Genomic DNA, 57671 nt, shown 5'->3' on the forward strand with positions numbered 1-57671 from the left:
GGCGATACAACCATGGGCGCTGGCGTAAATGTCGGCGCTGGTTCCATCACATGCAACTATGATGGTAAGAACAAGCACGCAACCGTCATCGGCGACCGCACCTTCATCGGGTCGGATACCATGATGGTCGCGCCGGTTCGCATCGGGTCCGACGCCATCACCGGCGCGGGCGGCACCATCACCAAGGATGTTCCGGACGGCGCCCTCGCACTCGAGCGCACCGACCAGCGCGTCCTGGAGGGTTACACCGAGCGCAGGCGCGCTCGTCTGTAATACGTTTAGGCAGTCAAGGCAGCAACTACAAAAAGGAGCAAGGGAAATGCCGACAACCGATCCCAAGAAGACGGTGGATATGAACAAGATCCTCCGCGTCTATTCGGGCTCTTCCAACCGTCCGCTCGCAGAGAAGATCGCCGGCCTGCTGGGCGTCGAGCTCTCGGGTCTCACCCTGAAGCAGTTCGCCAACGGCGAGATCTACGCGCGCTACGACGAGACCGTCCGCGGCGCCGACGTGTTCCTGATCCAGTCCGTTGCCGGCGCCAACGTCAACGACATGCTCATGGAGCTCCTCATCGCAACGGATGCCGCTAAGCGCGCCTCCGCCCGCTCCATCACCGCCGTCATCACGCACTACGGCTACGCCCGCCAGGACCGCAAGGCCGGCCCGCGCGAGCCCATCACCGCCCGCCTCGTGGCCAACCTGCTCGAGTGCGCCGGCGTCGACCGCATCATCACGCTCGACCTGCACCAGGGCCAGATCCAGGGCTTCTTCGACATCCCGGTGAACCATCTCTCCGCGCTGCCGCTGTTTGCCGACTACTACGACGCCATGGGCTTCGACACCGACAACCTCGTGGTCGTCTCCCCCGACGTGGGCCGCGCCAAGGCCGCCAAGAAGCTCTCCGACATGCTGGGCTGCAGCCTGGCCATCGCCCACAAGGGCCGTCCGCGCCACAACGCCGCCGAGGTCATGGGCATCATCGGTGACATCAAGGGTAAGACCTGCATCATCAACGACGACATGATCGACACCGCGGGCACCCTGTGCGCCAACGTGAAGGAGCTCAAGGCCCTGGGCGCCGGCGACATCTACGTGTGCGCCACCCACGGCATCTTCTCCGGCCCCGCCATCGAGCGCCTGAACGACGCCCCCATCGTCGAGTGCGTCGTCACCGACGCGATCCCCGTCGAGGAGACCGGCAAGATCAAGACCATCTCCGTGGCCGGCGAGTTCGCCGAGACCATCAAGGCCGTGTACCACGAGCGCTCCGTCTCCACCCTGGTGGGCGGCGACTTCGCCCTGTAGGCACGACACGCCGACGCATCGCGCGCCATGCGAAGAGGCTCGAACGACCACGCGTCGTCCGAGCCTCTTTTTCATTCCGTTGATACGGGCGCGCTACAGCACGTACTCCAGCTGGCAATCGGCCGGCGCCTGATGCACGTGGTCGTCGCTGTACTCCGTTGCCTCGACGCAGCCCATGGCCTTGTAGAACGCCTGCGTCTCCACCGCCGAATGCGAGGAGATATAGAGCTTCTTGATACCCAGGTTGCGCACGAAATCGGCGCTGAGCAAGAAGAGCACGGCACCGATACCGCATCGGCGCACATCGTTGGAAACGTGCAGGCTGGTGAGTTCCATGTACTGCGATTCGCTGCCGAACGCCTTGCGCTCGACCGAAGCGAAGCCCTTCAGGACGCCGTCGACGAACGCGCCCCACACCACGCCGCCGGTCTCGACGGTGCGCTTGAGGCAGGAAACCAGGAACTCGTAATCCTCGGGCGTCCAATCGTCCACGCCCGGATCGGCCAGGACCCTCCATTCGCCATCCACCTTGCGGCGGCAATCGGTCACGACCTGCTTGCGCTCAAATTGATCAAACAACTCAACGCTAAGCTCGCTTTCGGTGAGCTCGCGATACTGCGGCATAGCGCGCATCCTTTCGAATCTGTGCAACGTCTGTTCACTATAGTACGGTGGATTGCATGATTTGGCAAAACGAATCCAATCAGCTTGATGCTATCGCCCGCGATCGAAGCGTGCGCATTATCAGCGCATTTTGGCAACGCGAACTTTGACAGCCGCGCGCCAGGCGTCACAATGGATAGCGGAATGAACGCGTACGAAGGAGAATCAATGGCAGCAGCCGCCCCCAAGAAGATCTGCATGGTTGCCGGTTTGGGCAACCCCGGCGACGAATACGAGCACACCCGCCACAATGCCGGCTTCAAGGCTATAGACGAGCTGGCGCGCCAGGCAGGCGTCTCGTACTGGAAGACGCAGCTGGGCGCCGAGGTCGCCGTCATAGCCGTCCACGACCCCGAGGCCGAGGGACAGCGCCGTGAAGTCGTGCTGGTGAAACCCCAGTCCTACATGAACACGAGCGGTGGCCCCATCTCCAAGCTCTGCGCGCAGTACAAGGTGGGGGTCGAGGAGCTGCTGGTCATCCATGACGAGCTCGACATCCCCGAAGGCGACGTGCGCGTGAAGGTGGGCGGCGGGCACGCCGGGCACAACGGCCTGCGTTCCATCATCGACAAGATGGGCGGCCGGGACTTCAGCCGCATCCGCGTGGGCATCGGCAATCCTCCCGGCCGCATGCCCGTAGCCGATTTCGTCCTCAAGCAGTTCCGCCCCAGGGAACTCGACGAGTTCGAGGCCACTTGCGCCCGCGCGGCGGACGCCGCCGGCCTGGCCCTCACCCAGGGCGTCGTCTACGCGCGCGACCACGTGAACGGCGGAGCGGCTTCAAACGGCAAGCATTAGCCCGGCAGCTCCGCCTGCCGCCGAATGACGGGGCGTCGTTGACCAGTTTTCGACTCGCTCGGTAGGTAACCCCTGCTACCACGGGGGTATACTTGATACTGTATGCGCGTTCGCACATACGACGCCGCATACGGACACAAGTGCCTGCAACATGGGCCGCCTGGGAGCGCCTGCCCCATTCGGTCCAAAAGGTAGAGAGGGGTTCTATGTTTGAAATCCTGAAGAAGACGCAGTTCTCGGAGAAGGTCTTCGAGTTCCGCGTCCACGCCCCGAGGATGGCCAAGAAGGCGCACGCCGGCCAGTTCCTCATGGTGCGCATCGACGAGACGGGCGAGCGCGTGCCGTTCACCTTCGCCAACTGGAATCCGGAGGAGGGCTGGATCGAGTTCATCTTCATGGTCGTCGGTAAGACCACCGAGTGCCTCTCCCAGCTCAACGAGGGCGATTTCATCCGCGATATCACCGGTCCACTGGGTCAGCCCACCGAGGTCGAGGGCGACTCCGTGGCCGTTATCGGCGGCGGCGTGGGCCTGGCCATCGCCTACCCCGTTGCACGCATGCTGTGCGAGCAGGGCAAGAACGTCTACGTGATCATGGGCGCCCGCACCAAGGACCTGCTCATCCTGCACGAGCAGTTCGACGCGTTGCCGCTCGCCGGCCTGTTCGTCACCACCGACGACGGCTCCATGGGCGAGAAGGGCGTCGTGACCCTGCCGCTCGCGCGCCTGTGCGAGACCGACTCGATCGATCACGCCTTCTGCGTGGGCCCCGTTCCCATGATGAAGTTCTCCTCCCTCACCTGCCACGAGCACAAGATTCCCATCATCGCCAGCCTCAACCCCATCATGGTCGACGGCACGGGCATGTGCGGATGCTGCCGCGTCGAAGTTGGCGGCGAGACCAAGTTCGCCTGCGTCGACGGACCCGACTTCGATGCCAGCGCGGTCGACTGGGATGACCTTGCCGCGCGCCAGGCTAGCTACCGCGGCGAAGAGGCCGTATCCACCAAGCGTCACCAGGAGGCCTGCGCATGCCAGAAGTAAAGAAGTATCGCCCGAACATCGGCGCTCCCCGCACCGCTCCCAACGAGGAGCCGGCCGCCGAGCGCGCGTGCGATTTCCGCCCGGTCGACACGGGCTTCACCAAGGAAGACGCCATCGCCGAGGCCAACCGCTGCCTCGACTGCAAGAAGCCCCTGTGCATGCAGGGCTGCCCCGTCGGCGTGAACATCCCCGGCTTCATCGCGCGCATCCGCGAAGAGGACTGGGGCGGAGCGCTCGAGACCATCAAGGGCGACAACCTGCTGCCCTCCGTCTGCGGCCGCGTGTGCCCGCAGGAGAACCAGTGCGAGGGTAAGTGCATCCTCGGCCGCAAGGGCGAGGCCGTGGCCATCGGCCAGCTCGAGCGCATGGTTGGCGACATGGCCGGCGAGGTGGGCCGCGCTCCGGTGTGCAAGCCCAAGAACGGCAAGAAGGTCGCCATCGTGGGCTCCGGCCCCTCCGGCATCGCCTGCGCCGGCGAGCTCGCCCGCGAGGGCTTCGACGTCACCGTCTTCGAGGCCTTCTTCACCGGCGGCGGCGTGCTGACCTACGGCATCCCCGAGTTCCGCCTGCCCAAGGCCATCGTCAAGCGCGAGATCGACGGCCTGGAGCAGCTGGGTGTCCACTTCGAGTACAACTCCGTTGCCGGCCGCCTGTTCGACGCCGACGAGCTCTTCAACGAAGAGGGCTTCGACGCCCTGTACCTCGCCGTGGGCGCCGGTCTCCCCCGCTTCCTCAAGGTCCCGGGCGAGAACCTCCCCGGCGTGTACTGCGCCAACGAGTACCTCACGCGTACCAACCTCATGCATGCCTACGACTTCCCCGTCTACGACACCCCGATCCGCCAGGGCAAGAACGTCGTGGTGTTCGGCGGCGGCAACGTCGCCATGGACGCCGCCCGCACCGCCCTGCGCCTGGGCGCCGACAGCGTGACGCTGGCATACCGCCGCACCGAGGCCGAGATGCCCGCGCGCCTGGCCGAGGTCCATCACGCCAAGGAAGAGGGCGTCAAGATCCTCGAGCTGGTCAACCCGCTCGAGTTCATCAAGGGTGAGGACGGCTTCGTCTCCGCGGTCGAGCTTGAGCGCATGGAGCTCGGCGAGCCCGACGCCTCCGGCCGCCGCCGCCCCGTTCCCATCCAGGACTCCGCGTATCAGATCCCCTGCGATGTTGCCATCACCGCCATCGGCACCATGGCAAACCCGTTTGCCAAGCTCTGCGCCGATGTCGAGCTCAACCGCTGGGGCCTCATCGAGGCCGATGAGGACGGCCGTACGTCCAACCCCAAGGTGTGGGCCGGCGGTGACATCGTAACCGGTGCCGCTACCGTCATCCTCGCCATGGGTGCCGGCAAGAAGGCCGCCGCTTCCATGAAGAAGGCGCTGCTGGGCGAGTAGTCGCACATCGAGCCCTCTCGAGCCCCTCATTTGAGACGTCCGCTGGTTTTCCCAGCGGACGTCTTTTGTTTCCGCGGGCCGGCGCATCAATCCGGCGCGCATCCGGGCCCCTCCCCCCCCCGATGTGAGTGGAAAATTACGAAACCCGCGTTACCAGGCCAAAATCGGCGTCTGGAGAGCACTAAAAGACCAGGTAAACAGCTGATGCAAAAACGTATATCGACCCCCTTCGCAAAAATCCACTCACTTCGAGGGGGAGAGCCCTACGAAGCGCGATGAGCGTCCGTTTTTCAGGCCCCAACGAGCCTCGGCGCTGCGCGCCGATACCGTCTCGGCAAGGCACGCACGACCGCAAGCGGGATACACCCGCCCGTCCCCCGCTCGACGCACAAAAAACGGGAGGTCGCCCGACCTCCCGTTTTGCACCATGAGCTTCACAGAGCTCCATATATTTTGAACGGAACGAACCACGCCTCGATGCGGCTAGCGCCGGGCGTTCGCGTGCCCTACTCTTCCAGACCAGCCTCATGGAGTTTGGCATTATAGGCGGCGGCGATCACGTCCACGCAGCCCTCGCGGCCGAGCTTGGCGCGGTTGACCACGATGTCCTTGCCGTCGCTCATCTTCCATTTGCCGGCAGAATAGCGCTTGTAGAACAGCTCGCGGGCGCGCTGCATCTCGCGCACCAGCTTGGCACCCTGCTTCTTATTGAGGCCGCGCTTGGCGCGTACGATCTCGACGCGGTCGTCGAACGGCGCGGTTACCAACACGGCGATGTGGTTGGGGTTATGGCGCAGCAGGTAATCCGACAGACGGCCCTCGATGATGCAGCTCTGCGTGGCACCCAGGTCGAGAATGACCTGCGACATATTGCGGAACAGCCTATCCGAAAGCGTGCGCGAGTCCACGCGGTCGGGCAGAAACGCCATGAACTCCGCGGCCATCTGCTCGTCGTAAGCGGCCATCTTGTCCACCGAGTCGCCCGAGCGCGATGCTGAGCGCACCAGCAGCTCGTTGTCGTACAGCGGAATACCCAGGCGCGTCGACAGCATCTTGCCGATCTCGTGTCCCTCGGCGCCGAAATCGCGCGCGATGGTGATCACGACCGGCTGGCCGGCTCGCTCGGCCTCCTCGGCCGCAACGCGTGCCTCGATGGCATGCTTGATGAGTCCCATGTCAAACCCTCCTCTATCGAGGTCAACCGAATATGCAAACGCCCGGTTGTCCGCCGGGCGCGTCGTTTATGCTGCAACAACTCGACGCTGGTAGCGACGCACCAGCAGAGAGATGCTGAAGTTGAGGGCGAAGTACAGCGCGAACACGAAACCGTACAGCATGAGCACCTGGCCCAGGTTGGTGGTCTGCGCCATAACGACCTTGGTGGTGTACATGAACTCGGCCACGTTGACGCCCGCCAGATACGAGCTGTCCTTGATCACCGTGGTGCACTGGCTGAACAGCGCCGGAATGATGGTCTTGAACGTCTGCGGCAAGATGATGTAGCGCATGGTGGCGAAGAAGCCGAAACCCTGGCTGCGCGCCGCCTCGAACTGGCTGGCGGGAATCGAGTTGAAGCCGCCGCGAACGATCTCGGCCATAACCGCCGAGGTGAAGATCGTGAACGCCAGCACCGAAATGAAGACGTCGGTACCCTTCACCGTGAAGTAGATGAACAGGATCCACAGCAGGTTGGGCGTGCAACGGAAGAGCTCGATATACGCGCTCACCAGCCACGACAGCGGGCGCAGCTTGCCGGTGCAGTACTGCTTGACCATGGCCAGGATCGTACCCAGCACGAGCGAGAAGATGATCGCCAGGATGGAGATCTCGATCGTCTTGAAGAAGCCGTTCATGATGAACGACAGGTTGTCTGCGTTGAAAAGCTCCATCGATTACGCCTCCTTCGCGGGCTCGGGCGTAATGCCGGGAATCACCTTGGCGCGCGGACGCTGCTTGGAGCGGCGCTCCAGGTACTGGACGAGAATGGCCAGCGGGAAGCAGATGAGGAAGTACATGAAGCAGCACAGCACGTAGCCCTGCAGATAGCCATACGTGGACACGAAGTTGTCCGCGTTGTACATAAGGTCGCCGCCGGCGATGAGCGCCAACACGGAGCTGTTCTTTACCAGGTTGAGCGCCTGGTTGCACAGCGGAGGCAGGATGATCTTGAACGTCTGCGGCAAGATCACGTAGCGATACGCCTGCACGCGGGTAAAGCCCTGCGAAAGCGCCGCCTCCATCTGGCCGCGCGGAACCGCTTCGATGCCGGTGCGAATGACCTCGGCGATATAGGCCGCGTGATACAGACCCACACCCATGAAGCCCAGCACGAACGCGGGGATGCGCACGGGCATGGCGGCGCCGGTGATGGCCTGCAGGATCTGCGGGCCGGCCATGTACATGAAGAACACCTGCACCGGCAGCGGGGTGTTCTGATAGAACTCAACGTACACGCGGCTGATAGCGCGCAGGACGCGCGAGCGCGTGGTGGAGAACACGCCCAAGATGGTTCCCAGCACCAGGGAGAGCAGCAGGCCGGCGGCGACCACCTGCAGGGTGAAGCCGAAGCCCTCCCACAGCGGACCGCTCTCGGCCAGCGTGAGCTCCCATCGCGTGGGGTCGAGGAGTCCCTCTAGCATATAGATCCTTCCAACGTGCCATTATCGGACTGAGCGCCCGGGCAGATGGCTCCACCCGGGCGCACCGTACCAGGAACGGGCGCCGCGCGCATCGCGGCGGGCACCCGCTCCCGCTATCAACTTAGAGCAGGCCCCAGGCGGCGATATCCTCTTCGATCCAGCCGTTCTCGAGCAGGCCCTTCACGGTATCGTCGACGACCGGAGACAGGTCGCAATCCTTCTTGGTGGCGATGCCGTAGTCCTGGGCGCCGAACTCGATCTCGGGCTGGAGGAGCTCGCAGTCATCGGTGGTGTAGCCCTTGAGCGTGGAGCGATCCATGGCGAAGGCGTCGATGTTGCCGGCGTCGAGGGCGGACTTGATGGACGGGTAGTCGGGGAACTCCTGGAAGTCCGGCTTGGCATCGAAACCCTCGTCCTTGAGCATGCCCAGCACCATATCCTTGGTGTTGGAGCCCTGGGAGACGCCGATGATCTTGCCGTCGAGATCGGCCATGGACTTCATGCCGGCGGCCTTCTTCACCAGGATGCCCACGTGGTCCGTGCGGTAGGGCGTGGAGAAGTCCCACTCGGCCTGGCGCTGCGGGTTGATGGTGTAGGTGGCGCAGATGATGTCGAGCTGGTCGTTGTCGATCAGCGGACCGCGGGTCTTGGGCGTGACGTCGGTGAACTCGACGAGCTTCTGCTCCTTCGCCTCGTCGTAGGAAACGCCCAGGACGGCGGCGGCGATCTGGTAGCACAGGTCGATCTCGAGGCCCTCATACTCCTTGGTGGCGGTGTTGAGGTAGCCGTAGCCGATAACGTCCTTCTTAACGCCGGCCTTCAGCTTGCCGCGGCTCTTGATGGCCTCGACCTTGGAGGAGCCGTTAGCGCTGGAGCCGGAGCCGGCGTTGCCGCCACCGCAACCGGCGAGCGTACCCGCACCCGCAAGACCGAGAGCGGCGAGGCCGAACGTCTGAACGAACTGACGACGATTCATTTCCATGGTTGTTTCCCTTCGGGTTGTACTCAAGCGGCCGCTCGTGCGCAGGCCGCGCTGGTGACGAAAGTCAAAGCAGAGGCGCCGCGGGAATGCCGGCGGCGCCGCGCGCGAACGCTAGTGCAAGATCTTGGCAAGAAAGTCGCGGCAACGCGGGTTTTGCGGATTCTCGAAGAAATGCTCGGGCGTGCCCTCCTCCAGGATCTGGCCGTCGTCCATAAAGATGACGCGATCGGCCACCTGACGGGCGAAGCCCATCTCGTGCGTGACGCACATCATGGTGATGTTCTCCTGCGCGAGCTCGATCATGACGTCGAGCACCTCCTGGACCATCTCGGGATCCAGCGCGGAGGTGGGCTCGTCGAACAAGATGATGGGCTGCTTGGTGCACAGGGCGCGGGCAATGGCCACGCGCTGCTGCTGGCCGCCGGAAAGGTTCTGCGGATACTCGCCCGCCTTGTTGGCGAGGCCGACGCGCTCGAGCGCCGCCATGGCGACCTTGGTGGCCTCCTCCTTGCTCTTCTTCTGCAGCTTGATGGGAGCGAGCGTGAGGTTGCCCAGCACCGTCATGTTGGGATAGAGGTTGAACTGCTGGAACACCATGGAGCTGTACTTGCGCGCCATCTCCAGGTGGTTCTTCTTGGTGAGCGGGGTGCCGTCGATAACGACCTCGCCGGTGGTGGGCTCCTCCAGGTAGTCCACGCAGCGGATGAGGGTCGACTTGCCCGAGCCGGACGGGCCGATGATCACGAGCTTCTCGCCCTCCTTGACGGTGAGGTTGATGTCCTTGAGGACATGAAGGTCGCCAAAGAACTTGTTGAGCCCTTTGATCTCAATCATATCGGCCATGATGTTCGTTTCCTTCCCGTTATGCCGTTGCCACGCAGCGCGTTGTCGTGCCGCGAATCGGCTGCACTTTATTCTAGTAATGTATTTGCTGGAGCGATAGTACCAATGACCTGAGAAATGTGCAAATGCGCTGCGCATTCCAGGCATGCTTGGCCGCGCAGCTCATACGTGACGCGATAAACAGCAGACCGAAGTACCACAGAATGATTCGATTATTTTCCCATTTTACGGGGTCTTATCCGCATGTAACCAGCTGCCCACGAAGAAACCGCAGGATTCCTGCGAGTGCTATACCCGCCCACGGCCGCACGGCGCACAAAAAACGGGTGCGACGCCGTGGTCGCACCCGTGTACATACTCGTTGGCTCGCCGGGGAGCATCGAACGCCCCCACGCTTGCAACGCCCGCGCGCTTCTTACGCGAGGCGCGCGCCAACCTCCTCGGCAGCCGCCGGCTTGTCGAAGTTACCGCCGGTAGCAGCCGTGAGGGCGCCCATCACGCGACCCATATCCTTGCGGGACGAAGCACCGGTCTCGGCGATAACCTGTTCGATCAGGGCTACCAGGGCGTCGCCGCTCACCTGCTCGGGCAGCAGGCTCTCCAGGATGGACACCTGCTCGGTGAGGGTGTCGGTGCGCTCCTGGTTGTTACCGGCCTGGCGCGACATCTCCAACGTCTCGCTCGTCTGCTTGATGAGGCGCTTGATCATACCGTTGACGTCTTCTTCGGTGGCATCGCGGCGCTCGTTGACCTCGATGTTCTTCACCTCGCCCATGACCTGGCGGATGATGGACAGGCGCACCTTGTCCTTCGCCTTCATGGCGACGATCATCTGCTGCTGCAGCTCGTCCTTAGTCATGGCCGTCCCCTACTCGCTCTTCTCGGCGGACTCGTCGGCGGTGGTAGCCGGGTTCTCCTGAGCCTTGTCCTCGTCCTTAGCCTCGGCGGCCTTGGAAAGGTCCACGTTGTACGGGACGTCGGAGGGCATCTCGTTGATCTTGATCTCGGCCTTGTCGGTGTAGTCGTTCAGCCAGGTGTTGTAGGCATCGGATTCGGCGTTGGACTCGATGATGTTGACGATGTAGTCGCGGATCTCTGCGGGCAGCTGGTCGATCGACGTGGCCTGGCCCTCGACCTTGAAGACGTCGGTGCACTTGATGATGTGGTAGCCGTACGTGGTCTCGACGATACCGCTGATCTGGTCCTTCTGCAGGGCGCCCAGCGCATCCTGGTACTCGGTCACGAACGAGGTGAGCTTGTCGTAGCCCACGTCGCCGCCGTTCTTGGCGGAAGCGGTGTCGTCGGAATACTCCTTCACCGCATCCTCGAAGGAGACCTCGCCGGCGTTGATCTTATCCAGGATCTCCTGCGTCTTATCCTTCGCCTTCTGCTTGTCCTCGTCGGAGGCATCGGAGGCAACCTTGATCAGCAGGTTCTCGGAACGGCGGGCGTCGTTGTACGTATCGATGTTCTGGTTGAAGTACTCCAGGACCTCGGCGTCGGAGGGCGCATCGACAGCGGCAACCTTCTCGCGCAGCTTGTTCTTCTGCATGCTGCTGCGCAGGGAGTCCTTGTACGCCTGCTCGGTGTAGCCGATCTGCTGGAGAATCTCCATCATCTTGTCGACGCCGCCATAGCTCTCGGCCGAGCGCTCGAACTCGGCGTCAACTTCCTCGTCCGACACGGTGATGTCGTACTCGCGGACGGCGCTATCGATCAGGAAGTTGCTCGCCACGGAGCGGATCATGTTCTCGCGGTAGGCCTCCGGCGTCGTACCCTGGTCGACCAGGAACTTGGCCCAATCGGCATCCTCGGTATAGCCCGCGGAATTACGGTAGCTCATGATCTGGTTGGTGATGGTGTCCTCGGTGATGTTGGTGCCATTCACCGTGGCGGCCACGCCGCCGGTCAGGTGGTAGGCCTCCTCCTTCTTCACCTCGTTGAGCACGCCGGAGCATGCCATGGCGGACACGGAGAGCAGCATGGCTGCACAGCCCACGGCCACGAGCGCGATCTTGCCGCCGCGGGTGAGCTTCTCCTTGGTTTCCTTCTTGCGCTCGGCCTTCGTGGGCTCCTCGGCCTCCTTGGCCTCGCGCTTGATCTTCATCTTGTTGTTGATGGCCATGAACAAATCCCTTTCCCCAAGGGCCTCGACATTTCGTTGCATGCTATCGAAGCAGCAATTTTGATATTCTCTCACACTCATTGCCGCGTTTTGCCGTCATCGGGCGTTTGACCCACCAACGGACAGGAATTCTTCCGTAAGCGTTAAGGATTACCAGGCGCGGCGTTCGACGCGTGCGAAAGCGCGGCGCACTCGAGGCGGCCGCGGCGGCCGAGGCCCTTCTGTATCGCAAGCGCGCCAGCCGAGAGGTGGTTTCACCTTCCGGCTGGCGCGCCCATGTAACCTATCGCATGCCTATGCAGGCAGAATATCGACCGTGTTGTTCGGCGTCACGCGCACGCGGCCCTCGGCCAGCACCTGGACGACGCTGGGGTACAGCACGTGCTCCACGGCATGGATGCCGCACTCGAGCTCCTCCAAGCTCATGCCCTCCTCGATACGCACGGTCTCCTGCGCGATGATGGGGCCCTGGTCGTAGACCTCGTTAGCGAAATGCACGGTCACGCCCGTCACCTTCACGCCGCGGTTGTACGCATCCTCGATGCCGTGAGCACCCTGGAAGCTCGGCAGCAGCGCCGGATGGATGTTTACCACGCGGTTGGGGAACGCCGCCAGCAGCGGGGCATGCACCATGCGCATGTAACCGGCCATCACGACGTACTCGACGCCGGCGCGGTAGAGCTCGGAGGCGATGATCTCGTCAGCCTGCAGGGGGTCGGCGTACATCTCCTTGGAAAGCGTGAGCGTCTGGATGCCCGCCGCTTCGGCGCGCTTCAACCCGTAGGCAGAGGGGCGGCTCGCCACGACGAGCTTGATCTGGGCATCGAGCTCGCCGGCTTCGATCGCGTCGATCAGCGCCTGGAGGTTGGTGCCGGAACCCGACAGCAGCACGCCGATGGCGAGTTTGCGGCCCTCGCCCGCTGCGCGCTGCGCGGCGATGTGCTCCTGCAGCGCGTTGTTATCCATGGGGACGGGAGCGTTACTGCTCATCGGTGTACTTCACCTCGCCGGTACCCTCGACGCAGGTGCCCACGCGGAACGGGTGCTCGCCCATGTTCTCGAGGGCGGCCACGATGCCGGCCTCGTCGTCGGCAGAGCAGATGATGCACAGGCCCACGCCCATGTTGAAGGTCTTGCAGGCCTCGTTGGGGGCGAGCTCGGCGTGCTCGGACACATAGGTGATGACGGGCGGCACGGACCAGCCCATCTCGGAGCCGTTGCGCTCGACCAGCGCGTCGACGTCCTTGGGCAGCGCGCGGTTGAGGTTCTCGGTGATGCCGCCGCCGGTGATGTGGGCCAGGGCGTGCACCGGGGCGCCGCCGCGGAGCAGCTCGAGGACGGGCTTCACGTAGATGCGCGTGGGCGCGAGCAGCGCGTCGGCCAGCGATATGCCGCCGAGCTCCTCGAGCACCTGCTCGAGCTCGACGCGCTTGGCCTCGGCCTCGGGCGTGCCGGGGATGATGCCATCGACGCCGATGACCTTGCGGACCAGCGAGTAGCCGTTGGAGTGGACGCCCGTGGACGGCAGGCCGATGATCACGTCGCCGGCCTTCACGTTCTCGGGGTTGATCATCTTAGGACGGTCGACGACGCCCACGGCGAAGCCGGCCATGTCGTAGTCGTCCGGGCGCATGACGCCGGGGTGCTCGGCCATCTCGCCGCCCACCAGCGCGCAGCCAGCGAGCTTGCAGCCGTCGGCCACGCCCTTGACGATCTTTGCCATCTGCTCGGCCTCGATGTGGCCGATGGCCACGTAGTCCAGGAAGAACAGGGGCTCGGCGCCGGAGGCGAGGATGTCGTTCACGCACATGGCGACGAGGTCCTGGCCCACCGTCTCGTGACGGTCGAGCAGCTGGGCGAGGACGAGCTTGGTGCCCACGCCATCGGTGCCCGAAATGAGGATCGGGTCCTCCATGTCCTTCATCGCAGCAGCGGAGAACAGACCGCCGAAGCCACCGATGCCACCGATGACCTCGGGGCGGTTGGTCTCGGCGACCATCTGCTTGATCGCATCGACGGCGCGGGCGCCCTCGGCGGTATCGACGCCGGCGTCCTCGTAGGTTACATGCTTGGAAGTTTCGGACATGTGAGGTTCCTTTCGACCCAGGGAATTCCTAGTACCTCATGATACCAGCTGTAGGCCCATCCGTTCGAGTCCCTCCCCTCCTCCACCCCCGTTCATGTTGCATCCATTTGTGCGCCCATTTGTGCATCCGTTTGTGCGTCCTTTTGCGCGCCCATTTGTGCATCCGTTTGTGCGTCCTTTTGCGCGCCCATTTGGGACGGGGTTTTACGGCTCATCAACACGGGTCATGGCGGGACGGGGTTTTACGGCTCATCAACACGGGTCATGGCGGGACGGAGTTTTTCCCAGCAAAGCCACGCTGGGCCAGTTGAGTCGATTTGGCCGTTTGAGGCGGTCGTTTTATCGCTCGGCATGCAGGATGCACGTCTCACCACACATGCTGGCACATGCAGTGAGCCCCGGATCGGAACCAATCGACACGTTAAGTCTGTGCCACATTGAACAGGGGATGAGCTGCGGCGGCCTTATCGGGAGAAAGGTGGCCGAAAGGCCGAGTCCACCGCGGATTCCCGACGCCCGGGCGGGCGGCAGCCGCCCTGTCGGGAGAAGCGTGGCGGCAGGACGCACGTCGCCGCGGATTCCTGACGGCGGGGCCGCTGCCCCGCGGATTCCTGACGCTTACGGCACCGTCCGAGCCCTCCCCGCGGGAGAAAACCGCGCCTGGGGCCGTACGCGGGAGTTTCCGGACGTCAGGGCGCCTTTGCCCGCGGATTCCCGACGCCCGCGTGGGCGGCAGCCGCCCTGTCGGGAGAAACGCGGCGGCAGGACGCACGTCGCCGCGGATTCCTGACACCCGAACGAACGCCCTGCCGTCGCCCCACTGGAACACGAGGAGGTGCCAGATCAAGTCGAAGGGCCTGACCCCGGTGGAGTTCCGAGAGCAGGCCCTTCGGGAAGCCGCGTATCGACTATGATTTTTCACGTCCAAGTTTCGGGACGCAGTTCACAGGAAAACAGGGGTCGCGAAATCACGCGTTCAATAATCACGCGGCCACTGCGTCAACAGCATGATCGGCACCAAGCGAACGGGCCCGACAGCCGCCAGCACCGACGCTGCTACGCGGGCCCGGCAGCAACCAGCACTGGCACCGCCACGCGGGCCCGACTGCAACCAACACCGACGCCGCCAGCACCGACGCCGCCACGGCGCCATGCTCACATGCGGCTACTCGCCGTGGGCCTCTTCCCAGGAGCGGTCCGCCTTCTTCTCCGCCACGCAACGGCCGGTGACGGGCTCGGGCTTGGTGAGGTTGCGCGGGACGTAGCCCTCGATGAACTTATCGCGGCCGAAGCTCTCGGGGATGGCCACGGGATACTCGCCCGTGAAGCACGCGGTGCAGTAGCCGGCGTCGGGCACGCACTCGAGCAGCGAGTCGACCGAGAGGAACGCCAGCGTGTCGGCACCGATGAACTCGCACACCTCGTCCACGTTCTTGGTGGCCGAGATGAGCTGGCTCTGCTCGCCCGTATCCACGCCGTAGAAGCACGGCCAGATGTCCTCGGGGCAGTTGATGCGGATGTGGATCTCCTTGGCGCCCGCCTGGCGCAGCATGCGCACCAGCTGCACCATGGTGGTGCCGCGCACGATCGAATCGTCCACGACCACGATGCGCTTGCCCTCGATGACGTCCTTGAGCGGGTTGAGCTTCAGACGCACGCCCATGGCGCGCAGCTCCTGCGTGGGCTCGATGAACGTGCGGGCGACGTAGCGGTTCTTGATGAGGCCCGTGCCGTAGGGGATGCCGCTCTCAAACGCGTAGCCCTCGGCCGACGGCAGGCCGGAGTCGGGGGTGCCGATAACCATATCGGCCTCGACCGGGCACTCGAGCGCCAGCTTGCGGCCCATATCGTAACGGCAGGCATAGATGGACTTGCCGTCCACGATGGAGTCGGGGCGCGCGAAGTAGACCTGCTCGAAGATGCAGTGCGCGGTCTTCTCGGCAGCGGGAACGCCCTGCTCGGACACGAGGCCCTCGGCGCTGATGCGCAGGATCTCGCCGGGGCGGATGTCGCGCACGTACTCGGCGCCGATGATGTCGAGCGCGCAGGTCTCGGACGTTACCACCCAGCCGGCGGCGGAGGCCACGACCTCGTCGCCCACCAGGTCATCGGCGGACGCGGCGTCGCTGGGCATGGCGGCCGCGGCGGCGTAGGCGTCGGCAGCGGCCACGCCCTCGTCGCTGGTAAGGCGGCCGAGCACGAGCGGACGGATGCCGTGCGGATCACGGAAGGCGTAGAGCGCCTCCTCGTTGATGAGCGTCATGGCATAGCCGCCGCGGATGAGCTCCATGGTCTTGCGGATGCCCTCGCGCAGGTGGTGCGACTGCTCGGTGAAGTAGCCGATGAGCTTCACGGCCACCTCGGAGTCGGAGCCGGAGTTGAAGTGGACGCCCAGCTCGATGAGCTGGCGGCGCAGCTCGTCGGTGTTCACCAGGGTGCCGTTGTGCGCCAGCGCCACGATGACGTCGCCGATGGTGGAGAGGTGCGGCTGGGACTCCTCCCAGCTCTTTGCGCCGGCGGTGCCGTAGCGCACATGGCCCACGGCGAGCTGGCCGGACAGCGCGTTGATGTCGGCGTTGGAGAAGACCTGGCTCACCAGGCCCAGGTCCTTGCGGACCATGACCGTGCCGCCGTCGCCCACGGCGATGCCGGCGGATTCCTGGCCGCGGTGCTGCAGGGCGCGCAGGCCGAAGAACGTGAGGCGCGCGACGTCGCGATCGGGAGCCCATACGCCAAAGATGCCGCACTCCTCGTTCAACGTATCGTGAGCGAGCTCGTCCTCGAGATTCGCGGTATCGGCAGATGCGAACTGCTGCGCGGCGCGCACGGTTTCTTGAGACATGGACATCCCTTCGTTAAATGCCAGTTGGCTAATGTACCTTGCTATTATACGCAGCTCGCCCGTGCATGGCGTTTTTGCCACGAAAGCGAAACATGATAACTACGAAGCCGAGGCGCCACCATGCGCCTCGGCTTCAAGCGTGCTACCTCGAGCCGTTGGGGCGCTCGGGGCTGTCGATTCGACTCGTTGTGTCGGGGTGAATCGTCATGGTTTGGAACCTATGCTCCATATACGCGTTGTCGAAATGCTCCGCGTAGAACTGCTCGACCGGAGAACTGGGCTCCAGACCACTCACGCGACAGAACCAGCAGTCCAGCGCCTGAAGGGTCATAACACCGTTCACCAGCATAAGGGCGGTTACCACGGCGGTGAGCGAATAGCGCATCTTCCACGGGATGAGGTTGATGAGCTTCAGCAGCCGCGGCAGGCACACCTTGATCCAGAACAAGCCGAGGGTGCCCCACATGAGCATGAACGGCGTGGAGGTGCGGCCGGCGAACAGGATGGCCATGGGATCGGGGATCCCGGGCAGCAGCTCGTAGGAGTACGCCCAGGCGATAGCGCCGAACGACGTCTGCATCCACCAACCCACGGCAGCCTCGAACACGCCGCCGATGATGGCGCTCACGATGAAGATCACCAGGAAGTTCTTCTTATAGAAACGGTTGAGCGCGACGGTGAGCAGCACCGCGCCAAAACCGTAGATGGGGCTGAACGGTCCGAACAGCAGGCCGGCGCGATCTTGATACACGCCCGGATCGACCCACACCATATGGAAGATGACCTCGATGATGAGACCGAGCACGCAGCAGACCATGAAGACCCAGAACAGGTTGAAGAAGTTGAGCTTGATATAGCCCTCGCCCGTAAGGTCGCGGCCAAGCATGCCCTCCTCGGCGGCAGCGCGATCCTGCATGTCGCGCAGACGGCGCTGCAGCTCGCGCTCCTGACGCAACGTGGGATCGACCGTGGCGGACAGCGCGATGAGGATACCCAGCTGGATCATGGGGCGGATGAGGTGCACGCCGATGCCCTGCAGCATCACGTCGATGAGAAGCTGCCCGATCGTCATGACGATGAGCGCGGACGCCCAGCGCACCGCGTCGCGGCGGTAGCTCTTCATAAGCGTCCATCCAAAGAGGATGAGCGCGATCGACGAGACGAATGCCAGGATCGAGCCGATCACCGTCATGGTGACGGTAAGCGTGAGGTTGGAGCCAAGCAGCACGGATTCCTGACCCATAACCAGGCGATACACGATGATGCCGAAGTACGCACCCATGAGCGGAAGCGCCACCACGCCGTCGAGGGCGCACAGCGCTCCGTAGATACGGATGATCAACGGGATGGTCTTCAGCTGCTCCTTGGTTGGAACGCGCGGATCAAGGTCGTTGCCGGGTAGACCGAAGTCTTCATTCTGCGCCCCCTCGACCTTGCTCGGTACAGTTGCTTCGCTCACGTTACTCTCCCTGCTCGATTTCGCTTACACATTCATTTTTGATTGTTCCCACCAGCGACTGCAACGCATCGATGACGCGCGGACGGATATCGCCGCCGATGAGCACCAGCATGATATCGTCGCCCACCGCAAGCTCGCCGTCGTTGAGCCACACGCGCACGTAGCCGATACCGGGCAGCGCACGGGTCGCCTCCACGGCGGCCTCGACCTTCTGGGCATCGTAGTGAAACAGCATGCCCGTCACGCGGCCGCCGGGCTGCACGCCGTCCGTGTTCACACCGCGGGCCTCGGCCTTGGGCGTCTCGCGCACCGTTCCGTTGTGGACGAGGTACATGCCGCAGCCGCGAAAACCGGGATCGGCCTTGGCCTCGGCGAGCCAAGCGTCGATCGAGGGCATGGGTCGTGCCATAGCGCTGCTCCTTTCTCAAAAAAAGCAACCGAGCCACACGGAGTGGCTCGGCAGCGATGGGTCGTTTGGTTACTGGCGCGGGATGGTCTCTTCCAGCGAGCACACCATAACGGCGCGCGTGGTACGCGGGATGATCTCGCCCGCGCAGGTGATGAGGGACAGCACCTTGTCCGTGGAGCCGATGCGCTCCTCGACATCGGGCGCTTGAGCTTTGGCCATGCCGAGCGTCTCCGTGAGGTACTGCTGCAGTGTCTTATCGCCGGTGAAGTTGGTCACGCGGGCGTCGGTGAACGTGTCCATGACCTGCGCGGTGAACATGGGCTTGAAAACGTAGGTGTTCTCGCGCGTGATGTAATACACGTTGCCGAACTGGTTGAAGGCATCCTGCTTGAGCGTGTCGTCCACGATCTTGAACATCGTGTTGTCATACATGTGGTGACCGTAGAGCGTGGTCTGCTCGTCCACCGCGCCGGGCGCGGTGCCATCCATGTCCATGAAGATGCTTCCCGAGCCGTTGCCCGACAGGTCGAAGAGGCGCGTGAGGTACGTGGTGTTGTTATCGGTTTGCACCACGGGATAGTTGATCACGGTGTTGGGCACGTAGATCCAGCCGATGACGTCGGGGTTGATGGCCTCGAGCTCATCGAAATCGACCTGCGGAATTCCGTCGCCCGCGCTATCCTGCACCGCGTACTGCTGGAGGTCGGCATAGGTGGCTTGCGCCTCCTTGTAACCCATCTGCGCGCGAACGAAGATGAAGCCCGCGGCGGCAAGCAACGCGATGCCCACGATGATAAGGATGACCGAGGCGATGCTGCGGCCCTTACCGCCCTTGCCCTTCCCGCCGTTACCGTTCGAGCCGCCGTTGCCGCCGTAGGGCGAGGCGCCGGACCGGTTGGCGCGGCGGACGTCGGTGGGAGGCGTAACGGACCTGGAAGCGCGCACCGGATACACGGGCTGCGGGCTGACGGCGGCCACCGGAGCCTGAGGAGAAACGGCATCGGCACCCGAAGGCTGCGTGCGAGGGCCGCGGGCGCTGGCAACAGCGAGGAACTCCGCGGTCGAGGACGGTTTAGCGGTCATATTGGCCGATCCATTCGTAAGCTTGCCGGTGGGGTCGGCGGGGTTGTTTACAGGCGTCGCGGCGGTTACCGCGGCATCGTCGGAAGCGGGGCCCCACAAGCTCGCCTCGGCCATGCGCGCATATGAATCGCTCGTCGACGGAAGGTTGAGGTCGGATACGCTTCGGCGAGGAGGCTGCGCCGCGGCCGCTACGGCTTCGGCGGAGGCACCCAAAGCGGCGGCGTCGGCAGCCAGCCTGCCCATGGCAACGGTTGCCCCGTTGGCTGACACGGGCATGGGAACCCGTTCGGGAGCAGGTACGCACGGCTGGGCGGGTGCCGGCGACGAGGAGGAAGGGGCCACCGGAGCCGGAGCAGCAGGCGCCACAGCGGCGGCGGGCGAGGGCTTCACCGAGGCGGCGATCTTCTCGATCTCATCGTCCGTATGGCCCGAGGCCTTCCAGGCAGACAGGAACTGCATGGTGGTGGAAGGATCAACCTGGGCAGGAGCCATAAAGGGCTCCGCTACCTCGCCGGCGGGGACATATCGATTGCCCGCCGGGCGGTCGACATCGGCGTCCGCCGCACCCGCGGCATGGGGACGGCCGGCAGCAGCCCCGCCCATCGTGGCCTCGGGCCCCAAGGGATCAAACGACGGGGATGAGAAATGGCCACCGGCCGGAACGCGACGCGCGCGGGGCTCCGGAACGCTCGACTCGCCCGGTGCGACCCATAGGTTGTCCGCCCCCTCGAACGGGTTCTTCGTGGTATCGGCCATAATCCGCCTCGTGTCTCCTGTCTTCTACAAAAGGGTGGTACAGCACCAAGGCCCTAGGCCTCGGCCATCTCGTTCTTAAGGTTCACGATCGCCTCGCGGTACTCGGGCATGGTAGCGCCGAGAATCTGCGTGGCATAGATGGCCGCGTTCTTGGCACCGTTGATGGCGACGCAGGCGACGGGCACGCCGGAAGGCATCTGCACCATGGAGAGCAGGGAATCCATACCGCCCAGGTCGCTCGTCTTCATGGGCACGCCAACAACGGGCAGCGGCGTGAACGCGGCAACGACGCCGCCCAGGTGCGCAGCCTTGCCGGCCGCGGCAACGATGACCTTGATACCGCGATCGGCAGCGGTCTCCGCCCACTCGTGGACCTTGTCGGGGGTACGGTGCGCACTGGCGATAACCAGCTCGTAGGGAACGCCGAGGCGCTCCAGCTCGGCGGTGCAGCCCTCCATAACGGGAAGGTCGGACTTCGAGCCCATGATGATGCCAACGAGCGGGGTCTGAGCGGTATCGGACATGAATACCTCCAAGCTGAAGAGTCAATAGTCGTTCCAGTATACGCTCCCGCGCCCATGGCGAATCGGCACGCCTGGTCGCCATCACTACGAAAGCACGGGAATTAGGCAACAAAAAATGAGGGACCGGTCCGAGAACCGGTCCCCCAGGGGGTGGAGCTATGTCCGTGAAGGCGTCCTAGGCGATACCTACTTCAGGTCCACCAGGTCCTTCTCCGCCATGCGCTGCAGGAACGCGGCCATGTCGCAGCGGACGATCTGCTCGTAGGGGCGGAACGTCTTGGTGCCGTCCTCGGCGGTCCAGCCGGTGGAGACGCCGGAGGCGGCCAGCCACAGCACGGCCTCGCGGTGCGGCGTGTCCTTCACGATATCCGAGAAGGCGTCCTTCGCCTCGAACTCGGGCTCGCCGGCCATGCGGTACAGGAACGCGGCCATGTCGCAGCGGGTGATCTCGGCGTAGGGGCGGAACTCGGCCTTGCCGTCGGCGCCCTCGTAGCCGGTGGAGATACCCTCCGCGGCGAGCCACAGGATGGCGTCGCGGTGCGGGGTCTTCTCGTCCACGTCGGCGAAGGCCGGGGTTTTATTGACGTCGAACTCCGGCTCGCCGGCCAGGCGGTAGAGGAACGCGGCCATGTCGGCGCGCTTCACCGTGGCGTAGGGGCGGAACTCGAAGGCGCCGTCGCCGTTATCCCAGCCCTTGCTGACGCCGTTGGCGGCCAGCCACTCGACCTCGGCCCTGTGCGACGTGTCCTCGTCCACGTCGACGAAGGCGACCTTCTCGACGGGCTTCAGGCCGGCGCGGGCGTCGGCCAGGGCCTTCGCGGCGGCGTCGACCGCCTTCTGGTCGGCCTTCTCGTCGGCCAGGACCTTCTCGGCGGACTTCAGGGCGCCGGCGAACGGGTGCCAGGTCATGGTCTTGTAGTCCTCGGCCTTGAGGGCGCGGGCCTCCTTGACCGCGGCCTCGAGGGCTGCCTTGTTGACCTGCGGGGCCTCTTCCTTCTTCAGCGCGGCGTGGGCGTCGGTGAGCTGCTTCAGGGCAGCATCGACGTCGGCCTGGCCCGCCTTATCGCTGTCGAGGACGCGCTTGGCCAGATCGCGGGCATCCGCGAAGGCCTTCCAGGAGTCGGCGGTGTAGCCGTCGGCCTTGATGTCCTTGACCTCGTTGTACTTGGCCAGCAGCGCGGCCTTGTTGACCTCGGGGGTTACAGGCTTATCGGCATCAGAGTAATGGAAGTTAATCTCGCGCAGGGTGAGCATGCGGTTCTTCGCAGCGTCGCCCGCATAGCCCTTGGCCTCGCCCTCGGAAGTGAGCGGGGTGATGTCGATGCTCTTGACGAGCTTGCCGGCCTCGGCCTTGAGCGTGTAGACAGCCTGCTTCTTCGCGAAATCGCCGCCCTTGAACTCGGACTTGGAGCCGTCGGTGTAGGTGATGACAGCCTGCATAGAGGTCACGGTGCCGTTGTAGGTGTCACGGTTCACAACCTGGACATCGCGCATGACACGCGGAGACTTCAGCTCGAAATGCATCGTGGTGGGAAGCTTGACATACTCGGGCAGCTTGCCGTCCTGATAGTTCTGATCAATATCCCACTTGAACTCGAAGTCGTTACTGGTCTCCTTGTTATCGAACAGGCCGTTGTAGTTGCCCTGCTGGATAAGCTTGGAGACGTTAGTGCCATCATCGGACTTCAGGGAGTCGTTGGTCATCGTGATCTTGAAGTCGTCCTGGACCATCTCCTTGACCTCATCGACCGGCGGCTGCACCTCGCCCTCGACGTAGTGGAAGTTGATCTCGCGCAGGGTGAGCATGCGGTTCTTCGCAGCGTCGCCCTGATAACCGGTTGCGGTGCCGTCGGACGTCAGCGGGGTGATTTCGATGCTCTTGACGAGCTTGCCGGCCTCCGCCTTCAGGGTGTAGACATCCTGCTTCTTCGCGAAATCGCCGCCCTTGAACTCGGACTTGGAGCCGTCGGTGTAGGTGATGACGGCCTCCATCGAGTTGATGGAGCCATTGGAGCTCTTGCGATTCAGAATCTCAACGTCCTGCAGAGCACGGGGCTCCTTCAGCTCGAAGTGCATCGTGGTGGGCAGCATGACGTACTCGGGCAGCTTGCCGCTATCGTCGTGGTTGTAATCCAGATCCCACTTGAACTCGAAGTCGTTGCCGCTCTCCTTGTTATCGAACAATCCGTCGTACTTCTTGGACTCCACCAGCTTGGCAACGTTCGTGCCATCGTCCTTGGGCAGCTTCGCGTTGGTCATCGTGATGTTGAACGCATCCTGACCGAGCTCCTTGATCTCGGGGCCGAGCTCGCCGCTCTTATCGGTGAGGAAGTCCTGCGCGGGACCGACGAGCCATGCCTGGCTGTCGAGCTTGACCTCGCAATCCTTCTTCGCCTTGAGCTGGAACGTAGCGATGGCCTCGGAACCCTTGTACAGCGCCTTATCGCCCTTGTTGGCCAATGCGATGTTCACGGAGTTGTTCTCGTCACCGAAGGTGTAGTGACCGGACTTATTCTCCATGCCCTTCGTGCTCTCGGCAACGGTGGGAGCGCTGCCAACGAACTCGAAGTCCGCAACGGGGTAGCGCACGAGCGCACCCATAGCGTTAACGTTCTTGGCATTCTGAACCTTGACGGAAACCGTGATGGTCTCGCCCTTCTTCACCGAGGTCTTCTCGGGAACGACCGCGATCGCACCGGCAACCTTGCCCTTCTGCTTGGTACCGCCATCGAGCTTGGACATGGTGAAGGACATGTCGTAGACATCGTAGGCACCGTTGAGGTTGAAGTCAGCAGAGGACTGAGCGACATGAGAGTTCCAGTCGGTAACGCCGGAGCCGTGGTTCTCGCGACCGACGCAGTTACCGAGGTGCTGGTAATCCTCGTCGCCAACGGTAACGGGCGCCTTCAGGGAGCCGGTTTCCATACCCTCGGTCTCGTCGACCTTATAAAGCGCGAGCTCGGTTGCCGAGAAGAAGCCGCCTGCAGACTTCTGAACGGTGAGACGCAGGTAGCGGGCGGTGGTGCCATCGAGCTCAACCGTCTTCTGAGCCATCTTGCCAGCGCCGGTGTTATCCCACTTCTGAACGCCGTGGTCGGTCCAGTGGGCGCCATCCATGGAGGTCTCGACCTTCATCTCGGCCACGTTGCCGTTGCCACCGTTGTCCTGACGCGGCGTGTAGACAAACTTATCAAGCTGGAACGACTTACCGTAGTCGAGGGTCATCGGCATACCGATAGCACTGTCCGTAGAGTGGAACATGGACTCGGACTTGTCATTGTGGTCGAATGCGTTGTCGAGCTTGCCCCAGCCGTCGCCGCCCTTCCAATCAATGTTGACCGGCTTGGGGGCGTTGCGCCACGGATCCTCGAGCGTACGGGTCTTCATCTCGGCGCTCCACTCGGAAACACCCTCGGCGGTACGCGTGCGAATCTTGAACGTATGCTCGCTGTAATACTCGAGCCCGGTCACGTTGAAGGACGTGGACTCGCCGGACGGAATGCTGTTGAGCATACCGTCGATCATGATGTCGTAGCCGATAGCCTTATCGATCTTGTTCCAAGAGAGGTTCACGCTCGTGGGCGTCAGGTCGTCCTCACCGGGCTGATTGAGCTTCGGGGCGGCAATGTCCTTCTTCACTTCGTCGCTGGGCAGCTTGCCATCGTTCTTGAAGCCCTTGATCTCGAGCGTCTGCTCGTTGGCCTGAACATCGGTCTTTGCAAACTTCACGTACAGCTTCGGGGTCGTGGCGACCTCCTGCTTGCTGAAGCTCTCGTTACGCACGGCCTCGCTCTCGGCGGTTGCATTGTAGTTGAGGTTCGGCTTCGTGTTGTAGAAGGTCACAACCTCGCCGACCGCAGGCACAGCCTTGTCGAAAGCGTCCTGGCTGTCGACCTTCTTCTCGGTAAGAACGGTGCCGCCGTTCTTAGCCACGATGGACTGGGGCTTCTCAGACACATTCACGATGAACGTGGTGGTACGATCCTTCTTGTAGCCATCGTAGGTACCCGTAGACTTGCCAGCGGTAAAAGTAGCGGCGCCACCCTTGGCCTCAGACTTGAAGGTGGTCTTCACGTTCGAGCCGTAGCTAATCGTGGACTCGCGACCATACGCCTTATCGGACTCGTTGACCGTATTCTCAACGAACTTGCCGGTGTCCTCGAACAGCGTGTACTCGTTCTTGCCCTCGGTGGCAAAGAACTCGACGTTGCGGATGGTGCGGTCGACGTCCTCGGGGCTGTTGTTCGGATTGTACATAGGAACAATCGCGTTGGCCTTCACGAAGACGGGAAGCTTCCACAGCGGAGCGTCGAAGTTGTTAAGCACCTGGCCGCCGCGATACTGCTTGCCAGAGAAGTAATCGATCCAGATGGTATCCTTGCCGCCAGGCAGGTAGATGCCGTTACGCACGTCGTTACCGTCGCCAAGGCCCTTGTTGGCAGCGTCACCATCGGTGTTCTGATAGATCGGAGCGATGAGGAAGTCCTCACCCATAGTGTACTCGTACTGCGTGGCGGTGCTGTTCGCATAGGCGGAATCCTCAGACAGGAGGATAGCGCGAACGAACGGCATGCCGGTGTCACCGTTGCCGGTATCGATGTTGGCAGCAGAGGCAGCGGTGGTGTAGATGTACGGCATAAGCTGAGACTTCAGCTTGAGGTACATACGGGAGATGCCGGTGTAGGGGTCGCCGTGCGTCTGCGGAGCCTTGGCATAGCTGCCCCAGCCGTCCATGTCGAGCATGAGCGGTGCGAAGGACTTCCACTGGTAATCGCGCGTAGCGATGATGGGCTGGCCACCGAAAATACCATCGTTGTCCGAACCAATGTTGGGATTGCCGGACAGCGACTGGCCGATGAAGGTGGGAACATGGAAGCGGATGTACTCCCAGTTGCCACCGGTCTGGTCGCCGGTCCAGATAGCACCAAAGCGCTGCGTACCCGCCCAGCCGTCGAGGGTAATGATATTGGGGCGGAAGTTGGCCTCTTCAGTCACGATATCGTACGCGGTCTTGGTGCCGTCGAGAGCCATGGAATAGCCAGGGCCGACCCAGGCAACGTCGGTCTTCAGGGTGGTCACGCCACCGGTCTTGACCTCGGCACGGAAGTCGCGAAGAAGCTGCCACTGGGTTGCAGGATTAGCATCCGGAGTCAGATAAGACTGGGTCCACAGACCGGTTGCAACGCCCTTGCCATTGGCATACTTCGTAAACTCCTGGAGGTTCTTTACGTTCGCGGCAACGGCAGCAAGGCGCTCCTCGGAGCTCTTACCCGTAGCGGCATCCACGCCGCCCGTCTTGCCGAAACCATTCTGGCCATAGCCGGCACCATAGCCGTCGTTGGGCAGGAAGTATCCGAACGGCATGTCGTTGTCCTGGTAGTTATCCAGGCGGGCGCGAGCGGAGAAATCCTCAGAGAACTGAACGCCCTCGGGGATGTTCTCGGCCTGCTCGGTCGGGCCAGTGCCGTTAAGGGTCTCGACGATGGTACCAGGCTGCATCGTGGTGCCGGTGCCGCCCTTCTCATACTGAACCTTGCCACCGTTTTCAGAGGCGGGCGTGCTGCCCTTGATCTGCCACTTGTTGTAGCCGCCCTTGGCATCCGCGGACCACATGTCGCGGTTCCATGCGTTCAGGTGGCCAACGTAGAACGCGTACTCGGGCAGCAGGACCGGGTTGCCAGTAACCTTGAAGTAGCCCTGGAGCAGGTCCTGAGCGATAGGAGCGGTCGAAGCGCCCTTCGCTGCATCAGCCACGAAGTAGTATGCGTCGAGCTCGTTCTCCTTATGCGTGGCAACGGTGGCATCGGCAGAAGACTTGCCAAAGTCATACGAACCGTCGGCGAAGGTGTTGCGGAGGACACCGTAGCCCTTGCTCGACCAATAGAACGGGTTGGGCGAGGCCACGCCACCGTCTACCCAGTTGGACTCGTTAGCAATGTTGATGGTCTTGCCGGTGTGAATGAAGCGGCCGTTCTGGGTGCCGCCGCCGAAGAAGTTCTCGCCCTCGTGCTTCACGAGCTTCTGGACGGTGCCGCTCTTGTCGAGATCGAGCGCGGCGGATTCCTCCATGACCACGGTACCGTCGGTCTTGACGGTCATCTTAGCGGTTGCCTTATCGAACTCGATAGTGGTCTTGCCATTTGCAGCAGAGATTACGAACTTGCCGCCCTCCTCTTTCACGCTCGCCTGAGGACGCGAGTATTTGGAAGAGGTGTCAGGCTGAGCCTGAATCTTAGCCGTGTGAGCAGCGTTCTTCGGCGTTGCATACGCGCTGAACTCGCCCTTGGGGTCAACGTTGTAGCGGAAGATACCATCTTCCAGCAGGGTGATCTTACCCTGAATACCATCATTGAAGGTGATGGTGACCACGTTGTCCTGAGCCGTAGCGGACTTCACGCTGGCGAGCGGCGCAGCGTATGCCGGGGCGGCAACGGCAAGGGAGAGCGCAGTAGCGGCTACGACCGCGCTGCCCTTCACCCAACGGTGGCTGAACAAAGATTTCTTCTGCATCCAAGCTCCTCTCGTCTTGTTCTTAGATGCGGCTGAAAGCCGGCCTATCCGGTTATGACTGGTATCTACCAGTTAACCAGTTAGGTAGTCCACCCTACGCTATGTCTCTTGGGAGCATTTGTGTTGGCCCCATCGACAGACGGTCAAAATCACTTCGTAAGCGGCTATTCACTCTTGTAGACTGCAGCGCATACTGCACAATCGACCTCTTTTCGTAGTCAGAAGTTGTTTATCGGCTAATACATAGCCGTAAGCTGGGATTATGACCTTCCTTAAGCTACTGCTTCCCATATGTGGGTTTTTAACAACTGGTATTAGATTTTTAAACAGTTGCAGGTCATGTTTGAGATGTACTTGCGCAAGCTGCACCGCATCGAAGCAAGAACGCGCAAAAAGGGGCTCCGATCAAAATACCAACCTCCAACGGTGCGGGCGCGTGCTCGGAAAAGTGCCTGTCCCCTTTCCGAGAGGGGCGGCGAAAAAGAGGAGGGAGCCGGCCTGGAAGCCGGCTCCCTCGCGTCGGGGATATGTCCGTGAAGGCGTCCTAGGCGATGCCTACTTCAGGTCCACCAGGTCCTTCTCCGCCATGCGCTGCAGGAACGCGGCCATGTCGCAGCGGACGATCTGGTCGTAGGGGCGGAACGTCTTGGTGCCGTCCTCGGCGGTCCAGCCGGTGGAGACGCCGGAGGCGGCCAGCCACAGCACGGCCTCGCGGTGCGGCGTGTCCCTCGCGATGTCCGAGAAGGCGTCCTTAGCCTCGAACTCCGGCTCGCCGGCCATGCGGTACAGGAACGCGGCCATGTCGCAGCGGGTGATCTCGGCGTAGGGGCGGAACTCGGCGCGGCCGCCCTCGCCCTCGTAGCCGGTGGAGATGCCCTCGGATGCGAGCCACAGGATGGCGTCGCGGTGCGGGGTCTTCTCGTCCACGTCGGCGAAGGCGACGTCCTTGGCGTCGAAGGCGGGCTCGCCGGCCAGGCGGTACAGGAACGCGGCCATGTCGGCGCGCTTCACCGTGGCGTAGGGGCGGAACTCGAAGGCGCCGTCGGCGGTCGGCCAGCCCTTGCTGACGCCGTTGGCGGCCAGCCACTCGACCTCGGCCCTGTGCGACGTGTCCTCATCGACGTCGACGAAGGCGACCTTCTCGACGGGCTTCAGGCCGGCGCGGGCGTCGGCCAGGGCCTTCGCGGCGGCGTCGACCGCCTTCTGGTCGGCCTTGGCGTCGGCCAGGACCTTCTCGGCGGACTTCAGCGCCGCGGCGAACGGGTGCCAGGTCATGGTCTTGTAGTCCTCGGCCTTGAGGGCGCGGGCCTCCTCGACCGCGGCCTCGAGGGCGGCCTTGTCGACCTGCGGGGCGGGCGCGGGCTTCTTGGCCAACGCGTCATGCTTCTCCGTAAGGTCTTTCACCAACGCGTCGACCACGGCTTGCTGGTCGGCCGCCGGCGGGTTGGCCAGCAGGGCCTTGGCATCCTTCATAGCCTGAGCATACGGGACCCACGTTGCCTCGGTGTACTGATCGGCCACCAGTCCCTCGGCCTCGTACTGCTTGACCAAGGCATCCAGCGCGGCAACGTTCGCGGCGGCAGGCGTGCGCTTGTCGTAGAAGCGAACCTCGGCGACGGACGCGTACGCGTTCTTCTTCTCGCCGCCGGCCTTGGTCGCCTCGATCTTCACGAAGCGCGTGGCCGTGGGTGCGAAGCTCATCTGCTGCCACGCCTGGCGGTTGGTGAGCACCTCGCCGTTGTTATCGAACGTGAAGGTGCCCAGCAGCGTGCCCTTGCCATCGCCGTCGAGCGACGACACGGTGTTTCCCACGTACACCTTCGCCTCGAAGATATCGCCGTTGGTGCCGCCGTCCTGGCGGGTCTTGAACGCGATATCCGTGAGCGTGTGCTCCTTACCCAGGTTGAAGATGAGGTAATCGGGCAGCTCGTCGCGGTCGTTGTAGTTGGAGTGCCAGTACGTATCCTCGTTGTAGTCGAGGGCGTTGCGGAACGGCGACTCGGACGCGGAGCTGCTCGCCTTGATGATGAAGACGCCGGAGCTCGTGTCCTTGTTGAAGTGGCTGTCGAAGTCGATCGGGATGAGCTTGAGCGCGGCGATGGCCTCGTCGATCTTCACCGCGTACTCGTGCACCTGTTCCTCGGTGATCTCGTTAGAGTCCAGGAGCGCCTGAGCCTGGGCCACCACGTCCTGCAGGCGCTTATACGAATCGGGCGTGTACACGCTCTTGTCGTAGGCGCCGGCACGCTCGATGGCCTCGTCCAGCTCGGCGGTATTGAGGCCCTCGCGCACGGTAAGCTCGTACGTCGCGCTCTTGGTCTCGTCCAGCGCGGACGTCACGGTGATGGTAGCCTTGCCCACCTTGTTCGCGCGGATGTAGTTGACCACCTCGTCGCCCACGCGTACGCGCGTCACGCTGGCGACTTCGGGCTTGGAGCTCTCGGCCGTGTAATACGGATAAGCGTTATCGGCAGGGAGCACCGTAGCCTTGATGGTGTCCACATCGCCCACGTACAACGTCTTGGCGTTGTCGCCCAGCTCGACCGCGTCGACAGACGCAGCGACGGCAGGCGTCTTGAAGTTGATCTCGCGCAGGGTGAGCATGCGGTTCTTGGCATCCTCGCCCTCGTAGCCCTGTGCAGGCACGCCCTCGCAACTCAGCGGCTTGATGGACACCGACGCCACCTTCTTGCCCGCATCGGCACGGAAGGTGTAGACGTCCTGGCGCTTGGCGAACTCGCCGCCCTTGAACTCCTTCGTGGTGCCGTCCTCGTATGCGATCACGGCCTCGATGTTGGTGACCGTGCCGTTGCCGCCCAGGCGGTTGAACACCTCGACCACGCCGAGCTCGGTGGGCTGCTTGAGCGTGAACGTAAGCGTGGAGGGAAGCTTCACGTACTCGGGCAGCTTGCCGTTGATGTGATTGTTCACGATATCCCACTTGAACTCGAAGTCGTTCGAGTTCTCGTTGCCGTTGAACAGACCGCTCCAACCAAGGAACTGGATCATCTTGTTCACGTTGGTGCCGTCGTCCTCGGTGAGGACGTCGTTGGTGATCGTCATCTTCGAGAAGGCATCCATACCGAGCTCCTGCACCGCGGGAGCGGGCTTCTCGGGCAGCTCGACGTTACCGGTGTCGACATTCTCTACGGCGTCGCACGCGGGACCGATGAGCCAGGAGGTCGAAGGCAGCGCCACTTCGCCGTCCTTCAGAGCCTTGAGCTTGAAGGACGCCACGGGCGCGGATCCCGCAAACAGCTTCTTGTCGCCCTTGTTGGCGTAGGCGATGTTCACCGACTGCTGGCCATCCGCGAAGTCTGTGGTAACCGCGGACAGGTCGACCATCTCGGCGAGCTGCTGGCCCTGTGCAAGGCTATCGCCAACGTAGCTGAACATCTTGCCATCGAAATGCACCAGGGAGCCCACCGCGTTCACGTTGGCTGCGTCGTTCGCGTACACGCTCACATCGATGGTCTCGCCAGCCTTCACCTTGTTCTTGCTGGGGATCACCACGATACCGCCCGACACCTTGCCGTCCTTGGTGGTGCCGCCGTCGAGCTTGGACATGGTGAAGGACATGTCGTAAACGTCGTACGCTTCGTTGAAGTTGAAGTCGGCGTTCTGGCCGGCCACGTGGGTCCACTGCTCGACGTAGGGCGCACGGTTCTCGCGACCCTTGAAGTTGCCCGTGAGCTGAGAGAAGTCGGCATCGGTCACGGCTCCGTCGCCCGCGATCGAACCCACCTCGAAGGCCTCGGTATCGTCTTCCTTGCTGATCACGATCTCGGAAGCCGAGAAGAAGTTGCCCACGGCCTTCAGCGGCGTCATGCGGATATAGCGCGCAGAGGTGTTGAGCTCAACTTCCTTGGCTTCGGCGTTCTGCGCCCAGTCGAGCTCCTGGCTCTTCCAATGCACGCCGTCCATGCTGGTCTCGATGCGCATCTTGGTGACGGTGCCGTTGCCGGCATCGCTGCGCGGATGATATACGAGCGTGGTGAACTTGTATGCCTGGCCGTAGTCGAGCGTGAGCTGCTTACCCATATCGTTGCCGCCGGAATGGAAGCCGCCGTCGCCGGACTGGAACTGCTTATCGAACGCGAGGTCCACAACATGGTTGCCGTAGATGGTGCCGGTCCAGGTGGTGTTCTTGGCCACCGGCACGTTGCGCCACGGGTCCTCGAGCGTGGTCACGCTCAGCTCCTCGCTCCAGTTGGATACGCCGGAGGCGGCGCGCTGGCGAATCTTCACCTTATGCGTGCTGTGGTACTCCTGGTCGGCCACGGTGAACTGCATGAGGTCGGATGCGGGCACGCTGTGCAGCATGCCGTCGATCATGAATTCGTAGCTCGTTGCACCCTCGACCTTGTCCCAGCTCAGCGTATAGCTCGTGGGGGTCAGCAGGTCCTGCGGCGCGCGCACCGTGGGCACCGCGAGCTTTGCATCCACCTCGTTCGACGAGAGCCTGCCGTCGTTCTTGAAGCCGGTGAGCACAAGCGTCTGATCGTTCGCCTGCACATCGGTCGTGGCGAACTTCACGTACAACTTGGGCGTGGTGATGATCTGAGTCTGGGAGAATCCCTCGGCCTTCACGGCCTCGGGAGCATCGGTCGAAGCGCCGTAGTTGAGGTTGGGCTGCGCGTTGTAGAAAACGACGCACTCGCCGGCTGCGGGCTGGGCGGCATCGAATTCGGCCTGGGTGCCGACCTTCTTCTCCTTCAGAGCGGCATCGCCGTTCTTCGCCACGATCTTCGACGGCTGCTCGGACACGTTCACCACGAACGTGGTGGTGCGGTCCTTCTTGTAGCCCGCATAGGTGCCCGTCGACTTCTTCGCGGTGAACGTGGCCGTATCGCCCGCGACCTTGGACGTAAAGGTGGCCGACACATGGTCGCCATAGGAGATCTTGCCCTGCTTGCCATACTCCTTGTCGGAAGTATCGGTCTTGTTCTCCACGTAGGTGCCGGTGTCCTCGAACAACGTGTAGCTGTTCTCGCCGGAAGTGGCGAAGAATTCAACGTTGCGCACGGTGCGATCGATCTTCTGGGGGCTGTTATTCGGCTCGTACATGGGCACGATAGCGTTGGCCTTCACGAACACGGGAAGCTTCCATAGCGGCGCGGCGAAATTATCGAGCACCTGGCCGCCGCGATACTGGGCGCCGGTGAAGTAATCGATCCAGATGGTGTCCTCGTCGCCCGGCAGGTAGATGTTGTTGCGCACGTCGTCGCCCTCGCCCACCTTGCCGCCGGTGCCGTCGGTGTTCTGGTAGATAGGCGCGATGAGGAAATCCTCGCCCAGCGTGTACTCGTACTGCGTCGCGGTGCTGTTGGCGTAGGCCGAGTTATCGGACAGCAGGATGGCACGAACGATGGGCAGGCCCGCGTCGCCATTGCCCGTGTCGATGTTGGCTGCGGAGGCAGCGGTGGTGTAGATGTAAGGTAGAAGCTGGGACTTCAGTTTGAGGTACATGCGGGAGATGCCGGTATAGGGGTCGCCGTGCGTCTGCGGGGCCTTGGCATACGTACCCCAGCCATCCATGTCGAGCATGAGCGGAGCGAAGGACTTCCACTGGTAATCGCGCGTGGCGATGACGGGGTCGCCGCCCCAGATGCCGTCCATGTCGGAACCGATGTTGGGATTGCCGGAGAGCGACTGGCCGATGAACGTGGGCACATGAAAGCGGATGTACTCCCAGTTGCCGCCCACCTGGTCACCGGTCCAGATGCCGGCGAAGCGCTGGGAGCCGGCCCAACCATCGAGCGTGATGATGTTGGGGCGGAACTTCGCCTGCTCCGTCACGATATCGTACGCGGTCTTGGTGCCGTTGAGGCCGAAGGAGTAACCGTAGCCAACCCATGCGACGTCGGTCTTCAACGTGGTCACGCCGCCCTTGGAAACCTCGGAGCTGAAGTCGCGCAGCGTGTGCCACTTCGTTGTCGCGTTGGAATCGGGAGTCAGGTTGGACTGCGTCCACAGGCCGGTGGCCACGCCCTTGCTCTTGGCGTAGTCGCTAAACTCCTTCAGGTTCTGCACGTTCGCCTCGACGGCCGCCAAGCGCTCGGGCGAGCTCTTGCCGTTTGCCAAAACGCCGCCGGTCATGTTGTAGCCGTTCTGGCCGTAACCGCAGCCGTAGCCGTCGTTGGGCAGGAAGTAGCCGAGCGGCATGTCGTTATCGATATACTCGTCCATCTTGGCGCGGGCCGAGAAGCGCTCGTCGGTCTTTACGCCCTGTGGGATCTTGCTCGTCTGAACGGTCGCCGGGGTACCGTTCAAGCTCTCCACGGTGGAACCGGCCTGCATCTCAACACCGGTGCCGCCCTTCTCCCACTTCGTGGTGCCGGCACTGGGATCGGTTGCCGGGTCGCTACCCTTGACCTGCCACGCCTTATAGCCGGAACGCGCGGTCTCCGACCACATATCGCGATTGTACGCGTTGAGATGGCCGACGTAGAAGGCGTACTCGGGAAGCAGCACCGGATTGCCCGTCACCTTGAAGTACTGCTGCAGGATCTGCTGGGCGACGGGAGCGGTCGAGACCCCCTTCGAGGCATCGGCTACGAAATAATAGGCATCGAACTCGTTCTCGTCGTGCGCGGCAACCACATCGTTGGTCGTCTTGCCGAAGTCATACGTGCCATCGAAGAACGTGTTGCGCAGAACGCCGTAGCCCTTATCGGACCAATAGAACGGGTTGGGCGACGCCACGCCGCCGTCCGTCCAGCTTGACTCGTTGGCAATATGGATCGAGTTACCCGTATGGATAAAACGACCGTTCTGGGTACCGCCTCCGAAGAAGTTCTCGCCCTCATGCTTAACGAGCGTCTGGGTGGTGTTCCCACGGTTGAGATCGAGCGCCGACTGCTCTTCCAGAACCACCTTGTCGCCAGATTTCACCGTCATCTTGGCGGTCTTGCGATCGAGTGAGATCGTGGTGCTACCCGAGGTGATAACGAAGGCGCCGTCCCGTTCGGTAACGGACGCCTTGGGATGGGTATATGCATCCGAAGCATCCGGCTGGGCCTGGATGCGGGCCACATGGGCGGAGCTGCGAGGCTGGGCATAAGCCGAGAACTGCCCGCTCGGATCGACGTTGTAGCGGAAGATGCCGTCATCGAGGAAGGTGATTCTACCCTTGACGTTACCCTCGAACGTCACGTCGACCACGTAGTCATCGGTCTTGTTCACGGCAACATCCTTCACGCCGGCGAGGGGCGTGGCGAAGGCCGGAGCCGCGATGGCAAGCGATAACGCCGTGGCGGCTACGACCGCGCTTCCTCTAACCCAACGACGCTTGAGGACTGGCTGCTTATACATCCATACTCCTTCCATAGGATCATCCTGGCGAGCCCAGCATGCGACTCGCCCCCGACCAGCTGGTTACAACCAGCCAACCAGGTACACCTGGATTCATCCTATCCCTCGCGCCAAGCTCCCTCCATCCCTGTTCGACCAGCGTATGCTTTACCGCAGCAAGCGGGCCACTGCGGAAACGGTGCGACACATCCTACGATAGAGGAAGCACCTCCGTGGCACGAAACCCAACAGTGCCTCATCACGGGGTTGCATCTGATATGCATTTCATTTTGAGTGGGCGATCAAATGCACCGGCGGCACGCCCCTCTCGGAAAAGGGACAGGCACTTTTCCGAGAGGGGCGGAGAAAAAAGAGGGGGCCGGCCCCCTCGCGTCGGGTGCTCGGAAAAGTGCCTGTCCCTAATCTGAGCGTCGGGGATATGTCCGTGCTCGGAAAAGTGCCTGTCCCTAATCTGAGCATGCCGGCTACGCCAGGTCCTGCAGGGCGATCGGGCTCATGCCGTCCGTCGCGTCCTCGCACGTGTGGGAGGCGCGCTCGGCCTCGAGGGCGGCCACGAAGGCGTTGGCAGCCGAGAGCGCCGTCACGCAGGTCACGCCGCGGCGCACGGCTTCGGTGCGGAGCTTGTAGCCGTCGCCGCGCGAGCCCGGGCCATAGGGGATGTTGATCATGAAGGCGATCTCGTCGCGCGCCACCAGGTCGAGCACGTTGGGATGCTCGCCGTTGCGCGGGCCGCTCACCTTCTCCACCACCTCGCAGGGAACGTTGCCGCCGCGCAGGACGCGTGCCGTTCCCTCGGTGGAGCAGATCTGGAATCCCAGGTAGCGCAGGATGCGCGCGACCGAGAGGATATGGCGCTTGTCGCGGTCGCACACCGAGATGAACACGCTGCCGTCGGCCGGCGTGGGCAGCGCGTAGTCGATCGCCAGCTGCGTCTTCGCATACGCCTCGGGATAGCTGCGCGCGATGCCCATGACCTCGCCCGTCGACTTCATCTCGGGGCCCAGCACCACCTCGGCGCCCGGGAAGCGGCCCCACGGCATCACGGCCTCCTTCATGCAGAACCAGTCGAGGGCGCGCTCGTCGCTGGGAAGCCCCAGATCTGCGATGCGCTCGCCCGCCATGATACGCGCCGCCATCTTGGCCAGTGGCACACCCGTCGCCTTGGAGATGAACGGCACCGTGCGGCTTGCACGCGGGTTCGCCTCGATCACGTAGATGGTCTCGCCCTTGATGGCGTACTGCACGTTCACCAGGCCGCGCACGCCCAGCGCCCGGGCGATGCGGCGCGTGGTCTCGCGCAGCTTCACCTGGAGCGACTCGGAAAACGAGAACGGCGGGATGCACGTCGCGGAGTCGCCGGAGTGGATGCCGGCTTCCTCGATGTGCTCGAGAATGCCGCCGATGTACACGTCCTCGCCGTCGCACAGGGCGTCCACGTCGGACTCGATGGCCCCCTCGAGGAACCGGTCGAGATACACGGGGTAATCGGGCGAGATACGGGCGGCCTCGGCCATGTACTCGCGCAGGTGCTCGGCATCGTAGGCGATCATCATGCCGCGACCGCCCAGCACGTAGCTGGGACGCACGAGCAGCGGATACCCGATGCGGGCGGCCACGGCTTCGGCCTCTTCGAACGAGGTGGCCATGCCCGCCGGCGGATACATGATGCCCAGGCGGTCGAGCACCGCGCTGAAGCGCTCGCGATCCTCGGCGAGGTCGATGGCGGTGGGCTGCGTGCCCGTGATGCGCACGCCGGAATCCTGCAGCATGCGCGCGAGCTTGAGCGGGGTCTGGCCGCCCAGGGTCACCACCACGCCGTCGGGACACTCCACGTCGATCACGTCCATGACGTCCTCATAGGTGAGCGGTTCGAAGTACAGGCGATCGCTCGTGTCGTAGTCGGTGGACACGGTCTCGGGGTTGCAGTTCACCATGATGGTCTCGAAGCCCTGCGCGGCCAGCGCGTAGCTCGCGTGCACGCAGCAGTAATCGAACTCGATACCCTGGCCGATGCGGTTGGGGCCCGCGCCCAAGATCATGGCCTTGGGCTTGGAGCACGGCGCCACCTCGTCCGGCGACACGGCGCGGCGCGCATCCTCGCCCGCTCGCATGAGGTTCTCGTAGGTCTTGTAGTGATACTGAGTCTCGCTCGAGAACTCGGCGGCGCACGTATCAACCGTCTTCATGCTGGGCAGCACGCCCAGGCCCTTGCGGTAGGCGCGCACGAACCGCTCGTCGCTACCCGTAAGGAGCGCGATCTCCGCGTCGCTGGCACCGTACTGCTTAAGCAGGCGCATCGCATCGGCGTCGATATCCTCCACGCGCAGGCCGCGCACGGCCTCGCGGACGGCCATCATGTCGGCGATGCGCGCCAGGTACCACGGATCGATGCGCGTGAGCTCGTGCACGCGGTCCACGCCCCAGCCGCGACGCAGCGCCTCGGCCACCGCGAAGATACGGTGCTCCGTGGGCACGCCCACCTGCTGCTCGACCTCGGCGTCGGAAAGCTGCGACAGGTCGTCGCGACCCGTGCCCAACAGGCCCGCGTGTCCGTCTTCCAGCGAGCGCATGGCCTTGCCAAACGCCTCCTCGAACGTGCGGCCGATCGCCATGACCTCGCCCACCGCCTTCATACGGGTGGACAGGGTGGTATCGGTTCCCTTGAACTTCTCGAAGGCGAAGCGCGGCACCTTCACCACGCAGTAGTCGATCGAGGGCTCGAAGCACGCCGGCGTGGCGCGGGTGATGTCGTTGGTGATCTCGTCCAGCGTATAGCCAACGGCCAAGCGCGCCGCGGCCTTGGCGATGGGGAAACCCGTCGCTTTGGATGCGAGCGCCGAGCTGCGGCTCACGCGGGGGTTCATCTCGATCACGATAAGACGCCCGGTCTGGGGATTCACGGCGAACTGCACGTTGGAGCCGCCGGTCTCTACGCCCACCTTCTCGAGAATCGCCAGCGATGCCACGCGCATGCGCTGGTACTCCAGATCGGACAGCGTCTGGGCCGGCGCCACGGTGATGGAGTCGCCGGTGTGCACGCCCATGGGATCGAGGTTCTCGATGGAGCACACGATGATGCCGTTGCCCGCATGGTCGCGCATGACCTCCATCTCGTACTCTTTCCAGCCGATGATGGATTCCTCAACCAGCACCTCGCCGGCGGGCGACAGCTCCAAACCCTGGCTCACGATCTCTACCAGTTCATCGGCCGTGTGCGCGATGCCGCCGCCCGCGCCGCCCAGGGTGAAGCTCGGGCGCAGCACGCACGGATACCCCACGCGCTCGGCGATGGCCAGCGCATCCTCCACCGAATAGGCGTAGCCGGAGCGCGCCACTTCCAAACCGAGCTCCGCCATGGCCTCGTTGAAGAGCTTGCGGTCCTCGCCGCGCTCGATGGCCGCCAAGTCGCAGCCGATCATCTCGACGCCGCAGCGATCGAGGACACCGGCCTTCGCCAGGTCGACGGCGGCATTCAGGCCGGTCTGGCCGCCCAGCGTGGGCAGCAGCGCATCGGGGCGCTCGCGCTCGATGATGCGCTCGATGAACTCGGGCGTGATGGGCTCCACGTACGTGCGGTCTGCCAGGTCGGGGTCGGTCATGATGGTGGCCGGGTTGGAGTTGACCAGCACGACCTCGTATCCGTCTTCCTTCAGGACCTTGCAGGCCTGGGCGCCCGAGTAGTCGAACTCGCACGCCTGGCCGATCACGATGGGGCCGGAGCCGATGACCAGGATCTTCTTGATGTCGGTACGCTTAGGCATGCTGGGCCTCCTCGCCAAACGTCCAACCGGCAAGGCGGTCGGCCGCGCTATCGATGTTCAGGTAATCCGCGTCGCCATCCATGAGATGCGAGAACGCGGTAAAAAGATAGTGCGAGTCGGTTGGCCCCGGCGCCGCCTCGGGGTGGTACTGCACGCTGAACGCGGGGACGTCCAACAGCTGGATACCCTCGGCGGTACCGTCGTTGAGGTTCACATGCGTCAGGCGGATGCGCCCGAAGCGCTCGTTCTCCACCACGGGAGCCACGCCGCGCTCCACCCAGAAGCGCAGGTCGCCGTCGGCGGGATGCTCCGTCACGCCTCCCGAGAGCTCCGGCACGAGCGCGCCCAGGCTGGGAAACACCAATCCGAACCCGTGGTTTTGCGCGGTTATCTCCACGCGGCGCGTCAGCAGGTTCATAACGGGCTGGTTGCCGCCGCGATGGCCAAACTTGAGCTTCTCGATCTGGGCGCCGGCGGCAAGGCTGATCATCTGATGTCCCAGGCAGATGCCGAACACCGGCACCGCGCCCAGAAGCTTCTGCACCTGCGCGTACGTCCCCTCGACGGCATCCGGGTCGCCCGGGCCGTTGGAGAGGAACACGCCATCGGGATGCAGGGCCAGCACGTCCTCGGCAGGCGTATCCCATGGAACGACCGTGAGGCGGCAGCCCGCCAGCGCGAGGTTCTCCAGGATGCCGCGCTTCACGCCGCAGTCGTACACCACCACGTGGTGGCATGCAGGCGCAGCGGGCGCCAGCGAGAATGCTCGCGAGGACGCCAGCGCCTCGGCATCGAGGTCGAAGGAGGCCTGACAGCTCACGGTTTCGACCAGGTTCTGCCCCACCAGGTCGGGAGCGGCGTCGAGCGCGGCGCGCAGCTCCGCCGCGGCGGCGAACTCCGTGGATACCACGCCCTTCTGGGCGCCGGTCTCGCGCAGATGACGCACGAGCGCGCGGGTGTCCACGCCCTCGATGGCCACGATGCCGTGGCGCTCGAGGTAGGCGGGCACGCTGGTTACGGAGCGCCAGTTCGAGGGCGTGCGGCACATATCGCGCACCACCATCGCCCGCAGCGCAGGCGCTGCCGGGGCGTCCGGCGCGCACGAGAGCTGCGCGTCCGCCTCGTCGATACCGTAGTTGCCAATTTGAGGATAGGTCATCGTTACGATCTGACCTGCATAGGAGGGGTCGGTCAACACCTCGAAATACCCCTCGAGCGACGTGTTGAAGCACACCTCGCCCACCGCCGTTCCGCTCGCTCCGCAGCTCCTGCCGTAGAACATCGTACCGTCGCTCAACATGAGGACGGCGGGCTGCGTCGCACCCTTGGTGGTTGCACCGAGCATGGCGGATGCAAGGGCGCTGCCCCTGCGATGATTCGCCTTCATAAGCATCTCCTTTTCGGTCTCTCCGTACCGGTTTAAAGGCCCTTTTTGGCTCGGGGTATTCTAGCCCATACTCCCTCTAATTGGTATGAGTATTCTTATTTATACAGAAATCGATTCGTAGTGCTACGTTATATACAAATGATATGGTCATTCTCTGGTATTTTCTCTACATTTCAAAGCATCCCGGCATATGCATGCATCCCATCGCATATCACGGGCCTCGTTGCTCGCATACAATGCATCATCAATCCCGCGCGCCGTCCCAGCTTGCGGGCGGACCAAGCGGGATATGACCAACCGATCGCCCCCAATCAGCTCGAACATCGAAATTCCCGTAGCGCCGGGCGCTAAAAGCACTATGCTTGAAAGCACGCTGGTCCATTAGTCCGCGAGAGAAAGAAGGCATCACCATGTCTACTCCTTCCAGCACCACCTCGACAGCCCTCTACGAGCGCACGGGCGCCTATATCCCCCGCGTCGCCGCCGTGCACGATATGTGCGGCTACGGGAAATGCTCGCTCGGCGTTGCCATCCCCGTGCTGTCAGCCGCAGGAATCGACGTGTGCCCCGTGCCCACGGCCCTGTTTTCGGCACACACCAAGTTCCCCCTTTTCTACATGCATGACACCACCGATATACTGCAGGACTACCTCGATGCCTGGCAGCACATCGGCGTCGAGCTCGACGGCGTGTACTCCGGCTTCCTGGGATCCGCCGAACAGGTCCACGTGATCCAGCGCCTCTACTACGACTATCCCGATGCGCTGCGCATCGTCGACCCCGTCATGGGCGACGCCGGCGAGATGTACCCCACGTACACCAAGGAGCTCTGCGACGCCATGGCGGACCTGGTCAACGGCGCCGACATTCTCACGCCCAACCTCACCGAGGCCTCTCTCCTCACCGGCATCCCCTACCGGGGACAGGATGTGGACCACGCATTCATCCAGCGCAACGTCGACGCCCTGCTCGAAATGGGCGCCAAGACCGTCGTCATCAAGGGCGTCGTCCATGAGGGCGAATCCGTCATCCGCAACTACTTCGCCGACGCCTCCATCGACGATGGCGCGATCCAGGAGGTCGAAAGCGAGCTGCTGCCCTATATGCTGCACGGCACGGGTGACCTCTTCGCCAGCGCGCTCACCGCGGCCGTCTATGCAGGGCGCACGCTGCGCGAAGCGGTCGAATTCGCCGGCTCCCTGGTGTGCGACGCCATGCGCATCACGCGCGAGCAGCCCGACTTCGAGGAGCGCGGCGTGTCGTTCGAGCCCACGCTCGGCCAGGTGGCGGGGCTGCTGGCCTAGCGGACGTCGCCGACGCGCACGCGCTGTGAAACAGCGCATCCTCACGACGAGAGCCCCTCGGCATATAGCCAAGGGGCTCTCGTTTTCATCTCCGTAGTACCAGGCAGGCGGTGCTAATTCCTACGCTCGGCTTCGGGAATCACATCCTGGATGTCCTTCTCGCGCGGGCCGCCGCGGAAGATCTCCGAGCCATGCAGCATGCGCTCGCGCTGCATCTCAAGACGCTCCTCCTGCACCTGATTCTGGGTGATACCGCCGCTCTCGATCAGGCTGCTCACCGAGTTGACCTGCTCCTGGATCTTGGAGGCCGTAGGCGCGTCCATGCCCACGATCTTGAGCTTCCAATCGATGTAGCTCGAATAGGGCGACGGCTCCTTGGTCCAGATGAACGTGAGGATGGTCTTTCGCGTGCCGGATGCCGGAATGAAGCCGAACATGCGGTCGTGTGCATAGCTTCCATCGCGGTTCACCAGCGCGCACACGTTGTATACCACGCGGTCGATCTTATCGTTGAGCAGGGCGTTGGTGGCCAGGGCGGCCGCCTGGATCTGGGAATTGGACAGCAGCTCGAGCTCGTTGGCAGAATCGGTATCGACCACCGTGACCTCAACTGTTCCGCTGCGCTCATCGGCCTCGTCTACATTGAAGGTCGAGGGGAACTGCGTAAAGCCCTTGCCCCATTCCACGCCGCTCTCCATAGCGTGCTCGACCGTGTAGCGGTCGACGTTCTCCGAGAGGTTGGCCGTGTTGAGACGACGGTTCACGCCGTAGACGATCTGCATGCCCAGCACGAAGAAGAGCACGCCGAAAATCACCAGCGCGCCGGTGCGCGAGATGGTCTTGCCAACGTTCGACCCCGAGGGGTCCTCTTCGGATAGCGGGTCGATGGCGGCTCGACGGGCACGTCGCGACCGCTTGTCGTTTTCCGCCAAGCCCGCCACGGCTTCGTCGCCGCCCCGCTTGCGGGCGCGGGCGAACAGGGAACGACGGCGCTCCCTGTTTTTCTTTCTATCGGGATCGAGCACGCCGGATTCGTCCAGCTCGGAAAAGAGCTCGACTACCTCTTCGTCGGTCATTTGATCCTTTTTCGCCATATTCTGCCTAACGTCTTGCTTGCGCTACGCCTCGTGCGCGCGCACGCCTTCAAACTGCATTCGATAGTAACGGGCGTACGTACCGCCGCGAGCGAGAAGCTCCTCGTGCGTGCCACGTTCCACGACCTTGCCATGTTCCACCGTCGCGATCTCGTCGGCGTTCTTAATGGTCGAAAGACGGTGCGCGATGATGATCGTGGTGCGGTCCGCCGCCAGGCGCTCGAGCGACTCCTGCACGGCGCCCTCGCTCTCGTTATCAAGCGCCGAGGTCGCCTCGTCCAGAATGAGGATCGCGGGATCCTTCAGGAAGACGCGGGCGATGGCAACGCGCTGCTTCTGTCCGCCCGACAGACGGCTGCCGCGCTCGCCCACCACCGTGTCGTACCCCTCGGGCAACCCGGCGATGAAATCGTGGATGTTCGCACGGCGGGCGGCCTCCTCGATCTCGGCGTCCGTTGCACCCGGTCGCCCGTAGGCGATGTTCTCGCGCAGCGTGCCGTCGAACAGGTACACATCCTGCTGCACCAGGCCGATCGCGCGGCGCAGGCTCTCCTGCGTGACCTCGCGGATATCCTGGCCGTCGATGCTGATGGAACCGGACGCCACATCGTAGAAACGCGGAAGCAGCGAGCACGTCGTGGACTTGCCGCCGCCCGACGGGCCAACGAGCGCGATCGTCTCGCCCGGCTTGATGCTCAAGCTCATGTGATCGATCACGGGGCGCTCGGATGCACCCTGCTCGGCGAGGTCGGCCTGATCATAGGAGAAGCAGACGTCGCGGTACTCGATAGCGCCGCCCGAAACCTGCAACGGGCGCGCGTCGGGCACATCCACGATATCGGGCGCCGTAGCCAGCACCTCGTCCATACGACGAAAGCCCGCGATGGCCTTCTGGAACATCTCGGTCGAGTTGACGAGCGTCTCGATGGGTCCGGTGAACAGGCTGATGTACAGCGCGAACGTGGCCAGGTCGACGGCGGTCATCCGCTGCGTCGCCACCAGATAGCCGCCCAGCAGCACGATCGTGAGGTAGTGCACCGCCGTCATGCAGGCACTCGTTGCCTGATAGGCGCCCATCGCGTGGTACTGCTTGATCTTCGAATCCAGATAACGGTCGTTCGCCACGCGGAACTTCGCGCGCTCGGTGTTCTCGTTGGCAAACGACTTCACCACGCGCATGCCGCCAAGCGAATCCTGCAGCTGCGAGTTGACCTCAGAGATCTTCGTCCGGTTCTCGGCAAACACCTCGCGCATGCGGAAGTTCTGCCGAATCATGATGACGACGAACACCACCGTCACCACGGTAAGCGCAGCCGCCAGCGGGCTCGAGATGGTAAACAGAATCGCCAGCGCGCCCACGATCTTGATACCGCAGATGATGATCCACTCGGGCAGGTGGTGCGCGCCCTCGCAGATATCGAACAGGTCGTTGACCACGCGGCTCATCATATCGCCCGAGCTATGTGCGTCGAAGTAGGCGAAGCTGAAGCACTCGTACTGGTCGAACAGGTCCTCGCGCATGCGCGACTCCATACGGGCGCCCATGATATGGCCCTGCGCCGAGACGAAATACATGCACGCCGTTCGAATCACGTACATGATTCCCAGGCCGATACCCAGGTAGACGAGCCCATCCATGATGGCGGACCCGCTCTGCGTGAACAAACCGCCCGTAAGCGCGCGCAAAATGATAGGAAACGCCAGGTCGATACCCGCGTACGCAAGCGCACACAGCGTATCTGCTATAAACAGCCCCCTCTCGGGTCCATAGTACGACAAGAATCGCTTAAACATGTACACCTTCCCTCGTATCGTGCCGGAGGGCGGACGGGTGGGCCCTCCGGGCTGGTCCTCGCTACGCTGTGGGAAAGCCCGGCGGGCCCTCCCGTCCGACCCCCGGCCCGCAACTCGTCTCAATCAGAAATGACCCGCTCGTACCCGCCCCGAGCGAAGCGAGGCTGGCGGTTCGACCAGAAAAACCCCACGAAGCCGTCCCGAGCGAAGCGAGCCGGACGGCAGCATCCCTTGCAACAAGAATGAGTGAACGAGCATCTTCCGAAGGGAGGCCTCGGTGCGGGCGGGCGGCTGGTCCGTGGGGGCTTTCCCGCAGCGAAGCGAGGACCAGCCCCCACGGACCAGCCGCCCGCCCGCGAGCGCAGATCTTCCTACAGTCGATGCGAGACTGCATCGAGGGCAAGGGCGCCCACGACGGTCTTTGCATCTTCGATCTTGCCGTCGAGGACGGCGTCGATGAGCTCGGAGAGCGGCACCAGGTCAACGTTCACGAACTCGTCGTCATCCGGAGAGGCGCCATCGAACTCGAGCTGCGTCGCAAGGTAGATATGGATCAGCTCGTCGCTAAAGCCGCAGGACGACGCGATCGTCGTGAGATACCGAATGCGGCGCGGCGTGAAGCCGGTCTCCTCGCGCAGCTCTCGCTTGGCACATTCCAGCGGATCCTCGCCCGGATCGAGCTTGCCGGCGGGGATCTCCACCGTCACGCGGTCGAGCGCGGTGCGGTATTGGCGCACCAGCACGATCTTGCCGCTATCCGTAAGCGCCACCACCGCGGCGGCACCCGGATGGCGCACGATATCGCGCTTCGAGCGGCGGCCGTTCGGCAGCTCCACGTCCAGCGAGCGCACATCCAAGATCTTGCCCTGGTAGGCCATATCCTCGCCCAGGATCTTCTCATGCAGCTCGGCATCGCGCGGATCCTCGTCGCCCAGCACCAGCATGGGCTCGCCACCCGCGAGCTCGTCATCCCCTTCGATGACCTTGGCCTCGCACTCCTCGTTGCTCATCGCATAGCTCCTCTCGCACGCAAAAGACGCGCTCCGCCCGGCCGTAGCCATGGGGATGCGCGTCTCGCTCATCTCATTCGTATGCCGGCGCGCTTAGGCGTCCCAGGCATCGCGGCCGCGCAGGGCGCGCAGGCCGATATCGCGGCGAAGCGTCTTGCCCTCGAACGCGATCTTGTCGCACGCGGCGTACGCCAGGTTGCGAGCATCCTCGAACGTCGCACCCAACGCGGTGACGTCGAGCACGCGGCCGCCGGAGGTCACCAGCTCGCCCTCGTCGTTCACAGCCGTACCGGCATGGTACACCGTCACGTTCTCCATGGCCTCGGCATCATCGATACCGGTGATGACCTTGCCCTTCTCATACGAACCCGGGTAGCCCGCGCTCGTAAGAACCACGGAGACCGCCCACTCGTCGCGCCATTCAAGCTCGACATCGCCCAGGCGCTGCTCCGCACACGCGAGCATGACCTCGACCAGGTCGCTCTTCAGGCGGGGGATCAGCACCTCCGTCTCGGGATCGCCGAAGCGTGCATTGTATTCGATGACCTTCGGGCCCGCCGGCGTGAGCATGAAGCCGCCATACAGGCAGCCGCGAAAATCGATACCCTCGCGCTGCGCCTCGGCGATGGTGTCATCCAGGATGCGGCACATCGCGGCATGCTCTTCATCGGTCACGATGGGCACGGGGCTGTACACGCCCATACCGCCCGTGTTGGGACCCAGGTCGCCCTCGAGCGCGCGCTTGTGATCCTGCGAGGTCGCCATGGGGCGCACGACCGTACCGTCCGTGAAGGCCAGCAGCGTGCACTCGGGACCGGTGAGCATCTCCTCGATGACCACCGTGCTGCCGGCGTCGCCGAAGGCGCCGTTGAAGCACTCGTGCACCGCGTCCAGCGCCTCATCCAGCGTGAGGGCAACCACGACGCCCTTGCCAGCCGCCAGGCCGTCGGCCTTCACGACCACAGGAGCCCCCTGCTCGCGCACGTAGGCGAGCGCCGCCTCCTCGTCCGTAAAGGAACCGTACGCGGCCGTGGGGATACCGGCGCGGGCCATGAGCTGCTTCGAGAAGAGCTTGGAGCCCTCCAGCTGCGCGCCCTCGGCGCCCGGGCCGAAGCACGGGATGCCGGCGGCGCGCACGGCATCGGCCACGCCGGCAACCAAAGGCGCCTCGGGGCCGATGACAACCAGACCGCAGCCGGTCTCGCGGGCGAAATCGGCAACGGCCTCGGCGTCAGCCTCGTTCAGCGAGACGTTCTCGCCAACCTCGAGGGTACCGCCGTTGCCGGGAGCGATGTAGAGCTTGCCGCAGCGCGGGGACTCGGCAAGCTTCGCAGCCAGCGCGTGCTCACGGCCGCCGGCACCCAGCAGCAGGATATCGATCGTGTTCTCGGATGCGCCCATGCGTCCTCCTTATACACGCGCAGGCCCCAAGGGGCCCGCGCACTTACACCAATCGCTCGGCATCGCGATGCCCAGCGTCATGAACTTATACGTGCGCGCGTGGACCTACCAGCTGCGCATGATGGTCTGCTCGCGGTCGGGACCAACGGCCACGATCGAGATGCGGGTCTTGGCGAGCTTCTCGATATAGGCCACGTAGTCGCGCGCCTCCTGGGGAAGCTCGTCGAACGAACGGCAGCCCGAGATGTCGCACTTCCAGCCAGGCAGCTCCTCGTACACGGGGACGGCCTTGGCGAAGCGGGCCTCGTGCTCCGGCACCGTGGTGTAGCGCTCGCCGTCAACCTCGTAGGCCACGCACACCTTGATGGTGTCGAACTCGGAGAGCACGTCGAGCTTGGTGAGCGCGATATCTGTAAGGCCGTTCACGCGGGCGGCGTAGTTGGCGATGACGCCGTCGAACCAACCGCAACGACGGCGACGGCCGGTGGTCACGCCGTACTCGGCGCCCACCTCGGTGAGCACGCGACCCGGGCCGTCCTCATAGGGCAGCTCGGTGGGCATGGGGCCGGAGCCCACGCGCGTGATATAGGCCTTCATGATGCCCAGCACGCGATCGACGTTCTTCATGCCAACGCCCGAACCCGTCACGGCGCCGCCGGCGGTGCAGTTGGACGACGTCACGAACGGATAGGTTCCGTGGTCGATGTCGAGCAGCGTTGCCTGGGCGCCCTCGAACAGGATGGACTTGCCAGCCTCCACGAGGTCGTTCAGCAGGATGCCCGTCTCGCAGATATAGGGGCGCAGACGCTCGGCCATGGGCAGGTAGGTCTCGCAGATCTGCTCGACCGTATAGGTGGGCTTGCCATAAACCTTACCCAGCAGCGCGTTGGCGCGGGCCAAGGCCACCTCGAGCTTGGAGCGGAAGACCTCTTCGTCCAACAGGTCCTGCATGCGCAGGCCAACGCGGGCCATCTTGTCCTGGTAGCAGGGGCCGATGCCGCGCTTCGTGGTGCCGATGTTGGCAGCGCCGAGGGACTCCTCGAACGCACCGTCAAGATCCATGTGATACGGCATGATCACATGCGCGTTGCCCGACACCTTCAGGTTTGCCGTGGAGATGCCGTCGTTCTCGAACATATCGATCTCTTCCAGCAGCACCGCGGGGTTCACCACGCAGCCGTTGCCGATCACCGAGATGCAGTCGGGATACATGATGCCCGAGGGAACCTGGTGCAGACCATATTTCTTGTCGCCCACCACAATCGTGTGGCCCGCGTTGTTACCGCCCTGATAGCGTACGACGCAGTCGAAATCCGGCGCGATAAGGTCGCAGATCTTGCCCTTGCCCTCGTCGCCCCACTGGGTACCGACCAACACTGCCGACGTCATGACAACTCCTCATAGAATCGAATGAACGGAGGCATACCCTCCAACGTTCCTATTATAGTTGGCGGCGCGCCCAACGCGGCGCTCACACCGTATTTGCGTTATTCGCCGGATAGCCATTCGGCTACTGCTCGTCCGCATGCTCGTTCAGTTCGTAGAACTTGGTCGAGGACGGCAGGAACACCAGGTCGACGTCGCCAATCGGGCCGGAACGGTTCTTCGCCAGCACGATACGCGTGATGCCCTCGGGCGGACGGTCGTCGCGCGTGGCCTCCTGCTCGGAGCTGGAACGGTCCAGGAACATAACGATGTCGGCGTCTTGCTCGATCGAGCCCGATTCACGCAGGTCGGAGAGCTGCGGGCGCTTACCGGTTCGGCTTTCCACCTGACGCGACAGCTGCGACAGCGAGATCAGCGGAATCTTGAGCTCCTTCGCCATGATCTTTAAGGCGCGGCTCATCTCGGACACCTCGACGGCGCGACTCTCGGCGCGGCGGCCGGCCGGAGGGCTCACGAGCTGCAGGTAGTCCAGGATTACGATAGCGCGCTCCTTGTTGTGCAGCATACGGCGCGCCTTCGCTCGAATCTCCGTCACCGTGGTGCCGGGTGTATCGTCGATCAGGATGTCGAGCTTCGACAGCTCCTGCGTCGCCTCGTTGATGTTCATCCACTCCTGCGGAGAGATGCGGCCCGTGCGGAAGTGAGACATATCCACCTGCGCGTGGGCGCAGATGAGGCGCTGCGCGATTTCCTTGCCGGACATCTCCAGGGAGAAGAAGCCGACGGTGTAACCGGCTGCAGCCGCGTTGAGGGCGAGATTCAACGCGAACGACGTCTTACCGACGGCAGGGCGGGCGCCGATGATGACGAGCTGGCCCTCGCGGAAACCCATGAGCATGCGGTCCAGGCTCGGATAACCCGTCGGGACACCCTGGGAGACGCCGCCCGCGGCGCAAACCTCCTCGGCCTCCTTGTACGCTTCGACCATGAAGTCGGTCAGCGGCTTGTACGAGCTGCGGACTTCGCGCGCAGTCACCGACAGGAGCATGCTCTCGGCGCGCTCGATAACTTCCTTGGTGTCGGTGGGCGCGTTATACGCCAGGGCGTTGATCTGGTTGGTGGCGCCGATGATCTCGCGCAGCATGGAATCGCGGCGCACGATACCGGCGTGGTGCTGCCAGGTGGCGAGCGCCAGCGTCTGACCCATGAGCTCGAGGATATACGCCTCGCCGCCAACCGCCTCGAGCTTATCGATCGAGCTCAGGTAATCCGAAAGCGTGATCGCATCGATAGGGAGGTTGCGATCGTACATATCGTGCATCGCCATGAACAAGGTCTTATGCGCAGGGCGATAGAAGTCATCGGGCAGCAGCTCCACCAGCGCCTCTTCTACCACCTCGCCAGATAGCAGCATTGCAGATAGGACGCGCGCCTCGGCCTCTATGTTGTTCGGAGGGGTGAGCTGCGCCCCGCGCTCAGAGACCGACCCCGATCCCCACGCTCGGTCGCCCCGTTCACTCATCAGCTCCATGCGGTACTCCTTATCAGCTGTCGACCATACGTTTTGAAGGTCTTTCGTTAAGAGAACAGTCAACTGGCAAGCATGTCAAGTCCATAGCCACCAGCTTCTACCTGCGGTTTTAGAACTCCACAGCAAGCTGTAGAAAACTCCAATACCGTTCTCCTGCGCAAATGCTAGTTTTCCACGTTTTCCACAATTTTTTACCGAGTTCAAAATAGTTTTCCACAGGCTGATGGCGCATCGATAATTCGCAGCCGTTGCTCAACCATAACGCGGCGCTTACGAACGCCAGTCCAAAGGCGTGATTATTTTCACAGGTAGATTGCCTGATATACACAGAGGGGCGCTTGGTTGCCCAACTCCTGCAGCACTCCTCGCAACAAAACTCGTACATGCACTTCATACGCCGTCGGCATTTCAACAGACGCCAACATGCGAACCTGTGGAAATCCACGCGCCCGCATACCTGCGTTCTTCACCGCCCAAAACGAGGTTGATAACCCGCGCCGAAAGCCCCGTGTCAAATAAAAAGAGCCCGACCCATCAGGGCCGGACTCTTTATGCAGCACTGCTTGCAAGCAGTTACTCGGCAGCAACCTCAGCGTCAGCGGCGACCTCGGCGGCCTCGGCGGCCACCTCGGTCTCCTCCTCGACCTCTTCGGCGGTAACGCCGACGAGGACGGTGACGGTGGCGCGGATCTCGCGATACAGCGAAACAGCAACCTCGTGGGAGCCGGCGACCTTGATGGCCTTACCCAGCTCGACACGCTTGCGGTCAACCTCAACGCCAAGCTGATCCTTGATAGCATCAACGATCATAGCGGAGGTGACGGAACCAAAGAGGATACCCTCGTCGCCAACCTTGGCGTCGACGACAACGGACTTGCCCTCGAGGGTCTCCTTGAGCGAGTTGGCGTCGGCAATGCGGACGGCCTCACGCTTCTCAATGTTGTTGCGACGCTCCTCGAGCTGCTTCAGGTTGCCCTTGGTAGCCGCAACGGCGAGCTTCTTCGGGAAGAGGTAGTTCTCGGCATAACCCTGAGCGACGTCTACGACGTCACCCTCGCCACCCTTGCCCTTGATCTCACCCAGAAGAACGACTTTCATGAGATCTCCTTGTTACATGCACCGTGTAATCGGCGCTTTCTTACGAGTTTGCCTGAGCGTGTGAAGAACCCCGATCAAGTTTTCGGAAGTTCGCCCACACGTCGATCAGGCCAACGATGCTCACGAAGAAGAACATCGTTTCAAGCCAAATAGACAGAACGGTCAGCGCGGTGCGCCCAAAACATCCCAGGCGCCAGCGGCCCATAAGATGCAGGACAACGCCAAACCCCTGGAGTACAAAGATGATGCGAACGCTCAACAGAACGGTCGCGCTCACCGTAAGCACTGCCTGAGACCCCGGGAACCCGGCCGCGGATGCTCCCAGTCCAAGCACAGATAGCGCCAGGACGGCAACAGGCCACAAGGGCATGTCGAAACGAGCAATGACCGGCATCCTCGCCACACCAGTGGTGCGCGCACCCATAAGGAACGAGCCGATGGCTGCAGCGAGAACATCAGATACAGAGGAGACAACGTACACGAAAGGCCAGATCGCCATAAACAGCGGCTCGAGCTGGCGAGCCATAAGCTCAGCCTGAACTCCGCCGCCGGCGGCCTCGACCACCCCGTCCGACATCGCACCAAACATGCTCTGATACACCTCGGAGACCGTGGTGCCCGCCATCATGGCAAAGCCCGCTTCGACCCCCAGGTTCATAAGGGTGAGCAGTACAACGAGCACGCTCACGCCCGTAACGTTCGCACGATGGGTGCGCATGAGCCACACGGTGCCGGCGACGCTCGCAAACGTCATCGCCACCATCGCGGCGTATGCCGGTACGGCAACAGCCGACCCGACCGCGATGATGGCGGCGACGGCAGCAGCAAGGAGAAATCCCTTGTTGCCCTGCGCCTCGACCATCTCTCGCATGCCGTACGCCGTCATCACGACTCCGAAAAACGGAACCATGGTGCCGGCCACGAAGCCGAGTGCGAGCCACACCATACCCGAGAGCAGGCGTGGATCGCGGCCCCTCATCGGACTGGGAATCGACGTGCGGTCGATTCCCGTCCCGCTCTCCTCGTTCACCATCTATCTACTCAGGCCCGAGGAATTCCTAGCCGCGATCGCGGTTGCCGCGGGAGGAAACCACGGGAACGGTGTACGGCAGGAGAGCCATCTCGCGAGCGCGCTTGATGGCGTTCGCGATGTCGTGCTGATGCTGCGTGCAAGCGCCAGTGACGCGACGGGGCTTGATCTTGCCACGATCGGTCATGTACTTACGGAGAAGCTGAGTATCCTTGTAGTCGATGAACTCGGTGTTCTCCTTGCAGAACTGGCAGTACTTACGACGCGGCTGACGTGCAGAAAAATCATTAGCCATGTCAAAATACCTTTCGCTTGGCGAGTTGCGTCAAACGCGCCCCGCCGCTCACTAAATCAGGTGAATATCCCGTTAGAACGGAATATCCTCATCGTAAACCTCGGCCACCGGAGCCACCGGGGCAGGCGCAGCGGGAGCACCCATCGGAGCGGGCTCATAGCCGCCCTGACCATATGCGGGCTGACCGTAGCCGCCCTGGCCTCCGCCTTGCTGGTTGCGAGAGAGGAACTCGATCTCATCGACGATGACCTCGAGCTTGCTCCGGCGCTGACCGTCACGCTCCCAGGAGCTGTAACGGAGCTTTCCCTCGATTGCAACCTTTGCGCCCTTAGAGAGATAGCGGCTCACAGCCTCTGCCCGGGTACCGAACATCGTGCAGTCGACGAAGTTGGGGTAATCCTCCCACTCGCCATTCTGGGGATTGCGACGGCGGTCGTTGACCGCCACGCCAAAAGACAGCACCTGAGTGCCGCCCGCGGTGGCGCGCATCTCCGGATCGCGGGTGAGATTGCCAGAAATATTGACTCGGTTGATGCTCATTCGTAACTCACTACCTCTCGCGCCCGCATAGCAATCAGCTTGCCATGCGGCGTCCAAAACAAATTCTTACTCCTGGTCGTCGCGACGAACGATCATGTGACGAACCACGGCATCGGTGATGCGCAGAACGCGGTCGAGCTCGGCGATCTGGGTAGGATCTGCATGGAAGTTGATGAGGGTGTAGTCACCTTCGGTGAGCTTGTTGATCTCGTAGGCGAGCTTGCGCTTGCCCCACTCGTCAACGTTGTCGACCTTGCCGTTACCCTCGGCGATCGTGGTATCGATGCGCTTCATCACAGCGAGACGAGTCTCGGGATCGAGAGCGGGGTCAACAAAAAACAGCAGTTCATAAGCCTTCATTTGGTCACCTCCTCCGGGCATAAGGCTCCGGGTCGTGAAGGTGCGCCCGAAGCAGGAAAGGACTGGATAACTATAGCCGCTGCGTTGGATCCGCTCAAGTTCGCGCAGCTCCGCACCGCAGTACCTCCATAATTACCAGCGCTCTCTCCACCGATGCCTATGGCCTGCCGCCATCCTCTCATGCGGCGCGACCACCTTGAAACGCGCTCGCTAACAAATATCCCCATTCGACCCTACATATCGATAACAACGCAGCTCGCTCTTGCAAGAACGCCATAGACTAGACACAACCCCGCGCGAAGCCCCCGCATTTCTCCATAAGCGGGCGACACACGAGGATGCAGCGCGCTGATCGTCCCCCTATAGCACGGTGCCTCCCTCACCAGAAGAGCGTCGCTCGTTCCTGGGAAGGGAGGTACCATACGGTTATGCCTGCGTGCTATTCTTCCTCGGTTGGCTCGTCGGATCCATCTTCATCATCGGCATCCGCGGGCTCGCCAGCAAACAGCTCGCTCACCGGCGGCAGCAAGATCGGTCCGTGCGCGGAGTCGGCGGGAGCGAGAGCATCACCGGATTCGACAGGCGACTGCTCGACGGCCGGCCCCTCATCGGAAGCCTCCACGGCCTCGTCCACGATAGACGAGGTCGCGTCGGCGCAGCCCGCATCCTCGCGCGGCGCATCCTGGACATCCTGGCCGGACGCGCACGCGTCGCCGCTTCGCGCTGCCGACGCCTCTGAACCCGAGCCCTCGGCGTTCCGCTCGAGCTCGACAGGAACATCGGGGGCCGCAGCCTGCTGCGGCGACGGAGCGGATGAACCGTTCGCCGGATGCCGCGGAACGCTGAAACCCTTGGCAAGCGGCACGCCATCAGGAAGCGGTGCCGACGAGACACCCCAGCGCGGCAGATCGAAACGCACGAACCACTGCCCCGTCGCGTTGATCGTCACCAGCTGCATGGCGGTCGAGATCGCACCGCCCACGAACATGGCTACGACGGCAAGCACCACAACGAGCAGAAGGACGGCGGGCCCCATGCCCAGCAGGGCCTGGACGAGAGCGCGCTCCACACCGTGGCCCATCATGCCGGCGCCGTATCCATAAGCCATCACGCCAGCGGCACCGCCCATAAACACGATGGCCGCCAGGATGCTCAGCACCATCGAATACAGCCAATTCACCAAACCGGCAAGCAGCGATATCACGTAGACGCGCATGAAGCCGCCCAGATCGCTCGAGATCATCTGGAAGATCCTGTCGAGTCGCCAGCCGGCAGAGAAATCGTCATACACCGTCGCGCGCAGCGACGCCACCATGATGAACGTGCCCATCAGCATGTTCACGACCTCGCATACCACCGCGACGACGCCGGCGCCGCCCATGGCGCCAACAAGCGCGATGTTGCCCAACACGCTACCGGACGTCCCAAACAAGCCCAGCGTACCGGCTTCGATGCCAAAGATGAGCGATTCGATGATGCTCAGCGCGATGTTGACGGCCAGCGAAATCACGAAGGCACGGCCGCCCGTCGTCAAGATCTTGCCGTAGTCAACACCCCGCTGCTTGGGAGCCGAATCGACGCCCCAGGCCGTAAGCCGCGCCCACTCGAAGGCGTAACCAAGCAGGACGATCTGCCCCAAAATGGGAATCCAGCCCACCAGCGTAAGAACCAAGATGGGTTTGATCCATCCCTTGTCCCGCGTCAGCATCTTCCACGATGCCTGAAAACTCAAATCATGTGCGAGCATGATGCTCCTTCCCCGTATGCTGTCCCTCGTGGCCCTCGATCGCTATTCGGGGGTCGCGTCCGAATGCAGTTCCAAGCCCAAACCGTCCAAGCTGGCGCGCTCGCGCTCGGCCTCCAAGGCAACCAGACCGGACACGATCGGCTTGGTGCCCGACGGATACAGATGCGATGCCTGTCCCACCGAGTAAAACGTCGGCGCGAACGCGTACGCACCCTCCCCGCGCTCATACGGCTGCGCCAAAAGCGCAGCGGTAACCTCCCCGCGACGAGCCGTCTCGCATACGATTGCATCTTCCCGGCCCGTTGCCAGGTCGACGTAGCCATCGTACGCCAGAACGTACGCCTCGGGTATCTCGCGGGCGAGCAAAGTCCGCACCGATTCGTACACGTCCCGGGGGTCCTCGCCCGGGTGGCCCGCGACCTCGAACCCGTCAGACGTGCACAGAATGGTAAACGGGACCATTGCGCCGTCATGCATAAGGCATGAACGCGAGTCCGCGAACGCATGCTCGAGCGCCGTGCGCTGATTATCCGTGAGCATCAGCTCGACTGCGGCGTCGGCAGCGGACGCGGTATCGGTAGCAGCGCCCGCGCAAACGGCGTCATCGATTCCCTGCTCGTCCATATGGCCTCCTCACCTCTTGCAACCTCATCCCGCACCATGCTGGCGCGTTGCCTTGAAGTGTAGCCGCTCCCACCCGGGCACAAACACGGGACGCCGAGCATTTAAGCCGCAATTAAGTCGTCTTAAGCCATTACATATGAATGGAGGAGGAGGGATTCGGGGCGGCTGCGCCGCCGACCGCTGCGGGCCTGGCGGCCCTTGCGCGCTTCGCTGGCAAATGCTCAGCGCATTTGCTCAGCTTCGCGCCCTTCCGGGTTCGAATCCATGCAGCGGCAACAAAAAGCGAGCCGCGCGGGCTCGCTTCTTAACCTCAAATGGCGGAGGAGGAGGGATTCGAACCCTCGTACCCGGGAACACCGGGTAAACGGTTTTCGAGACCGCCGCATTCAACCACTCTGCCACTCCTCCGTTGGAGTAAAAACATGGCGCACCACAAAGGACGCGCCATGAGAGTTAACTGGCGGAGAGTCAGGGATTTGAACCCTGGAGACGCTTTTGGCGCCTACACGATTTCCAATCGTGCTCCTTCGGCCACTCGGACAACTCTCCGTTAAATGCGAAAGTTATTGTACCGTAAACGGAGCGGCGTGCAACGGAAAATTTCGAACTATCAAAAACTTTTTTTGGAGCGCGACCCGTCGCAGCACAACAGGCGAGTAAGATAATCCCGCGCGCGTACCATCCACCGAGCTGCGCGCGGGAAGGATCGCATGCCATGACCCCATTCGCCCTGCCAGTCATCGCCGCCGTCACCGTTACCGCCGGCGCCGCGGGGGAACAGGTCGCCGTACCCTTCTGGCTCGAGATGCTCGCCGTCGTCGTTGCCTCGATCTCGGGCAGCCTGGCAGCACGCGAGCACAAGCTCGACTATATGGGGGGCATCGCGCTGGCGGTGACCTGCGGCCTGGGGGGCGGTATCATCCGCGACGTCATCCTGCAGTGCGGAGACGTCTACATCCTCAACCAGCCGCTCGCGCTTCCCATCTCGATAGCAACCGCAACGTGCGCGTTCATCTTCCCCGATATCGTTGAGAAGCCCGACCGCCTCATCGCCGTGCTCGACATCTTCGCCGTCGGCCTCTATGCAGCCGTCGGCGCGGACAAAGCGATGATCTACAGCCTCACCCCCATCAACTGCGTCATGATGGGCTTTTTCACCGCGGTGGGTGGCGGCATGATGCGCGACGTTTTCCTGGGGCAGACGCCCGCGATCTTCCAGCGCGGAAACCTCTACGCCCTCGCTTCGATCGCGGGTGGAGCGACCTACGTCGCCCTGGTGCAGCCGCTGTGCATCTCCAAGCCGGTCGCCCTCGTCGCGTGCGTCGCCGTGACCATGGGCCTGCGCTGGCTTTCCCTGCGGTTCAACATCCTATCTCCCACCGAGGTTAACCTCTCCAAGGTCAAGGAACCCATCAAGAAGGTCGCCAGCAGCACCAGATCGCTTGGCAGCAAGGTCATCAAGCAAGCAGCGCCGGGGCGTCGCAGCAGCACCTCCCGGAAAACGCGCAAACACTAGCACGCGATCCAGCAATCGACTTGGGGACGCATCGCGCGTTCGCGCGGCATGGGCGCCCTGCAACCCCCGCACAAAAAGACGGGTAACTCGGATGTATCTCCAAGTTACCCGTCTCTCTCATCTAGATTCAGGACGCGCGGGAGGCGCATACCCAACCGCGGCGCGGGACCCTACTTCATAGCGCGGGCGGCCGCCTTCTTGCGGTCGATAGCGTTGAGCAGGCGCTTGCGCAGGCGGATATTCTTCGGCGTGATCTCGACCAGCTCGTCATCGACGATGTACTCGAGCGCCTCCTCCAGGGAGAACGTGCGCGGCGGCACCAGCTGGATGGAGATATCGGACGTCGAGGAACGCTGGTTGCCCAGGTTCTTCGTACGGGCGATGTTGACGACCATGTCGCCGGGCTGGTTGCGCTCGCCCACGAGCATGCCCTCATAGCACTCGGTGCCGGGCTCGACGAACAGGCTGCCGCGCTCCTGCAACGTACCCAGTGCGTAGGCAACGGCCTTCTCGGTGGTCATGGAGATCATGGCGCCGTTCTTGCGCGCGCCGATCTCGCCCGCGTAGGGGCCGTACTCCAGGAAGGTGTGGTAGAAGACGCCTTCGCCGTGCGTGACGTTGAGGACGCGGTTCTTCAGACCCATGATGCCGCGCGTGGGGATTCGGAACTCGATATGCGTGACGGTCGAGCCGGGCTGCATGTTGGTCATGGTGCCGCCCGCGTTGCCGAAGACCTCGATGACCTTGCCGGCGTACTCGTCCGGGCATTCCACGACGGCCTGCTCGATAGGCTCCTGCACGTTGCCGCCCTCGTCCTTCTTGAACAGCACGCGCGGGCGACCGACCTGGAACTCGTAGCCCTCGCGGCGCAGCGTCTCCATAAGAACGGAGAGGTGCAGAATACCGCGGCCCGAGACCTCGACGCCGCTCTTGTCGGGCAGCTCCTCGATGCGCATGGTTACGTTGTTCTCGCGCTCGGTGAACAGGCGCTCCTTCAGCTGGCGCGCGCCCACGATG

Annotated in this window: 40 protein-coding genes and 2 tRNA genes (2 of these 42 cut by a window edge); 7 read left to right on the plus strand and 35 right to left on the minus strand. The window is 63.1% G+C overall.

Going from position 1 to position 57671, the window contains the following annotated elements; translation table 11 throughout:
* Together glmU and E4J93_RS01400 are read left to right on the plus strand one after the other, a co-directional pair.
* Positions 1–273, plus strand: partial view of a bifunctional UDP-N-acetylglucosamine diphosphorylase/glucosamine-1-phosphate N-acetyltransferase GlmU gene (gene glmU / locus E4J93_RS01395; protein ID WP_147587699.1) — the 3' end only. The gene continues 1122 nt to the left of window position 1, outside the view; only the last 273 of its 1395 coding nucleotides appear in the window; the start codon falls outside the window, past its left edge; the stop codon is at positions 271–273.
* A gap of 46 nt (positions 274–319) precedes the next feature.
* Positions 320–1306, plus strand: coding sequence for a ribose-phosphate pyrophosphokinase (locus E4J93_RS01400; protein WP_147587700.1), 987 nt, complete (start codon positions 320–322; stop codon positions 1304–1306).
* 93 nt (positions 1307–1399) lie between these two features.
* Here the strand turns inward: E4J93_RS01400 and E4J93_RS01405 are convergent, their stop codons facing one another.
* Positions 1400–1930, minus strand: coding sequence for a GNAT family N-acetyltransferase (locus E4J93_RS01405; protein WP_147587701.1), 531 nt, complete (start codon positions 1928–1930; stop codon positions 1400–1402).
* A gap of 207 nt (positions 1931–2137) precedes the next feature.
* On the opposite strand from E4J93_RS01405, the gene pth reads away from it, so the two are divergent.
* The 3 genes from pth to gltA all read left to right on the plus strand — a co-directional run bounded on the left by pth (position 2138) and on the right by gltA (position 5204).
* A complete protein-coding gene (gene pth, locus E4J93_RS01410) occupies positions 2138–2767 on the plus strand; it encodes an aminoacyl-tRNA hydrolase (RefSeq protein ID WP_187231554.1) in 630 nt (209 codons plus the stop codon).
* 206 nt (positions 2768–2973) lie between these two features.
* On the plus strand, positions 2974–3810 hold the full coding sequence (locus E4J93_RS01415) for a sulfide/dihydroorotate dehydrogenase-like FAD/NAD-binding protein (RefSeq protein WP_147587702.1): 837 nt from the start codon (positions 2974–2976) through the stop codon (positions 3808–3810).
* Positions 3798–5204, plus strand: a complete 1407-nt coding sequence (gltA, locus tag E4J93_RS01420) for an NADPH-dependent glutamate synthase (protein WP_147587703.1) — start codon at positions 3798–3800, stop codon at positions 5202–5204. The genes E4J93_RS01415 and gltA overlap by 13 nt, the downstream gene beginning before the upstream one ends.
* 506 nt (positions 5205–5710) lie before the next feature.
* On the opposite strand, the gene E4J93_RS01425 is transcribed toward gltA, so the two are convergent.
* The 18 genes from E4J93_RS01425 to carA all read right to left on the minus strand — a co-directional run bounded on the left by E4J93_RS01425 (position 5711) and on the right by carA (position 39924).
* Positions 5711–6379 (minus strand): AAA family ATPase, encoded by a 669-nt coding sequence (locus tag E4J93_RS01425; RefSeq protein WP_147587704.1) that lies wholly within the window; start codon positions 6377–6379, stop codon positions 5711–5713.
* A gap of 66 nt (positions 6380–6445) precedes the next feature.
* The gene (locus E4J93_RS01430) at positions 6446–7093 is read right to left on the minus strand and encodes an amino acid ABC transporter permease (RefSeq protein WP_147587705.1); all 648 of its coding nucleotides are present in this window, start codon (positions 7091–7093) and stop codon (positions 6446–6448) included.
* A gap of 3 nt (positions 7094–7096) precedes the next feature.
* Positions 7097–7843: an amino acid ABC transporter permease gene (locus E4J93_RS01435; protein WP_147587706.1), complete on the minus strand. Its 747-nt coding sequence runs from the start codon at positions 7841–7843 to the stop codon at positions 7097–7099.
* A gap of 121 nt (positions 7844–7964) precedes the next feature.
* Positions 7965–8825 carry a transporter substrate-binding domain-containing protein gene (locus E4J93_RS01440; RefSeq protein ID WP_147587707.1) on the minus strand — a complete coding sequence of 287 codons (861 nt, stop codon included), beginning with the start codon at positions 8823–8825 and terminating at the stop codon, positions 7965–7967.
* A gap of 111 nt (positions 8826–8936) precedes the next feature.
* Entirely contained in the window at positions 8937–9668 is a 732-nt protein-coding gene (locus tag E4J93_RS01445) for an amino acid ABC transporter ATP-binding protein (protein WP_147587708.1), read from the minus strand.
* Positions 9669–10083: 415 nt separating this feature from the next.
* Positions 10084–10527, minus strand: a complete 444-nt coding sequence (locus E4J93_RS01450) for a GatB/YqeY domain-containing protein (RefSeq protein ID WP_147587709.1) — start codon at positions 10525–10527, stop codon at positions 10084–10086.
* A 9-nt stretch (positions 10528–10536) separates the two neighbouring features.
* On the minus strand, positions 10537–11793 hold the full coding sequence (locus E4J93_RS01455) for a peptidylprolyl isomerase (RefSeq protein WP_147587710.1): 1257 nt from the start codon (positions 11791–11793) through the stop codon (positions 10537–10539).
* 294 nt (positions 11794–12087) lie between these two features.
* Entirely contained in the window at positions 12088–12783 is a 696-nt protein-coding gene (purN, locus tag E4J93_RS01460) for a phosphoribosylglycinamide formyltransferase (protein WP_147587711.1), read from the minus strand.
* Positions 12773–13879, minus strand: coding sequence for a phosphoribosylformylglycinamidine cyclo-ligase (purM, locus tag E4J93_RS01465; RefSeq protein ID WP_147587712.1), 1107 nt, complete (start codon positions 13877–13879; stop codon positions 12773–12775). Before purM ends, purN begins: the two co-directional genes overlap by 11 nt.
* 1165 nt (positions 13880–15044) lie before the next feature.
* Complete coding sequence (locus E4J93_RS01475) at positions 15045–16721, minus strand: amidophosphoribosyltransferase (protein WP_147587714.1); 1677 nt, start codon at positions 16719–16721, stop codon at positions 15045–15047.
* Positions 16722–16863: 142 nt separating this feature from the next.
* Complete coding sequence (locus tag E4J93_RS01480; RefSeq protein ID WP_147587715.1) at positions 16864–18180, minus strand: putative ABC transporter permease; 1317 nt, start codon at positions 18178–18180, stop codon at positions 16864–16866.
* A gap of 1 nt (position 18181) precedes the next feature.
* The gene (locus E4J93_RS01485; protein WP_147587716.1) at positions 18182–18589 is read right to left on the minus strand and encodes a molybdenum cofactor biosynthesis protein MoaE; all 408 of its coding nucleotides are present in this window, start codon (positions 18587–18589) and stop codon (positions 18182–18184) included.
* 69 nt (positions 18590–18658) lie between these two features.
* Positions 18659–20428, minus strand: a complete 1770-nt coding sequence (locus E4J93_RS08220; RefSeq protein ID WP_255431863.1) for a class B sortase — start codon at positions 20426–20428, stop codon at positions 18659–18661.
* Between the two features lie 53 nt (positions 20429–20481).
* Positions 20482–20952, minus strand: coding sequence for a 5-(carboxyamino)imidazole ribonucleotide mutase (gene purE / locus E4J93_RS01495; protein ID WP_147587717.1), 471 nt, complete (start codon positions 20950–20952; stop codon positions 20482–20484).
* A gap of 186 nt (positions 20953–21138) precedes the next feature.
* Complete coding sequence (locus E4J93_RS01500) at positions 21139–27462, minus strand: TIM-barrel domain-containing protein (RefSeq protein ID WP_147587718.1); 6324 nt, start codon at positions 27460–27462, stop codon at positions 21139–21141.
* A gap of 555 nt (positions 27463–28017) precedes the next feature.
* Positions 28018–34776 (minus strand): discoidin domain-containing protein, encoded by a 6759-nt coding sequence (locus tag E4J93_RS01505; protein ID WP_187231555.1) that lies wholly within the window; start codon positions 34774–34776, stop codon positions 28018–28020.
* Positions 34777–35240: 464 nt separating this feature from the next.
* Complete coding sequence (gene carB / locus E4J93_RS01510; RefSeq protein WP_147587720.1) at positions 35241–38537, minus strand: carbamoyl-phosphate synthase large subunit; 3297 nt, start codon at positions 38535–38537, stop codon at positions 35241–35243.
* The gene (gene carA, locus E4J93_RS01515) at positions 38530–39924 is read right to left on the minus strand and encodes a glutamine-hydrolyzing carbamoyl-phosphate synthase small subunit (RefSeq protein WP_147587721.1); all 1395 of its coding nucleotides are present in this window, start codon (positions 39922–39924) and stop codon (positions 38530–38532) included. Before carA ends, carB begins: the two co-directional genes overlap by 8 nt.
* A 410-nt stretch (positions 39925–40334) precedes the next feature.
* Between carA and E4J93_RS01520 the strand changes: the two genes are divergently transcribed.
* Positions 40335–41228, plus strand: a complete 894-nt coding sequence (locus E4J93_RS01520) for a pyridoxamine kinase (RefSeq protein ID WP_147587722.1) — start codon at positions 40335–40337, stop codon at positions 41226–41228.
* A 113-nt stretch (positions 41229–41341) separates the two neighbouring features.
* Here E4J93_RS01520 and E4J93_RS01525 read toward each other — a convergent pair whose 3' ends face one another.
* From E4J93_RS01525 to E4J93_RS01595, 15 genes are all read right to left on the minus strand, one after another.
* Entirely contained in the window at positions 41342–42304 is a 963-nt protein-coding gene (locus E4J93_RS01525) for a hypothetical protein (protein ID WP_255431864.1), read from the minus strand.
* Positions 42305–42346: 42 nt separating this feature from the next.
* Positions 42347–44116: an ABC transporter ATP-binding protein gene (locus E4J93_RS01530; RefSeq protein WP_147587724.1), complete on the minus strand. Its 1770-nt coding sequence runs from the start codon at positions 44114–44116 to the stop codon at positions 42347–42349.
* A gap of 371 nt (positions 44117–44487) precedes the next feature.
* Positions 44488–45126, minus strand: coding sequence for an NUDIX domain-containing protein (locus tag E4J93_RS01535; protein WP_147587725.1), 639 nt, complete (start codon positions 45124–45126; stop codon positions 44488–44490).
* Positions 45127–45219: 93 nt separating this feature from the next.
* Positions 45220–46527 (minus strand): phosphoribosylamine--glycine ligase, encoded by a 1308-nt coding sequence (gene purD, locus E4J93_RS01540; protein ID WP_147587726.1) that lies wholly within the window; start codon positions 46525–46527, stop codon positions 45220–45222.
* A 105-nt stretch (positions 46528–46632) separates the two neighbouring features.
* A complete protein-coding gene (locus tag E4J93_RS01545) occupies positions 46633–47916 on the minus strand; it encodes an adenylosuccinate synthase (protein WP_147587727.1) in 1284 nt (427 codons plus the stop codon).
* Between the two features lie 121 nt (positions 47917–48037).
* Complete coding sequence (gene dnaB / locus E4J93_RS01550) at positions 48038–49444, minus strand: replicative DNA helicase (protein WP_187231556.1); 1407 nt, start codon at positions 49442–49444, stop codon at positions 48038–48040.
* A gap of 573 nt (positions 49445–50017) precedes the next feature.
* Positions 50018–50542 carry a 50S ribosomal protein L9 gene (rplI, locus tag E4J93_RS01555; RefSeq protein ID WP_147587728.1) on the minus strand — a complete coding sequence of 175 codons (525 nt, stop codon included), beginning with the start codon at positions 50540–50542 and terminating at the stop codon, positions 50018–50020.
* Between the two features lie 40 nt (positions 50543–50582).
* A complete protein-coding gene (locus E4J93_RS01560; protein WP_147587729.1) occupies positions 50583–51575 on the minus strand; it encodes a DUF2232 domain-containing protein in 993 nt (330 codons plus the stop codon).
* A 25-nt stretch (positions 51576–51600) separates the two neighbouring features.
* Positions 51601–51867 carry a 30S ribosomal protein S18 gene (rpsR, locus tag E4J93_RS01565; protein ID WP_006235829.1) on the minus strand — a complete coding sequence of 89 codons (267 nt, stop codon included), beginning with the start codon at positions 51865–51867 and terminating at the stop codon, positions 51601–51603.
* Between the two features lie 72 nt (positions 51868–51939).
* Positions 51940–52407, minus strand: a complete 468-nt coding sequence (locus E4J93_RS01570; RefSeq protein WP_147587730.1) for a single-stranded DNA-binding protein — start codon at positions 52405–52407, stop codon at positions 51940–51942.
* 66 nt (positions 52408–52473) lie between these two features.
* On the minus strand, positions 52474–52767 hold the full coding sequence (gene rpsF / locus E4J93_RS01575) for a 30S ribosomal protein S6 (protein WP_147587731.1): 294 nt from the start codon (positions 52765–52767) through the stop codon (positions 52474–52476).
* A gap of 439 nt (positions 52768–53206) precedes the next feature.
* Complete coding sequence (locus E4J93_RS01580) at positions 53207–54514, minus strand: DUF4013 domain-containing protein (RefSeq protein ID WP_147587732.1); 1308 nt, start codon at positions 54512–54514, stop codon at positions 53207–53209.
* Between the two features lie 42 nt (positions 54515–54556).
* Positions 54557–55138, minus strand: a complete 582-nt coding sequence (locus tag E4J93_RS01585) for a hypothetical protein (RefSeq protein WP_147587733.1) — start codon at positions 55136–55138, stop codon at positions 54557–54559.
* A 315-nt stretch (positions 55139–55453) separates the two neighbouring features.
* Positions 55454–55546, minus strand: a tRNA-Ser gene (locus tag E4J93_RS01590).
* A gap of 50 nt (positions 55547–55596) precedes the next feature.
* A tRNA-Ser gene (locus E4J93_RS01595) sits at positions 55597–55687 on the minus strand.
* 166 nt (positions 55688–55853) lie between these two features.
* Between E4J93_RS01595 and E4J93_RS01600 the strand changes: the two genes are divergently transcribed.
* Positions 55854–56654, plus strand: a complete 801-nt coding sequence (locus tag E4J93_RS01600) for a trimeric intracellular cation channel family protein (RefSeq protein ID WP_147587734.1) — start codon at positions 55854–55856, stop codon at positions 56652–56654.
* A gap of 170 nt (positions 56655–56824) precedes the next feature.
* Here the strand turns inward: E4J93_RS01600 and typA are convergent, their stop codons facing one another.
* Positions 56825–57671: the final stretch of a translational GTPase TypA gene (gene typA / locus E4J93_RS01605; RefSeq protein ID WP_147587735.1), read on the minus strand. 983 nt of this gene lie beyond the right edge of the window; the window shows 847 of its 1830 coding nt (coding positions 984–1830); the start codon falls outside the window, past its right edge — the gene reads right to left on this strand; its stop codon occupies positions 56825–56827.

The organism is Collinsella sp. BA40, assembly GCF_008014645.1.
Classification (GTDB): domain Bacteria; phylum Actinomycetota; class Coriobacteriia; order Coriobacteriales; family Coriobacteriaceae; genus Collinsella.

Bases quoted from the DNA above. Each gene is read 5' to 3' on its own strand.
- E4J93_RS01400 (WP_147587700.1), top strand. From the start codon at position 320: ATGCCGACAACCGATCCCAAGAAGACGGTGGATATGAACAAGATCCTC.
- E4J93_RS01405 (WP_147587701.1), bottom strand. From the start codon at position 1,930: ATGCCGCAGTATCGCGAGCTCACCGAAAGCGAGCTTAGCGTTGAGTTG.
- pth (WP_187231554.1), top strand. From the start codon at position 2,138: ATGGCAGCAGCCGCCCCCAAGAAGATCTGCATGGTTGCCGGTTTGGGC.
- E4J93_RS01415 (WP_147587702.1), top strand. From the start codon at position 2,974: ATGTTTGAAATCCTGAAGAAGACGCAGTTCTCGGAGAAGGTCTTCGAG.
- gltA (WP_147587703.1), top strand. From the start codon at position 3,798: ATGCCAGAAGTAAAGAAGTATCGCCCGAACATCGGCGCTCCCCGCACC.
- E4J93_RS01425 (WP_147587704.1), bottom strand. From the start codon at position 6,379: ATGGGACTCATCAAGCATGCCATCGAGGCACGCGTTGCGGCCGAGGAG.
- E4J93_RS01430 (WP_147587705.1), bottom strand. From the start codon at position 7,093: ATGGAGCTTTTCAACGCAGACAACCTGTCGTTCATCATGAACGGCTTC.
- E4J93_RS01435 (WP_147587706.1), bottom strand. From the start codon at position 7,843: ATGCTAGAGGGACTCCTCGACCCCACGCGATGGGAGCTCACGCTGGCC.
- E4J93_RS01440 (WP_147587707.1), bottom strand. From the start codon at position 8,825: ATGGAAATGAATCGTCGTCAGTTCGTTCAGACGTTCGGCCTCGCCGCT.
- E4J93_RS01445 (WP_147587708.1), bottom strand. From the start codon at position 9,668: ATGGCCGATATGATTGAGATCAAAGGGCTCAACAAGTTCTTTGGCGAC.
- E4J93_RS01450 (WP_147587709.1), bottom strand. From the start codon at position 10,527: ATGACTAAGGACGAGCTGCAGCAGCAGATGATCGTCGCCATGAAGGCG.
- E4J93_RS01455 (WP_147587710.1), bottom strand. From the start codon at position 11,793: ATGGCCATCAACAACAAGATGAAGATCAAGCGCGAGGCCAAGGAGGCC.
- purN (WP_147587711.1), bottom strand. From the start codon at position 12,783: ATGAGCAGTAACGCTCCCGTCCCCATGGATAACAACGCGCTGCAGGAG.
- purM (WP_147587712.1), bottom strand. From the start codon at position 13,879: ATGTCCGAAACTTCCAAGCATGTAACCTACGAGGACGCCGGCGTCGAT.
- E4J93_RS01475 (WP_147587714.1), bottom strand. From the start codon at position 16,721: ATGTCTCAAGAAACCGTGCGCGCCGCGCAGCAGTTCGCATCTGCCGAT.
- E4J93_RS01485 (WP_147587716.1), bottom strand. From the start codon at position 18,589: ATGGCACGACCCATGCCCTCGATCGACGCTTGGCTCGCCGAGGCCAAG.
- E4J93_RS08220 (WP_255431863.1), bottom strand. From the start codon at position 20,428: ATGGCCGATACCACGAAGAACCCGTTCGAGGGGGCGGACAACCTATGG.
- purE (WP_147587717.1), bottom strand. From the start codon at position 20,952: ATGTCCGATACCGCTCAGACCCCGCTCGTTGGCATCATCATGGGCTCG.
- E4J93_RS01500 (WP_147587718.1), bottom strand. From the start codon at position 27,462: ATGCAGAAGAAATCTTTGTTCAGCCACCGTTGGGTGAAGGGCAGCGCG.
- E4J93_RS01505 (WP_187231555.1), bottom strand. From the start codon at position 34,776: ATGTATAAGCAGCCAGTCCTCAAGCGTCGTTGGGTTAGAGGAAGCGCG.
- carB (WP_147587720.1), bottom strand. From the start codon at position 38,537: ATGCCTAAGCGTACCGACATCAAGAAGATCCTGGTCATCGGCTCCGGC.
- carA (WP_147587721.1), bottom strand. From the start codon at position 39,924: ATGAAGGCGAATCATCGCAGGGGCAGCGCCCTTGCATCCGCCATGCTC.
- E4J93_RS01520 (WP_147587722.1), top strand. From the start codon at position 40,335: ATGTCTACTCCTTCCAGCACCACCTCGACAGCCCTCTACGAGCGCACG.
- E4J93_RS01525 (WP_255431864.1), bottom strand. From the start codon at position 42,304: ATGACCGACGAAGAGGTAGTCGAGCTCTTTTCCGAGCTGGACGAATCC.
- E4J93_RS01530 (WP_147587724.1), bottom strand. From the start codon at position 44,116: ATGTTTAAGCGATTCTTGTCGTACTATGGACCCGAGAGGGGGCTGTTT.
- E4J93_RS01535 (WP_147587725.1), bottom strand. From the start codon at position 45,126: ATGAGCAACGAGGAGTGCGAGGCCAAGGTCATCGAAGGGGATGACGAG.
- purD (WP_147587726.1), bottom strand. From the start codon at position 46,527: ATGGGCGCATCCGAGAACACGATCGATATCCTGCTGCTGGGTGCCGGC.
- E4J93_RS01545 (WP_147587727.1), bottom strand. From the start codon at position 47,916: ATGACGTCGGCAGTGTTGGTCGGTACCCAGTGGGGCGACGAGGGCAAG.
- dnaB (WP_187231556.1), bottom strand. From the start codon at position 49,444: ATGGAGCTGATGAGTGAACGGGGCGACCGAGCGTGGGGATCGGGGTCG.
- rplI (WP_147587728.1), bottom strand. From the start codon at position 50,542: ATGAAAGTCGTTCTTCTGGGTGAGATCAAGGGCAAGGGTGGCGAGGGT.
- E4J93_RS01560 (WP_147587729.1), bottom strand. From the start codon at position 51,575: ATGGTGAACGAGGAGAGCGGGACGGGAATCGACCGCACGTCGATTCCC.
- rpsR (WP_006235829.1), bottom strand. From the start codon at position 51,867: ATGGCTAATGATTTTTCTGCACGTCAGCCGCGTCGTAAGTACTGCCAG.
- E4J93_RS01570 (WP_147587730.1), bottom strand. From the start codon at position 52,407: ATGAGCATCAACCGAGTCAATATTTCTGGCAATCTCACCCGCGATCCG.
- rpsF (WP_147587731.1), bottom strand. From the start codon at position 52,767: ATGAAGGCTTATGAACTGCTGTTTTTTGTTGACCCCGCTCTCGATCCC.
- E4J93_RS01580 (WP_147587732.1), bottom strand. From the start codon at position 54,514: ATGCTCGCACATGATTTGAGTTTTCAGGCATCGTGGAAGATGCTGACG.
- E4J93_RS01585 (WP_147587733.1), bottom strand. From the start codon at position 55,138: ATGGACGAGCAGGGAATCGATGACGCCGTTTGCGCGGGCGCTGCTACC.
- E4J93_RS01600 (WP_147587734.1), top strand. From the start codon at position 55,854: ATGACCCCATTCGCCCTGCCAGTCATCGCCGCCGTCACCGTTACCGCC.